Source organism: Microcoleus sp. S28C3 (genome assembly GCF_036700785.1).
GTDB lineage: Bacteria > Cyanobacteriota > Cyanobacteriia > Cyanobacteriales > Microcoleaceae > Microcoleus > Microcoleus asticus.
Genome location: NZ_JAUBPO010000010.1, coordinates 1 through 57,671, shown reverse-complemented (window position 1 = coordinate 57,671; position 57,671 = coordinate 1). Strand labels below are relative to the sequence as shown.

The 57,671-nt window shown below is 46.2% G+C and carries 48 protein-coding genes, 1 tRNA gene and 1 pseudogene (1 of these 50 running past the window's edge); 26 read left to right on the top strand and 24 right to left on the bottom strand.

Translation table 11 applies throughout. From position 1 onward, the window contains the following. From QUA13_RS05200 to QUA13_RS05190, 3 genes are all read right to left on the bottom strand, one after another. On the bottom strand, positions 1–1,851 hold the 5' portion of the coding sequence (locus QUA13_RS05200; protein WP_333197153.1) for a DICT sensory domain-containing protein. The gene continues 138 nt to the left of window position 1, outside the view; 1,851 of the gene's 1,989 nt are visible here — the first part of the coding sequence; it begins with the start codon at positions 1,849–1,851; its stop codon lies off the left edge, out of view. Between the two features lie 564 nt (positions 1,852–2,415). Continuing rightward, a complete protein-coding gene (locus QUA13_RS05195; RefSeq protein ID WP_333197152.1) occupies positions 2,416–2,727 on the bottom strand; it encodes a DUF2973 domain-containing protein in 312 nt (103 codons plus the stop codon). Positions 2,728–2,885: 158 nt separating this feature from the next. Continuing rightward, positions 2,886–3,215, bottom strand: coding sequence for a DUF2605 domain-containing protein (locus tag QUA13_RS05190; RefSeq protein ID WP_333197151.1), 330 nt, complete (start codon positions 3,213–3,215; stop codon positions 2,886–2,888). Positions 3,216–3,482: 267 nt separating this feature from the next. Between QUA13_RS05190 and QUA13_RS05185 the strand changes: the two genes are divergently transcribed. From QUA13_RS05185 to QUA13_RS05175, 3 genes and pseudogenes are all read left to right on the top strand, one after another. Next, positions 3,483–3,632 (top strand): hypothetical protein, encoded by a 150-nt coding sequence (locus tag QUA13_RS05185; RefSeq protein WP_172190718.1) that lies wholly within the window; start codon positions 3,483–3,485, stop codon positions 3,630–3,632. Continuing rightward, positions 3,625–5,454: a threonine--tRNA ligase gene (thrS, locus tag QUA13_RS05180; RefSeq protein WP_333197148.1), complete on the top strand. Its 1,830-nt coding sequence runs from the start codon at positions 3,625–3,627 to the stop codon at positions 5,452–5,454. The genes QUA13_RS05185 and thrS overlap by 8 nt, the downstream gene beginning before the upstream one ends. A gap of 117 nt (positions 5,455–5,571) precedes the next feature. Further along, positions 5,572–6,384 (top strand): annotated as a pseudogene (locus tag QUA13_RS05175) (DUF4058 family protein). On the opposite strand, the gene QUA13_RS05170 reads toward QUA13_RS05175, so the two are convergent. Together QUA13_RS05170 and QUA13_RS05165 are read right to left on the bottom strand one after the other, a co-directional pair. Beyond that, positions 6,381–7,316: a DUF1350 family protein gene (locus QUA13_RS05170; RefSeq protein WP_333197146.1), complete on the bottom strand. Its 936-nt coding sequence runs from the start codon at positions 7,314–7,316 to the stop codon at positions 6,381–6,383. The pseudogene QUA13_RS05175 and the gene QUA13_RS05170 overlap by 4 nt on opposite strands. Positions 7,317–7,415: 99 nt before the next feature. After that, positions 7,416–8,228, bottom strand: a complete 813-nt coding sequence (locus QUA13_RS05165) for a hypothetical protein (RefSeq protein ID WP_333197145.1) — start codon at positions 8,226–8,228, stop codon at positions 7,416–7,418. Between the two features lie 433 nt (positions 8,229–8,661). On the opposite strand from QUA13_RS05165, the gene QUA13_RS05160 reads away from it, so the two are divergent. From QUA13_RS05160 to QUA13_RS05135, 6 genes are all read left to right on the top strand, one after another. Next, positions 8,662–8,880, top strand: coding sequence for a DUF3285 domain-containing protein (locus QUA13_RS05160; protein WP_333197142.1), 219 nt, complete (start codon positions 8,662–8,664; stop codon positions 8,878–8,880). Between the two features lie 207 nt (positions 8,881–9,087). After that, positions 9,088–9,624, top strand: coding sequence for an rRNA maturation RNase YbeY (gene ybeY / locus QUA13_RS05155; protein ID WP_333197140.1), 537 nt, complete (start codon positions 9,088–9,090; stop codon positions 9,622–9,624). Positions 9,625–9,785: 161 nt separating this feature from the next. After that, a complete protein-coding gene (locus QUA13_RS05150; protein ID WP_333197138.1) occupies positions 9,786–10,298 on the top strand; it encodes a diacylglycerol kinase family protein in 513 nt (170 codons plus the stop codon). A 177-nt stretch (positions 10,299–10,475) separates the two neighbouring features. Beyond that, positions 10,476–11,063: an aminodeoxychorismate/anthranilate synthase component II gene (locus QUA13_RS05145; RefSeq protein ID WP_333197136.1), complete on the top strand. Its 588-nt coding sequence runs from the start codon at positions 10,476–10,478 to the stop codon at positions 11,061–11,063. Positions 11,064–11,384: 321 nt separating this feature from the next. Continuing rightward, on the top strand, positions 11,385–12,167 hold the full coding sequence (locus tag QUA13_RS05140; RefSeq protein ID WP_333197134.1) for an MBL fold metallo-hydrolase: 783 nt from the start codon (positions 11,385–11,387) through the stop codon (positions 12,165–12,167). A gap of 165 nt (positions 12,168–12,332) precedes the next feature. Further along, positions 12,333–12,983: a fasciclin domain-containing protein gene (locus tag QUA13_RS05135; protein WP_333197133.1), complete on the top strand. Its 651-nt coding sequence runs from the start codon at positions 12,333–12,335 to the stop codon at positions 12,981–12,983. A 138-nt stretch (positions 12,984–13,121) separates the two neighbouring features. On the opposite strand, the gene QUA13_RS05130 is transcribed toward QUA13_RS05135, so the two are convergent. Both QUA13_RS05130 and QUA13_RS05125 read right to left on the bottom strand, forming a co-directional pair. Further along, positions 13,122–14,057, bottom strand: a complete 936-nt coding sequence (locus QUA13_RS05130; RefSeq protein WP_333197130.1) for a cobalamin-binding protein — start codon at positions 14,055–14,057, stop codon at positions 13,122–13,124. 66 nt (positions 14,058–14,123) lie between these two features. Continuing rightward, positions 14,124–16,832, bottom strand: coding sequence for a phospholipid carrier-dependent glycosyltransferase (locus QUA13_RS05125; RefSeq protein WP_333197126.1), 2,709 nt, complete (start codon positions 16,830–16,832; stop codon positions 14,124–14,126). Between the two features lie 132 nt (positions 16,833–16,964). Here QUA13_RS05125 and QUA13_RS05120 point away from each other — a divergent pair. Next, positions 16,965–17,037, top strand: a tRNA-Phe gene (locus QUA13_RS05120). A gap of 317 nt (positions 17,038–17,354) precedes the next feature. Here the strand turns inward: QUA13_RS05120 and QUA13_RS05115 are convergent. Next, positions 17,355–18,641: an aliphatic sulfonate ABC transporter substrate-binding protein gene (locus QUA13_RS05115; protein WP_333197124.1), complete on the bottom strand. Its 1,287-nt coding sequence runs from the start codon at positions 18,639–18,641 to the stop codon at positions 17,355–17,357. Positions 18,642–18,860: 219 nt separating this feature from the next. Between QUA13_RS05115 and QUA13_RS05110 the strand changes: the two genes are divergently transcribed. Next, a complete protein-coding gene (locus QUA13_RS05110) occupies positions 18,861–19,529 on the top strand; it encodes a cadmium resistance transporter (protein WP_333197123.1) in 669 nt (222 codons plus the stop codon). Positions 19,530–19,832: 303 nt separating this feature from the next. Beyond that, positions 19,833–20,123, top strand: a complete 291-nt coding sequence (locus QUA13_RS05105; protein WP_333197122.1) for a hypothetical protein — start codon at positions 19,833–19,835, stop codon at positions 20,121–20,123. Between the two features lie 129 nt (positions 20,124–20,252). On the opposite strand, the gene QUA13_RS05100 is transcribed toward QUA13_RS05105, so the two are convergent. Then, positions 20,253–20,570, bottom strand: coding sequence for a site-specific DNA-methyltransferase (locus QUA13_RS05100; protein ID WP_333197120.1), 318 nt, complete (start codon positions 20,568–20,570; stop codon positions 20,253–20,255). 362 nt (positions 20,571–20,932) lie between these two features. Here QUA13_RS05100 and QUA13_RS05095 point away from each other — a divergent pair, with 362 nt between their 5' ends. Beyond that, positions 20,933–21,154, top strand: coding sequence for a helix-turn-helix transcriptional regulator (locus QUA13_RS05095; protein WP_333187484.1), 222 nt, complete (start codon positions 20,933–20,935; stop codon positions 21,152–21,154). Next, positions 21,155–21,766, top strand: a complete 612-nt coding sequence (locus QUA13_RS05090) for a ScaI family restriction endonuclease (RefSeq protein ID WP_333197116.1) — start codon at positions 21,155–21,157, stop codon at positions 21,764–21,766. Here the strand turns inward: QUA13_RS05090 and QUA13_RS05085 are convergent. Further along, positions 21,758–22,606, bottom strand: coding sequence for a site-specific DNA-methyltransferase (locus tag QUA13_RS05085; protein ID WP_333197113.1), 849 nt, complete (start codon positions 22,604–22,606; stop codon positions 21,758–21,760). The two genes, QUA13_RS05090 and QUA13_RS05085, sit on opposite strands and share 9 nt — an antisense overlap. 169 nt (positions 22,607–22,775) lie before the next feature. Here QUA13_RS05085 and ribBA point away from each other — a divergent pair, with 169 nt between their 5' ends. The 7 genes from ribBA to QUA13_RS05050 all read left to right on the top strand — a co-directional run bounded on the left by ribBA (position 22,776) and on the right by QUA13_RS05050 (position 34,077). Next, complete coding sequence (gene ribBA / locus QUA13_RS05080) at positions 22,776–24,491, top strand: bifunctional 3,4-dihydroxy-2-butanone-4-phosphate synthase/GTP cyclohydrolase II (RefSeq protein ID WP_333197111.1); 1,716 nt, start codon at positions 22,776–22,778, stop codon at positions 24,489–24,491. 265 nt (positions 24,492–24,756) lie between these two features. Then, positions 24,757–25,104: an HAD domain-containing protein gene (locus QUA13_RS05075; protein WP_333197108.1), complete on the top strand. Its 348-nt coding sequence runs from the start codon at positions 24,757–24,759 to the stop codon at positions 25,102–25,104. 153 nt (positions 25,105–25,257) lie between these two features. Then, positions 25,258–26,697 (top strand): pentapeptide repeat-containing protein, encoded by a 1,440-nt coding sequence (locus QUA13_RS05070; protein WP_333197105.1) that lies wholly within the window; start codon positions 25,258–25,260, stop codon positions 26,695–26,697. Between the two features lie 98 nt (positions 26,698–26,795). Further along, entirely contained in the window at positions 26,796–28,526 is a 1,731-nt protein-coding gene (locus QUA13_RS05065) for a helicase HerA domain-containing protein (protein ID WP_172190655.1), read from the top strand. 868 nt (positions 28,527–29,394) lie between these two features. After that, the gene (locus tag QUA13_RS05060; protein WP_172190656.1) at positions 29,395–30,399 is read left to right on the top strand and encodes an RNA polymerase sigma factor, RpoD/SigA family; all 1,005 of its coding nucleotides are present in this window, start codon (positions 29,395–29,397) and stop codon (positions 30,397–30,399) included. 523 nt (positions 30,400–30,922) lie between these two features. After that, positions 30,923–31,438, top strand: a complete 516-nt coding sequence (locus tag QUA13_RS05055) for a hypothetical protein (RefSeq protein WP_333197195.1) — start codon at positions 30,923–30,925, stop codon at positions 31,436–31,438. Continuing rightward, a complete protein-coding gene (locus QUA13_RS05050) occupies positions 31,399–34,077 on the top strand; it encodes a CHASE4 domain-containing protein (protein WP_333197103.1) in 2,679 nt (892 codons plus the stop codon). Before QUA13_RS05055 ends, QUA13_RS05050 begins: the two co-directional genes overlap by 40 nt. A gap of 49 nt (positions 34,078–34,126) precedes the next feature. On the opposite strand, the gene cobO is transcribed toward QUA13_RS05050, so the two are convergent. From cobO to QUA13_RS05035, 3 genes are all read right to left on the bottom strand, one after another. Beyond that, a complete protein-coding gene (gene cobO, locus QUA13_RS05045) occupies positions 34,127–34,762 on the bottom strand; it encodes a cob(I)yrinic acid a,c-diamide adenosyltransferase (protein WP_333197102.1) in 636 nt (211 codons plus the stop codon). 61 nt (positions 34,763–34,823) lie between these two features. Continuing rightward, entirely contained in the window at positions 34,824–35,399 is a 576-nt protein-coding gene (locus QUA13_RS05040; protein WP_333197101.1) for a Uma2 family endonuclease, read from the bottom strand. 158 nt (positions 35,400–35,557) lie between these two features. Further along, positions 35,558–36,175: a hypothetical protein gene (locus QUA13_RS05035; protein ID WP_333197099.1), complete on the bottom strand. Its 618-nt coding sequence runs from the start codon at positions 36,173–36,175 to the stop codon at positions 35,558–35,560. 118 nt (positions 36,176–36,293) lie between these two features. Between QUA13_RS05035 and QUA13_RS05030 the strand changes: the two genes are divergently transcribed. The 3 genes from QUA13_RS05030 to rimM all read left to right on the top strand — a co-directional run bounded on the left by QUA13_RS05030 (position 36,294) and on the right by rimM (position 39,179). Then, the gene (locus QUA13_RS05030) at positions 36,294–37,568 is read left to right on the top strand and encodes a molybdopterin-binding protein (RefSeq protein ID WP_333197098.1); all 1,275 of its coding nucleotides are present in this window, start codon (positions 36,294–36,296) and stop codon (positions 37,566–37,568) included. Positions 37,569–37,727: 159 nt separating this feature from the next. Next, positions 37,728–38,360, top strand: a complete 633-nt coding sequence (locus tag QUA13_RS05025) for a response regulator (RefSeq protein ID WP_015179099.1) — start codon at positions 37,728–37,730, stop codon at positions 38,358–38,360. Between the two features lie 177 nt (positions 38,361–38,537). After that, entirely contained in the window at positions 38,538–39,179 is a 642-nt protein-coding gene (gene rimM / locus QUA13_RS05020) for a ribosome maturation factor RimM (protein ID WP_333187518.1), read from the top strand. Positions 39,180–39,264: 85 nt separating this feature from the next. Here rimM and QUA13_RS05015 read toward each other — a convergent pair whose 3' ends face one another. The 9 genes from QUA13_RS05015 to QUA13_RS04970 form a co-directional block, all read right to left on the bottom strand. After that, positions 39,265–39,723 (bottom strand): phosphate-starvation-inducible PsiE family protein, encoded by a 459-nt coding sequence (locus tag QUA13_RS05015; protein WP_333197096.1) that lies wholly within the window; start codon positions 39,721–39,723, stop codon positions 39,265–39,267. A gap of 360 nt (positions 39,724–40,083) precedes the next feature. Further along, positions 40,084–40,395 carry an RNA recognition motif domain-containing protein gene (locus tag QUA13_RS05010; protein WP_172190665.1) on the bottom strand — a complete coding sequence of 104 codons (312 nt, stop codon included), beginning with the start codon at positions 40,393–40,395 and terminating at the stop codon, positions 40,084–40,086. A 16-nt stretch (positions 40,396–40,411) separates the two neighbouring features. Continuing rightward, a complete protein-coding gene (locus QUA13_RS05005; protein WP_333197094.1) occupies positions 40,412–40,687 on the bottom strand; it encodes a hypothetical protein in 276 nt (91 codons plus the stop codon). 302 nt (positions 40,688–40,989) lie between these two features. Further along, complete coding sequence (locus QUA13_RS05000) at positions 40,990–43,185, bottom strand: nitrate reductase (RefSeq protein WP_333197091.1); 2,196 nt, start codon at positions 43,183–43,185, stop codon at positions 40,990–40,992. A gap of 374 nt (positions 43,186–43,559) precedes the next feature. After that, entirely contained in the window at positions 43,560–45,230 is a 1,671-nt protein-coding gene (locus QUA13_RS04995) for a nitrate ABC transporter ATP-binding protein (RefSeq protein ID WP_333197089.1), read from the bottom strand. A gap of 104 nt (positions 45,231–45,334) precedes the next feature. Next, a complete protein-coding gene (locus QUA13_RS04990) occupies positions 45,335–47,359 on the bottom strand; it encodes a nitrate ABC transporter ATP-binding protein (protein ID WP_333197088.1) in 2,025 nt (674 codons plus the stop codon). Between the two features lie 129 nt (positions 47,360–47,488). After that, a complete protein-coding gene (ntrB, locus tag QUA13_RS04985) occupies positions 47,489–48,358 on the bottom strand; it encodes a nitrate ABC transporter permease (RefSeq protein ID WP_333197087.1) in 870 nt (289 codons plus the stop codon). Between the two features lie 149 nt (positions 48,359–48,507). Beyond that, positions 48,508–49,824, bottom strand: a complete 1,317-nt coding sequence (locus QUA13_RS04980; RefSeq protein ID WP_172190670.1) for a CmpA/NrtA family ABC transporter substrate-binding protein — start codon at positions 49,822–49,824, stop codon at positions 48,508–48,510. 91 nt (positions 49,825–49,915) lie between these two features. Then, positions 49,916–51,853 carry a ferredoxin--nitrite reductase gene (locus QUA13_RS04970; protein WP_445242680.1) on the bottom strand — a complete coding sequence of 646 codons (1,938 nt, stop codon included), beginning with the start codon at positions 51,851–51,853 and terminating at the stop codon, positions 49,916–49,918. Between the two features lie 561 nt (positions 51,854–52,414). On the opposite strand from QUA13_RS04970, the gene QUA13_RS04965 reads away from it, so the two are divergent. Then, entirely contained in the window at positions 52,415–52,630 is a 216-nt protein-coding gene (locus QUA13_RS04965; protein WP_172190671.1) for a hypothetical protein, read from the top strand. 74 nt (positions 52,631–52,704) lie between these two features. On the opposite strand, the gene QUA13_RS04960 is transcribed toward QUA13_RS04965, so the two are convergent. Then, complete coding sequence (locus QUA13_RS04960; protein ID WP_333197084.1) at positions 52,705–53,010, bottom strand: hypothetical protein; 306 nt, start codon at positions 53,008–53,010, stop codon at positions 52,705–52,707. A 589-nt stretch (positions 53,011–53,599) separates the two neighbouring features. Between QUA13_RS04960 and QUA13_RS04955 the strand changes: the two genes are divergently transcribed. Further along, positions 53,600–54,502, top strand: coding sequence for a PEP-CTERM sorting domain-containing protein (locus tag QUA13_RS04955; RefSeq protein WP_333197081.1), 903 nt, complete (start codon positions 53,600–53,602; stop codon positions 54,500–54,502). A gap of 98 nt (positions 54,503–54,600) precedes the next feature. Here QUA13_RS04955 and QUA13_RS04950 read toward each other — a convergent pair whose 3' ends face one another. Further along, the gene (locus tag QUA13_RS04950; protein ID WP_333197079.1) at positions 54,601–57,255 is read right to left on the bottom strand and encodes a C39 family peptidase; all 2,655 of its coding nucleotides are present in this window, start codon (positions 57,253–57,255) and stop codon (positions 54,601–54,603) included. Positions 57,256–57,671: the final 416 nt, after the last annotated feature.

Here is a 57,671-nt window from a genome sequence, read left to right as displayed (position 1 = left end):
CAAAGCTCCTTCTTCTTGATAAAATCGATCGAACACTACTTTTAAACTGTTCGCCTCTATTCCCCTCCCCGTATCGGCTACGAGCACTTCCACCATCCGAGAACCGTTACATTGAGCTTTAACAGTCACGCTTCCCTCGGGTGTCGTAAATTTGCAAGCGTTGTCTAGCAGTTTGGAGAGAACCTCCACCAACCACTCTCCGTCAGCTTGCACTAAAGGCAATTCGGCCGACACTTCGGCGATAATTTCCGGCAACTGTCGATCGACCGTGCGCGATCGCACGCTGCTGAGGGCCAAATCAACGCATTCTTGCAGCGTCAGCGATTCTACATTCCATTGAACTCGCCCGCTTTCTAAGTGAGAAAGAGTTAAGAAATCCTGCACGAGTTTCCGCATTCGATCCGCATCGCCGAGGGCAGTTTCTAACATGATTTGCCGCAATTCAGCGGGCATATCTGGTTCGGAGTTCAAACTTTCCAAACAAACTTGAATTGTAGAAAGAGGGGTGCGGAGTTCGTGTCCGGTGATGGCAATTAGATTGCTGCGAGTGCGGTCTAATGCTTCTAATTGTTGGTTTAGTTCTTCTAAATGAGCGTAGGTTTCTGCTTGAATTAAGGCTGCTCCGAGTTGAGTGGCGATCGCCTCTACTAAAGCAATTTCGTCTTCTTCCCAAGGCAAAACCGCTCGGCACTGGTGCATTTCCACCATGCCCAAAACTCGCCCCTGATAAAGCACTGGCACCATTAACCAAGAGACAATTTGCCAATTTTTTACAGTTTTTTCCAGGTATTGTGTATTGACAATCAGCGGGTGTTGTGATGTGTCTTGGATGTAAACTCGCTCTTGCCGCGCCACCGCGTCGCTCCATATTTGATTTTCCTGCAACAGCCAAGTCTGATCCAGCAGGGAACTAGCGCCCGGAGCCAAAAACTCGCCATCGATTTTGACCGCAACATCTGTGGCCTTGCACCGATAAATCAAACATCGGCTTGCCGACAGGGCAGTGCCGAGTTCTTGGACTGCAACTTCGACGATTTCTTGGGGGTTGAGAGACTGCCGCATTGCCGCGGTAATTAAATTTACGAGGCGTTCTTTGCGTTCCTGAGCGGCGATGGCGCTGTATGCTTTGAGCAATTTGTGCTGGCCTGCTTGCAAGTAGGTTACTAAGCGTTCGGTAAAAGCATCGCTCAATTTTGGATTGGGAATTTTTGAGTTTTTTGGCGCACTTATGTCGGGTTTTGCGGCTTTGGAGGCGGCGGATTTCCTCGTTTTTTTCGGTGTTTTGACTAGCTTGTAAGTAGTTCGCGCTATATCGATCTTTTCGGCCAATTCGGGCCGATATTTGACAATTCTATCGAGCAACAATGCGGCAGCTTTGGAGCTTACCTCGCGGTCGAACGTCCAAATTCCTTCAAATCTGCGAGCTTGATCCATCACCAGCGGCCCGCGCTCGTCTTGGTTTTCGATCGGCACAATTTTTTCTTGACAAATCAGGCAAGTGGAGTAGTGTTCCCCCAGCACCACTAAGTGCCACTCTTTACTTAATCCGTCCTCCGGTGCAAACGCCACAGTTTCGTGACACTCCGAAGCATTTTTAAAGTCAGTTTCCGGTGCTGCCAGCACGTATACCTGAGAGGAGCGCGAGGCCATTCGCCGATAACGGTGAGCTTCCTGGCGGTAGAAGCGCTCTCGCTGAAAGCTTGCAATTACTAGCGGTGCGTCGGAACCCGCCAAAACCAAGTCTTCCATAGCGTGAGACAGGGCTGTCATGGAAGATTTGAAATAAATTTGTGCGCGCAGTTGGGGCAAAGCTTGCAGAAGTTCTGCCAGTAACGAAATAGGGACGATCATCTAGCCTTAAACGTGCATTTTTGCCGATGACAAAACAGGATCGATAGGAGGTTTAGATCGATCGCTTTTCAGTATCTGATACATTTATGCGTCATAACACGACTGTTTAAGTCATATCATGCTGGCAATATCACTTAGACGAATCTAAGCAGAGGTATCGCTCCAAGACCTTGAGATCTTCCCAAAGTCACCTGCTTTTACGTCTAGGTTTTGACGCTAACTCATCTATTCAGGCTTGGATTCGGGCGTTAGCACTCTCACCATTCAGACTTGTTAGGCACCGCTTGCGGATATCTTGCATTATACTATTCTGGAGCTATTTGATATCAGTGCGATCGGTATAGGTTTTTGGCGAGCGAGTTACTTGGTAATTAAACTTTATAAAAGCACAAGTAATTGGCTCTTAGTTAAAAACTAACGACCAATTATTTTGAGGACTGATCCCAAGAAACCCGGTTTTTACCCACAATGTATGAATAAACCGGGCTTCTGACACCGAGCCTGTAAGTCCTATTTTTTTTTGAGGCATTGCGCCTGAGTATAAATGCTGCGGCTGTGGTTGTATCAGGCTAGTTCGCCCCCTTCGTCGTTGCCTCCCGGAGATGATTTGTAGAGAGCATCTAATTGTTCGCGGGCGTCTTGGACAGTCAGCGAACGCATCACTAACAGTGGCTCATTGACAATGTTGCCGTGTTCGTCTAAAAGTTCTGGATGCGGTACAGATTGAGAGCGAGGATAGGATGGGTAGGGATTATTTGCCCTGAATTGTTGAGGGCGCTGGGACTCCATACCTACGGTGACGAGACTGCGGATTAAGTTACCGACTGCCAGAAAGGCAAGAACGGTAAAAGCTAAAATATAAAGCAGGTGCAACATTATTTTCTCCTCCGGGCTAAACAGCCACACAGCAATTTACAAATGTGTTTCAGCAAGTAATAACTTATTAACGGGAAATCTGTTTGAGGTTGTCAAGTCAGCCAACACATTTCCACAAGTTTGGGATTTGAGTGCAAGTTTAACTTGAATTCGGTTCCTTATTTTCCTGGGGGAGCTAACTGCAATGAGCGAAAGCGCGCCGATACTTGCCAGCATTCGGCGAGCAGTCTGTGCCACGGCATCAGTGCTGCGGTTTCAATGCCAACTTGACCTCCAGTTGCTTGAAATAGAGCTTTAGCAGCGCCTACTTCTTGCTGAGCCTGTTTGACTCGCGCCAGCAAGTCAGATTGATCTTCGCCGCTGAGAAAGGGAATTTCCTCAGTTTCTAAGAGCTTTGCCGATCGGTCGAACCAGTAATTGAAATCCTCTAACAGCGGTTCCAGTAACGCTTTGAGCAATTCTGATTCGGGCAAGTTGGAATTAAGCATGGATCAAAAATGGGTTATTTATCTATTATAGTCTTAGACGGTCTTTACAAATTGTAACATATTTTTAACAAACATTCAAAAATTTAACAACAATTAGCAGGTGGGTGTGAATAAATTTAATTGTGTCAGCAGCGATTTTTGAGTCGAAATCGCAAAATTCTGCCAAATTAGTTCGCGATCTCATGGGTGGTTAGAAACCGGGTTTTTTCATAGCAAGACGCGTTACAGCCCACAAAAATAGTAAAAACCCGGTTTCTGAGAGTCGGAGTGCGTCCCCGACTAAACGTCGCAACCATCAGGGCCGTTGCTGTAATTTCCCAGGGCGTGCCCCAGCCGGAAGTCGGCGCTTGCTGTCCCAATCTGAGTAAGATAGAAGCAACTGCAACTAAATTAATTGCTAATTCAGCCGATGTCTAGCTCAGAATCCATGTCCGCTCCAGAAGAGTCCGTTAAGATTGAGTTGCCCCGCACGAGTGAGTCGGAGGCACTAAAAAAAATTCGCCACACCACCTCCCACGTTATGGCGATGGCGGTGCAGAAGTTATTTCCCAAGGCGCAAGTGACGATCGGCCCTTGGATTGAAAACGGTTTCTATTATGACTTTGACACTCCCGAACCTTTTACGGAACAGGATTTAAAAGCCATTAAAAAAGAGATGATCAAAATCATCAACCGTAAATTGCCTGTAATTCGCGAAGAAGTCAGCCGCGAGGAAGCGGAACGGAGAATTAAGGAGATTAACGAACCTTACAAATTAGAAATTTTAGAAGGTTTGATCGAACCAATTACTGTTTACCATTTGGGCGAGGAATGGTGGGATTTGTGCGCGGGGCCTCACTTGGATAATACCAGTGAGTTGAATCCAAAGGCGATCGAACTCGAAAGCCTAGCAGGCGCTTACTGGCGCGGCGACGAAACCAAAGCTCAGTTGCAGCGCATTTACGGCACAGCTTGGGAAACTCCCGAACAATTAGCAGCATACAAACACCGCCAAGAAGAAAGATTAAGGCGCGATCACCGCAAATTAGGCAAAGAATTAGGCTTGTTTATCTTTGCTGATGCGGTGGGCCCCGGCTTGCCTTTGTGGACGCCGAAAGGCACTGTTTTGAGAAGTATTTTAGAAGATTACTTGAAACAAGAACAAATCAAGCGCGGCTATTTGCAAGTAGTGACTCCGCACATCGCCCGAGTCGATTTGTTCAAAATTTCTGGACACTGGCAGAAATACAAAGAAGATATGTTTCCGCTGATGGCAGAAGATGCAGAAGCGGCAGCAAACGAACAGGGTTTTGTCATGAAACCCATGAACTGCCCTTTTCACATCCAAATTTACAAAAGCGAATTGCGTTCCTATCGCGAATTGCCGATGCGCTTAGCGGAATTCGGCACCGTTTACCGCTACGAACAATCGGGAGAATTGGGCGGTTTAACGCGGGTGCGCGGCTTTACGGTGGATGATTCCCACTTATTTGTCACGCCGGAACAGTTGGATCAAGAATTCTTGAATGTGGTGGATTTGATTCTGTCAGTCTTCAAGAGTCTGCAACTGAAAAACTTTAAAGCGCGTTTGAGTTTCCGCGATCCGAACAATTTAGAGAAATATATCGGTTCTGATGAAGCTTGGGAAAAGGCTCAAGGTGCAATCCGCCGCGCGGTGGAAACTTTGGGAATGAATTATTTTGAGGGAATTGGGGAGGCGGCTTTTTACGGGCCGAAACTCGATTTCATTTTCCAAGATGTCTTGGATAGAGAATGGCAATTAGGAACTGTTCAGGTAGATTACAATTTGCCAGAACGTTTTGATTTGGAATACGTTGCTGAAGACGGCACTCGCAAGCGTCCGGTGATGATTCACCGCGCTCCTTTCGGTTCTTTGGAACGCTTGATCGGGATTTTGATCGAGCAGTATGCCGGGGATTTTCCGCTGTGGTTAGCGCCGATTCAGGTGCGGTTGTTGCCTGTCAGCGCCGATTTTTTGCCGTTTGCGAAGGAAGTGGCGGCTAAGATGAAAGCGCTAAATATTCGCGTTGAAGCTGATGAGAATAGCGAGCGTTTGGGCAAGTTAATTCGCAATGCAGAGAAGGATAAAATTCCGGTGATGGGTGTTGTGGGTGCGAAGGAGGTTGAGGCGAATAGTTTGAATATTCGGACTCGGGCTTCTGGAGAGTTGGGGGCGATTTCGGTTGATGAAGTGATTGGGAGGTTGCAGGTGGCTATTAGCAGTTACGGCGATTTTTAGGGGATTTTAATCGCAGATGCACGCGGATTAACGCAGATGATAGTTTGATATTGTCTGCGTTTTTCTAATCGATCGGCTAAAATCATAGAATTAGGTAAATTAACAGGAGTTAAATCAATGGCTAATCCGTTTCCAGGGATGAATCCTTATTTAGAAAGTCCTGAATTTTGGCGTTAGGTTCATAATAGGTTAATAGTGGCGATCGCAGATTTGCTGACTCCGCAACTGCTACCTAAATATTTAGTAGATATCGAACAAAGAATTTATCAAATCAGCGGTGAAGATGCTTTACTAATTGGAATTCCCGATGTTACGATACAGCGCTCACCAACTCCAGCAACCGAAACTAATTCTAATGTCGCCGTTGCTGCTCCGCCAGCCCAATCTTTGAAGGTGAGAATACCTTTACCGATGGAAGTAAAAGAAAGTTATTTGCAGATCGTCGAAACCGAAACTAAAAAGGTAGTGACGGTGATTGAAGTGCTTTCACCAACAAACAAGCGCCCCGGAAAAGGGCGAGAAATGTATGAAGAAAAACGAGAAAAAGTATTTAGCAGTTGCACTCATCTGGTAGAAATTGACTTGCTGCGAAGTTACCAACCTCTACCAGTTTTTGGTAACGATGTTGAGGCAAGTTATCGAATTTTGGTAAGTCGGGGATATCAGCGTCCGATCGCAGATTTGTACCTTTTCAATTTACCCGATATTATTCCTCCGTTTCCCTTACCTTTGCGCGCGGGCGATGCAGAACCAATTGTAGATTTACAAGCGTTATTAAATGGGGTTTACGATCGCGCCGCCTATGACTTTAGAACAGATTACACCGCCGCACCCGTACCCGCACTGTCCGAAACTGATGCTGCTTGGGCCGATGCTTTGTTGGAGGAAAGGGGATTGAAAGGGCGATCGCAAATAACAACTGATAGTTAAGCGCCTAACCGCTTTTTCAAAGCATCCAAAAAATGAACAGACCAATATTCAAGGAATCGGCTTTTCAGGGGTTTGATGAATTTATCCCAAGGATTGAGGTCAACAATATAATTACCGATTTTGATGCCAATCGGCTCTAAATGTTTGCCTTCTATTTCCTTGCTCAACAAAGGCAATTTTCTATTACTTAGCTGTTCTATGAGCCAAAGTACATCGCTGTTTTTTTGTTGTTCTGGGCTTTTGTTGATATCATTGGTAGAACCCGCAATATCATCTCGATCGAAAGAAATTATGGCTGTCAAATTAAACAGAGAACTATTAGCAATAAAGCATTGAGTTTGTTCTCTGGTTGGTAGCACTCCTAAGCGGAATTTGTCTAACAATTGTGCTAGCGATCGCACTGGAATAGCGCTCTCTGTATTGCTGATATCAGGAGCAATTAATAAGGACGGCTGGCCTTTAATTGAAGGTCGGTCGATGCCCAGATTTTCGATTAACTTTTGAATCCGTTCGTAGTCAGGGCGATCGCAGAATTTATCCACAATATTTGGATACCGATCGTCGCTTAAAAATTCTAAAAGAGCAATATACTTGCATCCCAAACTGTGACCGACCCAAAAATAACTCGATGGTTCTTGATAAATTTCGCTTTCATAGCCTAATCTTTGAGCAATCTCGGTCAGTTCTGTTCTCAGTATTTCCTGCTCTTTTAATAACCCAATAGCGATCGGCCAGTGACGAAAAGTAAATCTAAACGGCAAAGCAACTACGGTATAACCTTCTTCAAACAACTGCTGTAAAAAATATCGATAAAACAAAGTTGGCAAACTACCAAAAAAAGTTCCACCAATAAATTGAACAATACCTTTTGGCTGCGGGTGAACAGCTACCCAACTAAAAGAAACAGGCTGAAATCTAAATGAGTTCGACATTTGAATAAAGCTCAGTGAGTGTATAAGTGGGCTAAATTAAACGTAATCAAACGTAAGGTGGGTCTTGCCCACCTTACAGTTACTTACCCTTTAACAGTTCTAGCTGCGAGACATTCTGACAGGAATATCAAATTTGTCCATCACTGTATTTAGCTCTTGCAAATTGATATCGTTGGTATCGATTTGGGCCAGCAGTTGCACTAGCATTTGAGCTTTTTCTGAATTGTCAGCGTCCAAACTAGGCAAGTCCAAAGTACCGTTGCGCAACTCTTCCAAAATTGGCGCAACAATTGGCAAATGGATGATGATTGGTTGGCCAGGTTCAGGAGGAATCTCGTTCAAGGCTTTTCCACTGGCGATCGCTAAAGTGTAATTAATTTGATCGAAGTCTAGTGGAGCTTTAGCTGCTAGTGGCGAGAACTCATTCGGCAAGAAAGTACCGCGAATTTCGGGATTCAATAATACCTTGACTGGTTTTTCGCTTTGCGGTACAGGGATCGGAAAGCTTCGGCGCGGCGGCAAAAACAAGGAGACATATCCGCGCACTTCTAACAAACCTGGGGTCAAACTTCCTGGCAGAATTGGCAACAATTCAACAGATGCAGTTTTGTGAGCGGGTATTGTGAAAAATCCTCGATATACCTTCGGTTTTCCCGGCTGCTGAGTCAGAGTTACAGAAGTGTTATTGCCTTCAACGTCAACAACTAAGAAAGCGTTGTTGAGCAAGATTTTATTAGGATCTGCCGGCACGGGTAAGCTAACGGTAAACTCAATCCGATATCGCAAGTCGATCGCTTCGAGATTGGAGATGGTGAGAAAGTATCCCTGAACGACTCGGCGAGCAACAGCTTCAAGGCCACCAATCGGAGGTGCGATCGGCTTTGTGAGGATTTCAAAGGTGGAAATTTCCATGTTGTTGTCAGAGTAATTTAAGTTTGTGGTTTGGTCTTTAGCCGGAAAATTTTGTTTGTGTTTTTCCGTGGCTATATCTATGAATAACTGCTGGTCGCGATTGGTTAACAGTCGCTTTTTCTGGTGACACTCGTGTGAGTTAACTCAAGTGAGTGTCGCTTGAAAAAGCGACTTGACAATTAAAAAATTTTTGTTAAACCGCTTAGGAACGCGGATCGGGAATTTAATTTATCCTTGTGTATCTGGGGATGAAGATAAAATATCGAATCGATCGTCAGCCCGATCGCACATTAATCTGTTGGTATAATCCTCGTTAAACAGACCCGCGACCCTCTGAAACCTAAAAAATCCTACACAAAACGTTACATATTTGTTACTATCGGGGCGAGCCTGTCCTCAGCAGCCCCTTTGTTAACCTTCTAAACTAACCGCTATGAATCAACCTCCCTCAGCAATTCCCGCCTCCGAAGAGTCCGCCGAAACTCCGACAGCGCCGACAAACACTGCACCTCCACCGAGTTATGTCAAGCTGGCGATGCGGAACATGGTTCGCAAGCGGGCGACTTCTTTGTTTCACTTTGCCTTGACAGCGGCGGGACTTTTAGGCGTACTCGTCGGTTTGGCTTTTCTCGATCGATATTTCAATTCTTAATCGGGCATTTAAACAATCAGCCTTTAATTTCCGCTGATGTTTTTCATCTTTCATAATCGGGAGTTAAGCTGATTGTGTTCCCGGCCAGTTGCAATTTTCAACAGATTATTGTAATCTGCCTGCTGAAAGCAAAAAGTCTATTAGCTCGATCGCGGAATTGGAATTTGTAAAAAAATTGAATATATCCCTTGACAGGAGATCAAAAAAATGTTAATAGAGGTGAACGTCGAAGACTGTTACGGGCTCGCCCAGCAGTCAGCCGACGCTTCCAGCCTCCCTGAGATTGCAGCCAGCGGGGAGATTTCAGCCCAAACCTGGGAAAATTGGTTTAGCGTTTGGCTGGAAAACCAGACGGCCGATGTGCCGGTTGCCCCGGGCTACGAAGTCAGTCTGCGTTTAACCGCCGATACGGAGATGCAATCCCTCAACCTCCAGTACCGCCAGCTCGATCGACCGACCGATGTACTAGCTTTCGCAGCTTTAGAGGTAGACTGTCCTCAACTAGAGGAAATGCAGTCATCTGAACCTTTATACTTGGGTGATATCGTCATCTCGATCGATACAGCTCAGCGACAAGCCCAGCAGCAAGGACATCCCCTGAAAACCGAACTAGCTTGGCTCGCAGCCCACGGTTTTCTACATCTTTTGGGCTGGGATCACCCGGATGAAGAAAGTCTGACTCAAATGCTCGATCGACAAGAAACATTGCTGCGGGCGATCGGTCTTGCGATCCAAACAGCATAACTGAAGTTGATGGTTACTTAACAAATCATGTCAAGCCCAACATAACTTTCTGAAATTAAACCAGAACTTTAGTAAAAACTTAGAAAAGTTACCTAGACTTGATGAAGTTAATTTGAAAAGTTTAGCTTTCATTCATCTCTGTAAATTAAAGTTGGTTCTTTATGACACTAGATAGGCCCTCAATTTCATCACAAATCGCACAGTTTCTGCCCATGCCTCAAGACTCTTCTAGCCAGACAGTCCACGAGTCTAAAAAAGCCTTGAAATACAACCGAGAGCTGTCCTGGAAAATCGCGTCTAGCTTAGCTACGAGTTTTAGATACGCTTGGGGGGGTCTGAGTTATGCTTTTGAAACTCAGCGCAATTTTCGGATTCACACAATTATAGGAACATTGGCGATCGGACTCGGGCTATTTTTGCAACTGAAACCTGTAGAAATATCTGTGATCGGCGTCACCATTGGCATAGTTTTAGCCATGGAACTTTTGAATACGGCGATCGAATCGGTGGTAGACTTGACAGTCGGGCAATCTTACCACGAACTAGCCAAAATTGCCAAAGACTGCGGTGCCGGAGCGGTTCTGGTATCGGCAATGGCTGCGATCATAGTCGGTGCTGCACTTCTGCTGCCTCCTTTGTGGGCAGTCGTTCAAATTGCGCTCGCCCGTCAGTAACTTATTAGACCCAGAAAATTTTAGGTTTTAGATGACCAATTTGAGATTTTTAGTTTTATTCGTCTATATTGCAGCTATTCTTATCTTCGGCATCTATCTAAAATCTTCAAACCCTTGCTTTCAGGGAGCGAGTCAATCTAAAATCTAAAATCTAAAACCTAAAATCTAACTTAACCCGTGATTATAGTCATCGATAACTACGACAGTTTTACATACAATTTGGTACAGTATCTCGGAGAACTGGGTGCTGAGTTGCCGGTAGCAAGCGAAGTGCAAGTCTACCGCAACGACCAAATCTCCTTAGCAGAAATTCGCCGATTGCAGCCGGCAGCAGTGGTGATTTCTCCAGGCCCGGGGCGGCCGGAAGATGCGGGAATTTCTCTGGAGTTAATCGAAGAATTAGGCCCGACTCTACCAATTTTAGGCGTGTGCCTCGGACATCAAAGTATCGGTCAAGTATTCGGCGGCAAAATTGTTTCTGCGCCCGTGTTAATGCACGGCAAAACTTCTCAGGTAGAACACGCAGGCACCGGAGTTTTTCAGGGCGTGGAATCGCCGATGATTGCAACTCGCTATCACAGTTTGGTAATTGAAAAGCAGAGTTGTCCAGAAGTTTTGGAAATTACGGCTTGGGTTGAAGACGGAACTATTATGGGCGTGCGGCACCGGGAATATCCGCACATTGAAGGTGTACAGTTTCACCCGGAAAGTATTTTGACGACTTCGGGAAAGCAATTATTGCGAAATTTCTTAGAAAGACTTTAGTTGGGTTTTGAATTTTGAGTTTTTGTCTGCATCTTTCGGGTGCGAAATCCACACCTGACTGTTCAAATTATCTAAATCTTTAGGGTGGCACTGCGAACTTTACGGTAAAACTAGGGTGCAGATTTTCGCATCTCAACCGCCCACAAAAGGATACAAGCCCCAAAAATGGTCGTGGTGAACCCCAAATTTTAGACGAAAGTTCCATATCCCAGATTCATCTGTGGAGTAAATCTAAAATCTAAAATCTAAAATCTAAAATCGACTGACTGTGTTTTGTGGTATAACAACAAACGACCAACACCCGACAACCCCAACCACAAGATGAAACGGCGACAATTAATACGTTACGCACAGACGGGTTTGCTAGCAGCTTTAGCAACTGGTTTACCATCTGGATGGGAAAACTATCAAGCTCAAACTGCTGATTCTTTGTCGGTTCAGTGGTTGGGGCACACTTGCTTCTTGTTCGCCGGAGGCGGTGCGAGGGTGCTGGTGAATCCTTTTCGCCCCCTGGGCTGTACGGCAGGCTATCGCTCTCCTAAAGTGCCAACAGATTTGATTCTGATTAGCAGCCGGTTGCTCGATGAAGGGGCGATCGACGGATTTGCGGGCAATCCCGGCCTTTTGTACGAGCCAGGCGCTTACAGGTCTAACGGACTGCGGATTCAAGGGATTCGGACGGAAAAAGACCGTGAGGGAGGACGGCGATTTGGGGTCAATGTGGCTTGGCTGTGGCAGCAAGCGGGCGTTAAGATTTTACACTTGGGCGGAGTTGCTGGCCCGATCGGCATTGAAGAACAAATCTTGATCGGGCGGCCCGATGTAGTGCTGATTCCCGTGGGCGGCGGGCCGAAAGCTTACACTCCGGCGGAAGCGAAGCAAACTTTGCAACTTCTCAAACCGAAGATGGTGATTCCGACACATTTCAAAACCCAAGCCGCCGATGCTGCTGCGTGCGATTTAGTGCCGCTAGATGAATTCTTGGCGCTGATGGATGGTACGCCGGTGCGCCGATTGAATAATGACACGATTTCGATCAAATCTGCTGACTTACCCCAAACGGGTTCGGTGATTGAGGTTTTGAGTTACAGATTTAGCGGTTGATGCCCGATTGCTCAGCTTGCGTTATAGTAAGGAAGTTTTGTTCGATCGGGGATGCAAGACAATTTTCTCTCTATCTTAGCCTCTGGCAACCTTGCTTTTTGTCGAGATTTGGCTAACATAACAATTCATGTTCACTGTTTTATCTCATAAGGAAATGCAAGCGCAATGAAAAATCAAAATTTACCTAGCTGGATGAAACAACTGACAGGTTTCGCAGGAATAATCGGCGCTAGCGCGTTGATTGGTTTCCCGGCTTGGGCTCACATCACCTCCAACACCAATGTTGCTAATTCAACTCAAACTCAACAAGTTCCAGGAAAGGTGAAAACCGCTGCTTCACCGGCACCAACTGGCGCTTCACCGGCACCAACTGGCGCTTCACCAGCACCAACTGCCGCTACTAAGGATATTGTTGCTATTGCATCTGGCGACGCTCAATTCAAGACGCTGACGAAGGCTTTGGGAGCAGCAGGTTTGGTGACAACTTTACAAGGAAAAGGCCCTTTCACTGTTTTTGCTCCGACTGACGCGGCATTTGCTGCTTTGCCAAAAGCAACTGTGGATGATTTGCTCAAACCGGCCAACAAAGCCAAACTTACTAAGATTTTAACTTACCACGTTGTTCCTGGTTCGGTTTTATCTACTAGCCTGAAATCCGGCGATGTTAAAAGTGTTGAAGGAAGCTCGCTGAAGGTGGCTGTTAGCGCAGGCAAAGTTACTGTCAGCGGCGCTAATGTTGTGAAAGCTGATATCAAAGCTAGCAACGGCGTTATTCACGAAATTGACAAGGTTTTGATGCCTCCTGATGTCAAGTAGGACTAGCGTTTTTTGCATCAATTGATGTCAGATTCGGTTAAATGAAGGCGAAGTAAGGACACAACATAGTTGTGTCCTTATTTGTATGGCAGGCAATTCAGAATTAATATAGATGAAGCTTTAGCTAGCTGCGGGTACTTACAAAAATGGCTGCCAACCCTTACCTCGATAGCCAAAATCGAAGATTTCCGGATGGAGAATTTCTGCTAAAATTTCTAACGAATCAACCAATCTCGGCCCCGGTCGATTAAAGTAAGAATTGCCGTCAGTTATGTAAACTTTCCCCGTTTTTACTGCTTGCAAATTAGCCCATTCTGCGTATTTAGTTATCTGCATTGCTTCGCTGCGAGTGCGGCTTAAATCAAAGCCGCAAGGCATGAAAATAATTACATCGGGATTAGTTTCTACTAGCGATTCCCATTTTAGCCAAGGGGAATGTTCCCCGACAATTCCAAACAGCGAATTGCCTCCCGCCATTGCCACTAATTCGGGAATCCAGTTACCCGCAGCCATCAAAGGTTCAATCCACTCGATGCATGCTACTTTGGGAAGTCTCTCTTTTGTGGTAATAATAGATGATGCTTGTGTTTTTGAGGTAATAGCATCAATGCGGGATTGCAAAAGGTCGATCGCACTTTTGCCATCTACGCCCAAAGCATCAGCAACTCGCTGAATATCCGTCCAGATTTCTGCTAGCAGATTCGGCTGCAAAGAAATAATTTCCGGCTTGCTATTTACCAGCGTGCTTACCGCTTGTTCAACCTCTGTCAGAGAACAAGCGCAGACTTCACATTGAGCTTGAGTAATAATGTGAGTCGGCTGCAATTTTTCCAAAGTATCTATTTCTACTTTATAGACACTCAGCGCATTTTGCAACAATTCTGTCACGCGGTTGTGAATTTCGCTGCTAGTTCCTTCGGGATTGAATTTAGGCTGAGTGCAAACAGGTAAATTTTGGATTTCTGGGGGATAATCGCATTCGTGGGAACGGCCCACAATTGCATCCGTTAATCCTAAAACTGCTACAATTTCGGTGGCACTGGGAATTAGAGAGACAATTCTGAGTTGGTTCATTGGTTTTCTGTTTTTTACCGCTTCGCAAGCACAGGCGGGACGCCCGTGCCACAATAAAAGGAATTGTTAAATTTTTAGTTTTTTTAAGTATTGCAAATCTTGCCATGCTTGGATGAGATTACCTTGCATCAGTTCCGCTACACCGTTTAAAACTCTAATTTCCGGTAGGTTGGAGTTGAGAGCGAGAGCAGGTTTTAAGGCTGTTTGAGCGGCTTTGGGATGCCAGCCGTACAGGTGTACGAAAGCGAGATAGGCGTAAGCGTAAGGGTTTTTTGAGTCGAGTTGAGTGACTTTTTCTAAGGCGGCGATCGCACTTTTGACATTCTGCTGCAATACCCGAGAAAATGCCAAAGCATAAGCCAATTCTAGATTATTTGGTTCCTGCTGCAACCGATATTCTAACGCTTGTTCTGCTTGCACGGTATAATCTTGAATTGGATCGTACTGATTGATGCGCCCAATCTGCTCGAACACGGGTTCTAAACCGGGCAATCCTTTGGGTAAATTAACCGCCATCGCCCGCAATTGAGTCACCAAATCTAACTCGGGCTTATCTTTATTATCCTCGTTTCCAGGCTCTGCCTGAGAACGCATATCCAGAGGCTCTGCCTCGATCTTAACACTAACTGCCGGCACATTAATCGGATAAGTTTCGCCGGTTTTCCGATTTAGATAAGTAGCTTGCAGATTGTAAGTTCCCGGTGCAATATTAGCAGGAGGAAGCATCGCGGTGCGATCGACAACTCGAAACCCCACAGCAAATTTATCCGCTTCCAGCATCCCCGGATGCAAAGTCGCCTGGGCGATCGCGCGATCGTGTAAAATCCTGAAAGTCTGTCCCGGTGGAATATCGCCAGACTGCTGATTTTCCCACGTTACCAACACTAAACCAGACTGCAACTGCTGCCAAGGCCCAGACCAAGTATAAGTAACCGGCAGCGCAACTCCGGGAACTGCTTTTGCAGGGACAGTAACTCGATCTAATTGTACTTGCGATCGCGCTTCATTCAACGGCTGTATTTCGACAGGTTGCACTCGCTTGCGATAAAGATTTAAATTAGTATAATCTGGCAAAATCCAAGTTTTTTCTAACTGAAATTTATCACCTTTTTCAATCGCGGTTACGGCTGCATTTTGAGCTTTTTTAATCCCTTCGCGAATCGAACCTTGCGGGCCAGTTTTGGTTACGAACCAAGAGAGCGATCGCACATCTTGCGGCACTTGTTTTAAATTAGTTCCCACCTGCCGCCCGTAAACCTGAAAATTAGCCAAAGCACCGTAAAAATTCAAATTATGCTGGTTAATTTCCGGCGTCGAAGGCAACACGCCTAAAGTAGATTGCAAATAAGGTTCCCTATCAATAATTTCGGCAATTACCTCTCGGTGCGGCCACTCTTTCCCCAAGTAAGGATAGTTAGAATTGCCGGGACTGATAATTTGGACTAAGCTATGTCCCAAAGCACCTCCCAGCGGCCACATATGGAACAGCATTGCCAGAATTGCCAAGCCAATTGTACCCCAGCGAATTTGTCGTCCCCACCGAGAAGGCCACAGCGTTAAACAGTAGGCTAAGAAAATAGATAAAACTGGCAAATAAGGTATCACATATCGGTCATCTTTGTTGATATTTAGAGAATTAATTAAATAAGCTCCTCCCCAGAAAACAGCCAGCCAGCGACAGGAGTTGAGATAAAAGATGGAGGAACTATCTTGCCGGCGACGCCAATAAAGTATCAGTCCTACTAAGGGAATAAGTAACAAAGGCCAAGAAATGTGTTCGGGTAAGTGTTGACCGTAGTAAATCCAAGCGTCGATCGTATTGAGGGCCGGATCTCCTTCGGCGATCGCAGAATCCAGCGTAGCCCGTTTTCCCCCGGTCAAAATTAACAGCCAATTGGTTTTTGCCCACGGCCCAAACACGGCTACCGACAGCAACAAACTACCAGTTAATTGACCTAATCTCCCCCAAGCTTTTTGCCACACAGCACCCACAGCCAGCCACAGAATCGGGGTAAACAGAAATAATACGGTAGTGTGTTTAACTAATATTGATAAACCGAGAGAAATTCCAAAGGCGATCGCCCAAAAGAAAGACGACGGGGAGAGTGAGGGAGTGGGGGAGGGGGAGAATTTATACTTTTTCTTTGTTCCTTCCTCCAACTGAGTTCTATCGGTTACATCCGTTAAATCCGTTGCCGAACTTCCATCGGACTGACATCCGTTACATCCGTTACAGAATCCGTTGCCGAACTTCCTTCTTCCTTCAGAAGCCTTCCACATTGTCAGACAATAGAAAGCAAAAGTAATCGCAGCAGTGAGGGGATAGTCGAGCAAAAATTGCAAGCGGAACCGATAAAGTCCGGGTAACAAAACGCAAATAGCAGCGGCCCACAAACCGATTTGCCGGTTAAATAATTGGACGCCCAGACTGTAGACTGAGGCGAGGAGAATTGCACTAAATAATAAATGAACGAGGGTTGCCCGATCGGCCCCAGTACCGAAAACCTGAAGAAACGGAACCGTTAAGATGTATGCCAAGGGCGGAATTTTCGTCGAAAGCAGCCAGAAGTTTGTCCACCACTCCCCGGAAAACCACTGAGGATGCTGCAACGCCTGCAAGTATTTCAGGGTGCTAGTCAGGTAGTCTGCTTGATCCCACGCAGGGACAGATCGATCGAGGGCAAACCAGAGGCGATCGCTAATTGCCCCCAGCAGCCAAATTATGCCCAAGACAAGCAGACTCTTGCCCTCGCTGTCCCGATGTTGCTGTGCCATTGCGATTGTTGGATTTTAGGTTGCAGCTTTTAGCTTACAGGCGGGCGGTTCCGGGCGAGCGAAAATTAATTTGAAAAAGTGCTTGCTAAATTCTGTATGTGTCTGCTAAGATAGTAAAGCGCGAAAAAACAAGCCGGGATAGCTCAGTTGGTAGAGCAGTGGACTGAAAATCCACGTGTCACGAGTTCAAGTCTCGTTCCTGGCATCGCAAAGCCCTCACAAAGTTGAGGGCTTTTTTTTAGGAAAAATCCGGGCAATGCAGCTAATCAAAATGTAGGTTTGCCGGTGGGGAGTGACAACCCCGCCGGAAACCCAAACAGAGCTGATATTTGACAGACTTGTGCTCAAAAAAAGATAGCTCGTATCAATTGCGGTTGCACGAGCCAGATGACTGTTGACTGTTGATTCGGGGTCGAAAAACTGAATGATGGTTGAGTGTTGAATGTTGACTCGATTTTACGCCCGACGATGAAGCGCTGATTTGATATCCGACAAAAATTACACTCGATTTTAATTGTCAGATTAATAAGTCCAGTTTTGCTTGGTCTGCAAGCTATAGGTTCCATCTTTCACATTCACGCGCTCAGGAATCAGATCTAAATCTCTAAATATATTTGCCTGGTGCTGTAGGGTTGTGAGCGATTGGTCGTCGATCGGGATAATAGCGCGTTCGGCACTACGTTGCTGTAAAATTTCTACAATGGATGGATCTATTTGATGGTGTTCTGCCAATCGCACAGCAGCTTCTAATTCCTGTTTCTTAGCCCAAGCTCCCGCTTCATTTACCTCTTCTAAAATCACCTTAAGCAAGTCGGGATAGTCGCGTACCAACTCTGGAATCGCGTAGTAATAAGTCGGAACTTCTAAAGAGGCTTTGTCACCAAAGATGCTCTCTAAGTCTGCAATTGAGCGCCCTGGATAAGCACTTCGGACTTGAGTTGTCGTGTAGGGAACCCAAATCACCCAAGCATCGACCTCACCCGCGCGGAATAGGGGCAGCGCCTGTGGCTGGGTCAGATAAATTGGCTCAATGTCACTAAACTCTAATCCCACTTTTGCCAGTGCTCGCACCAGCACATAATGAGCGCTTGAGCCTTTGTCAAAAGCTATCTTTTTACCCTTCAGGTCGGCAACCGTCTGAATTGGCGAATCTTCTGGTACTAGAATTGCTTGACCTTTGGGAGCAGTATATTTTTCTTTAGCCACCCGCACAAACACATGATCTGCTGCTTGCGAGAAGATGCTGGCCGTACCACCGCCGCCGCAGAAATCGATCGTCCCATTGCTTAATGCTTCTATCAGAGCAGAAGCTGATAAGAAGCTTGTCCAAGTAACACTCAGCCCAAATGGTCGCAAACGGCTTTCGAGCCAACCTTTAGCACGCAGGACTTCCAGATTTGTCATACCCTCTGGATAACCGATTTTGAGTTGCTTGAGTCGCCGCGCTTGCTCAGCTAAGGGTGTGTTGCCCGATTGAGCAGAACGGTTAGAAAACCAGCGATCCAAAACTACACAGAAAAGTATGCCCCCCACAAACAGTCCCACCGTTTCCAGTACCCGCATTGTTGAGTCTTTAGGCAATTTGACCTGATTTACCTGACTTATGAGAGGGGAGAGTACATCGCCAGAGGCAGAAGCGGCAACAACATGACTGTCAGAAACCAGACTCAAGACCAAAATTGTGGCAAGACTGAGGCAAAATCGCACTGCAAACCGATAGGCAAGCGATCTGGGAATAACCGATCTGAGCGATCGTAAGATGTGGTGGCCTGTGCCTCTAGGCAGACGGTCAATCAAAGGGCTAATCATAATGACTCTTTTAATAAACACAGGTGATGGATGCTGGATCGATTGAAGATGGGGGATCGAGTCAAAGCACTGCTTGATACGGATAAACTACCAGATTTGCTCGCTCGTTACACCCAATATGGGATACTCACACTATCCTATCGACATTGTGATAATTTGTACAATGGTTGAGCGATCGCTCGTTTCGGCGATCGGATAGGTGTTAAGTGAGGAATGGTAATGGATTGGTTAATTGCAACGCTTAAGATCGGGCTAGCTACTGCTTTGGCAACAACGTTTGACGACAATATTTATCTGACGGCTTTCTTCAGTGAGGTTAATCGTACTTTTCGCCCTCAACATGTTGTGGTTGGTGAGCTTCTAGGGTTCACGGTATTGATGATAGTAAGTTTGGTTGGTTTCTTAGTGGGGCTAGTGATTCCGTCCACTTGGACTGGTCTACTGGGGATTTTGCCGATACTTATTGGCTTGAATAATTTACTCAACCTTAACAAGGATGATTCAGCCGAAGATAAGTCAGATAATCTGAAAAGAAACTCTAAATTTCGAGGCTTTGATTCAAGAAAGCGATCGCTCTGGGACGTAATCCGCGATCCGCAGACCTATCGCGTCTCCTCGGTCACAATTGCTAACGGTGGCAACAATCTTGGGATCTATATCCCTTTGTTTGCCACTAGCTCAATTCAAAATCTGTCCGTAATTATACCCGTTTGCTATTTTATTGTTTGCTGCTGGCTGTTTATGTCCTATACTCTGACGCATCTACCTGGTATTGCTTTGGTGCTCAGCCGTTATGCGAGCAAGTTTTTCCCTTTCGTGCTGATGTGGCTGGGTTTCAGAATTCTGATGGACAGCGAATCCTATCGTCTTTTTCTACCGAACGCTTGACAGACAAAGGCGATCGAACCACCGAAAAAATCCATGACAACAGTACCATTCCCTACAATAAAGGAAGAAAAAAGACTTTAACATAATAGAATAATACAAAAAACAGCGATGGCGTAAATCTCAAATTAGTGGTCTATCAATTTAATCTCCTTGCCATTCCCGATCTTGCAGTTCCTTTTGAGGGACTAGCGGCGTGCCTTCAATTTATTGATGGATTGCTGTTGTGACTTCGCAGTTACTATTCAAGCAATCGATCGGAGTTGAACGGAAACAGAGGTAAAAATAATCTCTTTATCGCTGGTTGTGCTAGTCATTCATACCCGCCAATCCATTCTCAACAGTCCGTCCGGAAAAATACTTGTTGATGGCAACGCCATCAAGCATCGGAGTGACAATAATCATTCCCTGGACATCTTGGCAACCCTGCTCGGATTTCAACCATTGCCTTTGAGTTTTGTGCTGGTTATGGGGGCTTTTGGTGCTGCTTACGTTACTGCTGCCGAGAATGTGAAACGAGTGTTTTGCATTCTCGTAAAATTTTATTTGTCAAGGCGCAGCACTTATGAATTTAGACAGACATTCCTAATTTTTTGAGCAATTATCGGCTTCAGTAAGCTAGCCACGCGAGATTGCCGCTGAGTGTTCAGCGATCGCTTTACTTAACCTCCAACGTTCTATTTGATACCAATCTATAAAATAGTTAAACTTTATAAATTGCTGCAATTACCAACCATAGAATAAAGATAACTGTGCTTCTCTGAGTTCCTTGTCCGTTAAAAAATCATCAACTCGATTAGGCTCAATATCACAGTAATCAGCCATAATTTCAAATCCGATCGCTTGACCCTGCAAACTCAGAGCCACAATTGCTGTAGTACCGGAACCCATAAATGGATCTAAAACAATTTCGTTTAAATTCGATGCAGACTTGATGATGCGATCGACAACAGCAACAGGAAATTGAGCGGGGTGAGGCGTGTGTTCTTTTGAAGCTCGGTTTTTCCCCAGATGCAATTGCCCAATGAAAAAAGGTAAACACAAACGGTACTGTAACCCAGGCTCCAATCACGACGGCGAAAATGCTGTCACTGTGTCGGAGGAGAAGTTGAGACTTAACTAGGAGAGTAAGAGTGTAAAGCAGTGCACAGGCTCGCATCCAGGAGATAGGATAAGGGAGCCACTTTGGCCAAGTTATTGCGGTCATCTGAGAAAATCGTATTGTGTGGTAACAAGATTTTCTCAGATGTTGGGTCAGCGTTTTAACAATAGCGCTACTTTCTGGGCAGTGCGATCGTCAGAAAAATGGCTGGACAGTGCCAGACTGCCAAGTTGATTGAAACTTTTTTTAAATTAACACTCATAGTGTGTAGATTTAAAGCCGTTACAAGCTTTAAATTTTTCTAGTGACAAAAAATATAAAGCTTAAAATATTTGGCGAACAGGTTCGGAAATTGAGAAAAGCTAGGGGGCTAAGCCAAGAGGAGTTAGCTGAACTAGCAGAACTGCATCGAAATTACATTGGCGGCATTGAACGTGGCGAGAGAAATGTTGCACTTCTGAATATTGTGCGTCTAGCTAAAGCGTTGGGAGTATCGCTAAGCGAATTGTTGGAGGGGATAGAGTAAATGACTTCACCTTATGCGGGGCTTGCCACAGCAGATTGGGCAGCAAAAACCAGGGAACTGATAGAGATACATCCACTTAACCCGGATGAAATATATGAAGTAGTAATTCAAGTCTGGCGAGAAATATTTGAATCTAATCTAACTAGCAAAAACTATAAAATAGGTGTCGATTTATTTCCCCGCCCCCAAATTATGGGATACTTTTTGCACGAACTCATCCCATTAGAATTGGCTAGGCGATACCCAGAAATTTGGCGCCGCGAAGAAAATGCTACTGAAAAAGATCTGGTCTGTCTTCTAGATGATTGCTTCTCGATCGAGATTAAAACTTCTTCAAGTAATCGTAATACATATGGAAATCGCAGTTATACTCAACTAAGCACTACTGGTATAGAAGGAAAAAAGAATAAATCGGGCTATTATCTTGTTGTTAATTTCCAGAAATTTAACCAAAAAATTCAAGGCTCACAACTACCGCAGATTAATTTAGTCAGATTTGGATGGTTAGACCGAGAAGATTGGCAAGGTCAAGCCGCTGCAACTGGGCAACAGGCGAAATTGAGTCCTGCAGTTGAACGTTATAAATTGCTGCAATTACCAACTTTAGAATAAAGATAACTGTGCTTCTCTGAGTTCCTTGTCCATCAAAAAATTATCTATTCTACTAGCGACAATCTCACAGTAATCAGCCCTAATTTCAAATCCAATAACTTGTCGCTGCAAACCCAGAGCGACAATTGCTGTAGTCCCGGAACCCATAAACGGATCTAAAACAATGTCGTTTAAATTCGATGCAGACTTGATGATGCGATCGACAACAGCAACAGGAAATTGAGCGGGGTGAGGCGTGCGTTCTTTTGAAGCTCGGTTTTTCCCAGTCGTAACTTTTGGGAACTGCCACACATCCGTCGGATTTTTGCCTTTTAAGTTTACTTTAATCTTGCCGTTCTTTTTCTGATTCGGATATTTCACATTTGGGTCGCGCACTTCATCCAAATTAAATGTATACTTGTCTTGATTTTTTACATACCAGAGAAACTTTTCATTGCGGGGTGAAAAGAACTTGCTGCCCGCAACTCCTGCGCCGTAGTTCCAGACAACTTCTTGAATCAGATAAAAAGGCACTTTGTCCCAAAGCAGGTAGGAAATCGGAATTGCTTTTGCCCGATCGCGAATTGACAAATAACCTAAATTCAGCCAAAAGGCTCCTCGATCGAGCGTTACCCGGTAAACCTCCGCTATCCACTGCTCGCACCAGTTTAAATACTCATCTAACACCAAGAATTTTTCGTACTCTTTGCCGATGTTATAAGGCGGGCTGGTAACGGTTAAATCTACAAATTGATCGGGCAGCAGCTTTAATGCTTCCAAACAGTCCATGTTATAAATTAAGCAATTAGGAGCTTGGAAGTACGGTTTACCTAAAAGCCTCGCGATATCAGTCAAGCTCATGCAATATTAGGGAGATATTTTGTTGACAAAATGCAATAATTATAGTAAATGAGTTAAGAAATATTGTCAAACTCATCGGGACTGGGAATCGCCCTGTCGGAAACAAAAGGTTACAATCAAAAATAGATTCTATTTCCATAACATTACTGTTTATAGCTTGAACTTCTCAGTGCCCAATAACCACACCTCAACACAATCATTTCAATTTGACTCGATCGACAGCGCCCTCGCAGACCTCAAAGCAGGTCGCCCCCTGGTAGTAGTCGATGACGAAAATCGCGAAAACGAAGGCGACGTGATATGTGCCGCCCAATTCGCCACCCCCGACAACATCAATTTTATGGCCGTGAACGCGCGAGGTTTGATTTGTCTGGCTTTGAGTGGTGAAAGGCTCGATCGCCTGGAACTGCCCCTCATGGTCAGCAAAAACACCGACAGCAACCAAACTGCCTTCACCGTCAGCATCGATGCAGTCAACGGCGTCAGTACCGGTATCTCCGCCGAAGACCGGGCGCGCACCATCCAAGTAGCCATCCACCCGGACACCAAACCTCAAGACTTGCGCCGTCCCGGTCACATTTTCCCCCTGCGGGCGATCGACGGTGGCGTCCTCAAACGCGCCGGTCACACCGAGGCCTCGGTTGACCTCGCCAGACTCGCGGGCCTGTATCCTGCCGGCGTCATCTGCGAAATTCAAAACCCCGACGGTTCGATGGCGCGGCTGCCGGAATTGATCGAGTACGGCAAAACCCACAACCTCAAAATCATCAGTATTGCCGACTTAATTAGCTACCGGCTCAAGCACGATCGATTCGTCCGCCGCGAAACAGTTGCCAAATTGCCCACTCAATTCGGCGAGTTTATGATTTACGCCTACCGCGACACCCAAGACAATTCAGAACACGTTGCTATTGTCAAGGGCGACCCGGCAGAATTTAAAGACAAACCCGTGATGGTGCGGGTGCATTCCGAATGCCTGACCGGCGATGCTTTGGGTTCCCTGCGCTGCGACTGTCGGATGCAACTGCAAGCGGCACTGAAAATGATCGAAAATGTCGGTTCTGGCGTCATCGTTTACTTGCGCCAAGAAGGTCGGGGCATTGGATTGGTGAATAAACTAAAAGCATACTCGCTGCAAGATTTGGGATTGGATACCGTAGAAGCCAACGAACGGTTGGGATTTCCCGCCGACTTGCGGAACTACGGCGTCGGAGCGCAAATGCTGAACGATTTGGGAGTTAAAAAAATTCGGTTGATTACCAACAACCCGCGCAAAATTGCTGGTTTGAAAGGTTATGGAATTGAAGTAGCCGATCGCGTCCCCTTACTAATTGAAGCCACAGATTACAACTCGATCTATCTAGCAACAAAAGCCGAAAAACTCGGTCATATGCTGCTGCAAACTTATTTAGTAACAGTGGCCATTCAGTGGAACGCAACAAAGGAAGAAGGTAGAAGTCAGAAAGCAGAAGGAAAAGAGGAAGATTCTGCCATTCACAGTCGGTACGAACACCTCGAAAAACTGCGGCATTTGGCGGCTAGCCAGCACTTGTTGCTGCAAGAAGAAGCGCGACCGGTGGGCATAGCCCTTTTCGGAGAAGGCTCCCTCATCGTTCACCTCGGCTTCGATCAAGCCGGACTCGCAGCCCCCGATTGGTACAAAGATCCAAACCATCCTTACGTCAAGGCGATCGGTCAAATTCTCGGCGAAATAGCCACCTGGTCGGATTTGCAAAAATTAGAATTCCTGGTTTCCTCCGGTGCAGATCCGCTCAAAACCCTGCAAGTCCAGCTCGATCGCGAGACATTCCTTTTGTCGGAATTAACCGGAATTTGCGATCGGCTTGAACCTCAAAAAATTTATAGTTTTGCTCCTATTCCCTGAAGGCAGAAGGTAGAAGGCAACCCCCCCTACCCCTGCAGGGGGGAAGGCATCAGCCAAGAAAAACTGTGAATTGCAGAACAATACTTGTTGATACCAGCATCTTCCTTTCCTCAGAAAGCAGCAGCCAAGAAAAACAGCGGATAACAATGTGGATTTCAGTCTAACAAGTCCATGCAGCGAATATTTGAGAGAGCCTCGTAAATGCACATTTATATTATCAAGCAGTATTAATAGTCATTAAATTTTTCAAGAGTACTTTGACTTAATGTTAATTTTATTAAACATTGATGGTGTACTTATTCCTGACAAAAGACATGAAACATCTGGAGTGCAAGCAGATATAATGAAATTCAATTCAGCTTGCCTTAATCACTTTGAAAATGTCCTTCGTTCCTATCCTAATGCGCGAGCAGTAATTTCATATTATTGGCGTGAAATATTTCCCTTCGCGGTAATCCCTCCATTGTTTTCACCAGATAGCGCTATCTGTATTATCGGATTCACCCCTTTTCTCAACCCCAAAAATATTCACCAACACAAATATCTACGACATCAGGAAGTTCTTGAGTATCTGCGACAAATCAAGCAGAAAACTCACCTTGGTAGCCATTGACGATATTCCAGAACACTATCCGCCAGATGCGACAGTTGTGGCTATTGATGATTACAATGGTTTTGACCAGAACTCAGCAAAGGTACTTTCAGAATATCTAACTTGATTTCAAAGGTTAGGAAAAAAGTATCGGAATAGAGAGGGTGAATTGACATGGAAATGAACGTTGGTGACTTTCTGCACCGACTCGACCTCAGGGGACAAGCCCTCAAAGGCACCAACCTCAGCGGTGCAGAACTCCGGGGAGCCAACCTCAGAGGCACCGACCTCCGAGAAACCAACCTCAGCGACGCTATTCTCAGGTATGCAGACCTGATAGAAGCCGACCTTACCGGCGCCAATCTCAGCGGGGCGGATTTAGCTGAATCATTTCTCAATTTAGCTAACCTCACTAGAGCCAATTTGACCGATGCTGTCCTCCGAGAAGCTACTCTCGTAGGAGCCGAACTCACGGGCGCCAACCTCAAACAAGCAAGTTTGATCAAGGCTAATTTAGTTGGAGCAAATCTCCAGGAAGCCAATTTAACCAGAGCAAACCTCAGCGGAGCCGATTTGCGCGGTTGTCAGTTGAGAGGCGCCATTTTAGACAAGGCCGTATACAACAACCGGACTATCTTTCCCGAGGATATTGACCCGGGTGCATTGGGAGCATTTTTGCTAGCTCCCAATGCTTCGCTCCCCGGCTTAAATCTGGCTATGGTAGATTTGACCGAAGCCGATTTAAAAGGAGCCGATTTGCGGCGGACAAACTTATACAAAGCTATTTTATTTGGCGCAAAACTCGATCGGGCAAACTTAGCAGGAGCCAACCTCAGCGCAGCGGACTTGAGGGAAGCCAGTTTGAGCGGCACGATTTTGGAGAAAGCTGTTTATAGCAACAACACTTTGTTTTCAGAAGGCATTGACCCCGCTATGGGCGGAGCTTATTTAATTGCTCCCAATGTATCGCTGCAAGGGATAAACTTAACCGGAGCCGACTTAAACGGATCCGATTTAAGCGGAGCTAATTTGAGCGGTTCTAACTTAAGTTCGGTCAATCTCAAAAATGTAGACCTCAGCAGAGCTAGCTTAAAAAAAGCTTACCTCAAAGGTGCAAACTTGGAGGGAACAGATTTGAGAGGAGCCGATTTAAGCGGCGCAATTTTACACCAAGTAAACTTGAGTTCTGCTGACCTCCGGGGTGTAGACTTAACAAGGGCTGACCTCAGTGGCGCTAATTTAAGCGATGCCGATTTGAGGGAGACAGATTTCACCGGAGCTACTTTGCTGTTCGCTAACTTGAGCGGGGCAGACTTGAGAGGTGTAGACTTGACAAAAGCTGACCTCAGCGGCGCTAAGTTAACCGAAGCTGACCTCCGAAAAGCAGATTTGATGAGAGTAAATTTGGAGGGAGCTGATTTAACTGAGGCCGACTTGAGCGATGCTCATTTATTCCGAGTTAATCTCAGAGGTGCTAACCTGAAAGGTACAAACCTCAAAGGCGCAAGTTTAAAAGGGGTATTTTTGACCGATGCTTATTTGAGCGAAACCGATTTGGCAGATATAGATCTGAGTCCGAGTTTTTTTGAATTGCCACTAGAATCGGAATGGTAATTAGTTGACTGTTAACAATCTAAAATCTAAAATAAAAAATCGCCCATCGAAAATTGCTCGATTATTAAAAATCTAAAATCTAAAATCTAAAATCTAAAATGGATCGACCGTTAGGCTCTGTTATTCAAGGTTCCCTGAGCAAGGGATTAGAAGTGCGACTGCACGCCGACGTTTCGGTGGAAGATATGAGGGTGGGGAAATTTCTAGTAGTGCGGGGGGTGCGATCGCACTTTTTCTGTATGCTCACCGACGTGTCTCTCGGAACTTCCAGCGCTCGCATTCTATCGAATCCTCCCAATCCCAACGACGATTTTCTTCTAGCAGTGCTAGCCGGTAGCAGCACCTACGGTACGATCGAACTGTCGCCGATGTTGATGTTGACTGCGGAACGAGAAAAACAGCAGGCAATTTTCGATCCGAAAAACGGCGGAGTCCGCGAGAACAAGTTGGCTTTAGGAAATTTGGCTTCTTTTGAGTCACAAACCGGTGCGGATATTGAGTTGCTGCCGGTTAAAACTATTCCCAGCCACTTTTCCCAGGTGTTTGATGCCAAAGAAACCGATTTTAGGGCAGTTTTTGGCTGGGAAGATGACCCGTACCGCCGCAATTTTGCGATCGGCAAACCGATTGACATGGACGTTGCTGTATGCTTGGATTTAGACCGATTTGTGGAACGCAGCAACGGAGTTTTTGGCAAGTCGGGAACGGGAAAATCTTTTCTTACTCGCTTGCTTCTATCGGGAATTATTCGCAAGCAAGCTGCTGTTAATTTAATTTTTGATATGCACTCGGAGTACGGGTGGGAAGCTGTTTCGGAAGGGAAACAGTTCAGCACTGTTAAAGGTTTGCGGCAGTTGTTTCCCGATAAAATTCAGATTTATACCCTCGATCCAGAATCCACCAAACGCCGGGGAGTTCGTGACGCTCAAGAGTTGTTTTTGAGTTTCGATCAAATTGAAGTGGAAGACATCGCGCTGGTGCAGCGCGAGTTAAATTTGTCGGAAGCTAGTATCGAAAATGCTATTATTTTGCGAAATGAGTTGGGAAGTGGTTGGATCAACAAGTTGCTGGAAATGACCAACGAAGATATCCAAATGTTTTGCGAAGAAAAGCGGGGAAATAAGTCTTCGATTATGGCTTTGCAGCGGAAGTTAGAGCGACTGAATGATTTGAAATACATTCGTAAACGCTGTCCGAAAAATTATGTAACAGAAGTTTTGCAGTGTTTGGATGGTGGAAAAAATGTAGTAATTGAATTTGGTTCGCACTCGGATTTGCTGTCCTATATGTTGGCGGCAAACGTGATTACTCGCCGCATTCACCAAGCTTACGTGCGGAAAGCTGAGAAGTTTTTGCAGAGCAAAAATCCGTGCGATCGCCCGCAGCCGTTGGTGATTACCATTGAAGAAGCTCACCGCTTTCTCGATCCGGCGATCGTCCGATCGACTATTTTCGGTACGATCGCCCGAGAAATGCGAAAATACTTTGTAACTCTGTTGATTGTAGACCAGCGTCCGTCAGGAATCGACGCCGAAGTCATGTCGCAAGTCGGAACGCGGATCACAGCTTTGCTAAACGATGATAAAGACATCGATGCTATTTTTACAGGCGTTTCTGGAGGGCAGAGTTTGCGATCGGTTTTGGCAAAACTCGACTCCAAACAGCAAGCATTAGTTTTGGGGCACGCCGTACCCATGCCCGTAGTCGTGCAAACTCGCCCCTATGACGAGCAATTCTACAGAGAAATTGGGGATATTGACTGGCAAGAAATGCCCGATGAACAAGTATTTGCCGAGGCAGAAGCTGCTAAAATGGATTTGGGATTTTAGATTGACAACTGCTAGATTAATTACAGAAATTAGGCCAATGTTACTGTAAATTAATCCTTGCGAAAAATTGGCGATCGCTGGCAATGACGGAAATACCTGATTTTTGCCTTAGTTATAAAGGAAAAAGTGCATCCAACGTCAAACAAATTAGCCCCCAGCTTTCACCCAGAAGCTTTTCCCCTTTCACCCCCTCACCCCTCATCCCTACCTTCAAAAAATTTGCCTAAGCTTAAATCTGGTTGAGCCTCGCGGCACAATTCAACTTAAACAGCCCAACAGCCAGCCTTTATACACCTTTACTTACTCACAGCCGAGTTGCAATAGCATATTCTAAGAAAAATGTCAATATATATTTTAAAGCGTAAGTCGTAGCTAATACGGTGATCGAGTTCGGTTATCTCGCATCCCAGCATCTAGGCAGCGAGAAAATTTCAAGCGATGATGGAACAGAGAGCAAAAAAAAAGCCCTCGAATTGCATGAGTCTGTTTGCATGAGTATTGTGAAGTTGAGTTGCAGTTAAAACGAACAGGGAATTCAAAACCTTAAGGAAAAATGTAGAATCTTGACCTTAAGACAGAGGTTTTTACCCTTTACGATCCTCAAAAATGGGAATAATATTGAGAAAACTAAAGTCTTGCTTCACTTCGCCTTGAACTAGCTGTTGAAGCTAGCGAGCTACCGAAAATCGACGGGGATTACTGGAAAATCAAGCACAAAAGTAATCCCAAACAACAAGCTTCTACCGATCGTCACCGATAAACAGGAGGGGAAACATCCCCCCTGTCGCAGTCTTTATCCCACTTGCAAAAGTGGGACAGGGTATCACCAACTTTTTATCTGTTGTTACAAGGAGTGCAATACTCACCCATGTCCACCACAACCCCCAAAAACAAAACAGTGAAAGCCGATCGCATGGGCAGCCGGCCATACTCCTCAACGGATACGGTTCGTACCTATCTGCACGAGATCGGTCGCGTACCTCTTCTAACCCGAGAAGAAGAAATTGTTTTCGGGAAGCAGGTGCAGCAAATGATGAAATTAATCGAAGCAAAACAAGCACTTGCTAAAGAATGGCAGCGGGATCTGACGAATCAAGAGTGGGCTGCCGAAATGGAGTTGACCGAAGCTGAACTGAACCGGATATTGCAGTTAGGCCGGCGCGCCAAGCAAAAGATGATTGAAGCGAATTTGCGGCTAGTAGTGGCGATCGCCAAAAAATACCAGAAACGCAATATGGAATTCTTGGATTTAATTCAAGAAGGCACCCTCGGTTTAGAACGAGGAGTCGAAAAATTTGACCCGATGCGGGGATACAAATTTTCTACTTATGCCTACTGGTGGATTCGGCAAGCAATTACCCGCGCGATCGCCCAACACGCCCGCACAATTCGATTGCCAATTCACATCACCGAAAAACTCAACAAAATCAAAAAGGTGCAGCGGGAACTCACGCAGCAGTTGGGTCGGTCTCCCTCCCCTGCAGAAATTGCCGCCGCCTTGGAACTGCACCCTTCCCAAATTCGGGAATACCTGCTGATGGCCAGACATCCAGTTTCTTTGGACTTGCGGGTAGGAGACAATCAAGATACCGAATTGCAAGAACTCTTAGAAGACGAAACGGCATCTCCAGACAACTACATTACCTCGGAATTGCTGCGGCAAGACCTCGATACTTTGATATCAGAACTTACCCCCCAGCAGCGAGATGTAATAATTCTCCGCTTCGGTTTGGAAGACGGCACCGAAATGTCGCTGGCGAAAGTCGGGGAACGGCTCAATCTCAGCCGGGAACGGGTGCGGCAGCTAGAACATCAAGCCCTCGCCCACTTGCGGCGTCGCCAATCTCAAGTCCGAGAATACTTGGCTAGTTAGTCACTAAAAAAGTTGAGATTTTGGGAAAATCTCAACTTTTTTTTTCGTGTTGGCGCTGCTGAGAAGCATACTTTTCTACTCACATCTTGCACAATTCTCGCTTAACAGGCTTTCGGGCTTGTGAAGCCAAGACTAAACTTTCTTGTGGAATGCGATATTCTAGCCCGCCCGTACAAGGCTTATTAACAATGGTGCAAGATGCGAGTTTATACCATTTTTTAAAAAGAATGCAACTGTAGACCCGCGATCCAAACCCTGATGGAATAGGTCACGCCAAATTATTGAATTCTTTAATCTAAAATTTAAAATCTAAAATAGTATTATTTGATGGGCCGATCGCCCGCCCCGATCCGGCGCAAAATTTATCAAAACTAATCTTAGATTTAAGTTCAGGAACCGGGCGGGCGATCGTTCCTTCAAGTTAATAGCCAACATTAAGCCAAATACCCGGTTTCTCTACAATCTTTGTGAAACTGGTACAAGAGGCGCTTGGAACCAGGTATTTTAAATTTTGGGGTCTGGAGTGGTTTTGACTTATTTGATATTGACAGGAAGTTTAAAAGCGATCGCGATCGCGATCGCGATCGCTCTCTCGCTTGCTCTCTCGCCCGGTAATTTCAGCATTGCATTCCCCACACGCCGGACACAGGAATCGGACATCAAATCCGGCGTTTTAAGGTCGCAATCTCCCCCAAATCCTGCGCCAGATACAGCTAGCACAGGTTTAGCAGAGGGCGTTTACCTCTACGGCCAGTCGAGCAAGCCAGATGAAATTAACAAAGAATATTTTGTATTTGAAATGCGGCAGAGTAAAGTAGTCGGCGCTTTTTACCTGCCTCGGTCTGCTTTTTACTGTTTTTACGGCACAAGCGATCGAACTCAGTTAAATTTAACAGTAGTGGACAGTTACGACGGTAGTCGCTCTCCCTACTCCGTAAACCTGCAACAGTATTACCCAATTTCCACCATCAGCGAGAACGATCGGCGCATCTTGGGTATTTGCCAGGAAGCTCACAAACAGCAGGTGTGGGAAAAGTAGGAAACACGCGCTGCGCCACCAGTCAGGGTTCAGGAAACAGTAGTAAAATTGCTCCTGAGTTGAGAATTTCGGACGGACACCACACACAGAGCAAGATGAAACTGCGTCGGAAAACACTATCGATAGTTGGCATTACCATCGCTGGACTGACAGGCATTCTGTATGTCGCCTCATCAAGCATCCTCTTGGGCAGCCTGGTCAAAGCAGAGGAACAAGAAGCCACACAGGTTGTCAGGGGAGTTCTCAGCGTGTTCGGGCAAACTGCCGACGACTTCAACTCGCGCTTTGCCGACTGGTCGTCCTGGGACGACACCTACACTTTCATGCAAAACCGCAACTCAGGATTCATTGCCTCCAATTTAATTCCAGAAGGGCTGGCTAATATAAGAGTTAATATAGCCGTATTTGTCAATACTTCTGGCAAAATAGTTTACGGTACGGGTTTAGACAGCCAAAAGCTGAAACTAACGCCTGTTCCAGAAGCATTAAAACGGCGCATTTCTCTCAGTGACCCGCTGTTGTTGAAGCACCCCAACGCCAAAAGCAGCCTTGCTGGTATCCTGCTGCTACCGTCAGGGCCGATACTGATTACTTCCCGACCAATTCTCACGACTAAAAGCACCGGCCCGATCCGAGGCACGCTGGTATTCGGGCGCAATTTAGATGCTGCGGGCATTGCGAAGGTTTCTAAAATTACTCGCTTGCCGCTGATCGTACACAGCGTTAATGAGGCTCGGTTGCCTGCAGACTTTCAGAAAGCGCGGGAGAAACTGTCGGAAAAAAAACCGATTTTGGTGCGTCCTTTAAGCGAAGAGTCGATCGCGGGTTACGCTCTGATCCGCGATATTTACAACCAACCTGCGCTGCTATTGCGGGTTGATATCCCCAGAGAAATATACCGGCAAGGTCAGATCAGTTTGCTGTACCTGCTGATATCTGTAGGGTTAGCGGGAGTTGGGTTGATCGGCTGCACTCTGCTGCTGCTAGAGCATCTGGTACTATCTCGGTTGACCGGTTTGGCGAAAGCAGTCAACCGCGTCAGCAGCAGCCAAGACCTCTCGGTGCGGCTGCCGGTGACGGGCGAAGACGAGTTGTCAGACCTTGCCCATACTATCAACGGAATGCTTTCGGCCCTCGCGATCGCCGAAAGCGAACAACTTGAGGAAAAAGCTCGCTACCAAGCGGTAGTCGAGCAAGCTACAGATTGCATTTTCTTGTGGGACGCTCAAACCAAACGCCTTTTGGAAGCCAATACAGCGTTTAGAAACTTGCTCGATTACAGTCTTGATGCGATTTCGCAACTAACTATTTACGATATCATCGCTTACTCTAAAGACATAATTGACAGCAATATCGACTTGCTGGTGGCGGACAAAAAATTCCGAATTGGGGAAGTTCTCTACCGCCGCCGAGACGGTTCCTGCGTGGACGTGGAAGTAAGCGCCAGCGTGATTTCCTACGGTGGCCGCGAGATTATTTGCACTGTTGTCCGCGACATTACCGAGCGCAAACAAGCCGAAGCCGAACTGCGAGCCTCGGAAGAACGCTACAGACTTTTGTTTAAAAATAACCCCCATCCGATGTGGGTTTACGATTTAGAAACTCTGGAATTTATAGCCGTCAATCAGGCTGCTGTCCAACACTACGGCTACACTCGCGACGAATTTCTCAACATGACCGTTACGGACATTCGTCCCCCCCAAGAGTTGCCGAGATTGCTAGAAAATATATCCCAACAAGTAGATGCCGGTATTGATTTTGCCGGTGTGTGGCAGCACCAGAAAAAAAACGGAACAATTATTGATGTACAAATTACTTCTTATACCCTGCTATTTGATAGCAGAAATGCTGAATTAGTGCTGGCTCACGACGTGACCGACCGCTTGCAAGCCGAGGCAGAACTCTACAAGGCAAAGGAAGCCGCAGAAGCCGCTAGTTTGGCTAAAAGTCAGTTTTTGGCTAACATGAGCCACGAACTGCGAACTCCTCTGAATGCGATTATCGGTTACAGCGAGATTCTGCAAGAAGAGGCTTTAGATTTGGGCGAAGAAGTTTTTGTGTCGGATTTGGAGAGAATTCACAATGCAGGCCAGCTTTTACTAACATTAATTAATGATATTCTGGACTTGTCGAAGATTGAAGCCGGTCACGCGGAACTTGAATTAGAGACTTTTGACGTGTCGGAGGCAGTTCAAGATGTAGCGAAAACTGTTGAACCGCTTTTTTTGCGAAACACCAATCGCCTGAATGTTGAGTGTTCTAATAATATTGGCGAATTGTATTCCGATAAAATTAAGTTTACTCAAATTTTGTTTAATTTGCTCAGCAATGCAGCTAAGTTTACTCATAAAGGGACAATTAAACTCAGCGTTGAAAGAATTAAAAATGACGAGAATGATTGGGATTCTGAAAGGTTAATTTTTAAGTGTACTGATACAGGGATTGGGATGACTCCCGAACAGCTACAAAAGTTATTTCAACCTTTTACACAGGCTGATGCTTCGACTACCCGCAAGTACGGAGGTACGGGTTTGGGTTTGGCAATAGCGCAGAAATACTCTCAGATGCTGGGCGGAGAAATTACGGTGAATAGCGAGTTTGGCAAGGGGTCAACTTTTACTTTAACGTTGCCAGCATAGATCCATTTTAAATTTGAGATTGGGGAAAAAGTCTTGACTACAAACAACATTAATACTCAATACCTGGTTGAGCTTTAATGCCTTGTTCTCGAAATGGATGCTTAACTAATATCATTTCTGTCACCAAGTCTGCCCGTTCGATTAGCGCTGGCGGGGCGCCTCTGCCTGTTAAAATAATGTGCGTTTCTTCTGGTTTTTGGTCTAACCCGGAGAGCACTTGCTCAACTTGCAAATAACCTAGTTTTAATGCTATATTTACTTCATCTAGAAGAACTAATTTAAATTCGGGATTGCAGATAAAAGTTAGGGATTTTTCCCAGGCTTTTTGAGCTGTTTCGATATCTCGATCGCGGTCTTGCGTGTCCCAGGTAAAACCTTCTCCCATTGCATGAAATTCTAGCTGTTTTTCCCACAGTTGAAAAACGGCTTTCTCAGCGGGTTCCCACGCGCCTTTGATAAATTGTACTATGGCGACGCGGTATCCGTGACCGAGCGATCGCACAACCATTCCCAAAGCGGCTGTAGTTTTGCCTTTGCCGTTACCGGTATTGACTATAATTAAACCTTTTTCTTTTGAGGAGTTAGCGATTCGCTGTGATTGCACTTCTTGGCGGCGCTGCATTTTCTGTTTGTGTTGTTCCGCTGTTAAGCCAGTGGTTGCAGTCGTTTCTGTATTAGTTTCCATAATTTTTTTTTAACCGCCGATAAACGTAAATAAACGCTGATAGATGGAAGATGTCTCGTTATTACCAGAGTGTTTTCAAGTTTAGCACGAAACCGGGCAAAATATCTTCTCCTGATAGTTCTGTGGGACATTCCAAAACTTCTTTCTCTTGTCCTTGGCGATAAATTTCAACTTGGCGCGTTTTGCGGTTAATTAACCAGCCTAGTTTTACTTGGCTATTCATGTATTCTTCCATTTTGTCTTGAGAGTCTTTTAGGCTATCGGTGGGCGACATTAGCTCTAAGACAAAATCCGGGGCAATGGGAGGAAATTTTTGTTTTTGTTCGGGAGTGAGAGCATCCCATCTTGATTTTTCAATCCAAGAGACATCGGGAGAACGATTGGCACCGCTTGGCAGTTTGAAGCAAGTTGAAGAATCGAAACAAATTCCCAGTTTACTTTGTCTGTTCCAAATTCCAAAATCAGTAGCTATTTCAAAATTATAACTTCCGGTTTCTCCTCCTGTGGGTGGCATGATGATTATTTCTCCTTTGGCGTTGCGTTCAAATTTGACATCGGGGTTTTCGCGACATAGTTGATAAAATTGGTCATCGGTTATTTGGGCGATCGAGTTGAAGTTGATGGTAACTGCTATCATGGTATTTTATCAGGATGCGTGGGAATTTTTAAGCCAAATAATGTATATGAATGCGGAGCAATGCCGATCGATGCAGATGCTGTAAATATTATTGATGGGGCAAGAGGACTCTAAGAATATTTTTATGCACTTTTGCTCATTATATCACCTACTTCTAACTAGCTATTAATAGTTTGATAAAATGCTTTTTGGATAAAACACTTACAGACATACCAATAATAAAACGCAATGTTGATTTCGCTAAACAATTTAGGTACTCCTTCCAGCAAGCTGGAAATTATCTTGCTTTTAAAATTGAGTGCATCAACGCCGATCGCAAAAAACAACAAGCCCAAACCAGCTAACAGTATTTGGTAGGGAGTAAACTGTAGTTCTCGCCGAAAAAACCATCCGTACGAGGACAAAACAACGGCGTATAAAAGACTTACTCCTAGCTTGGGAATTCCTAATGCTATCATATATATATGAATCCTGTAAATTTCATTGAGCATAAATCCACCTGTTAAAAGAGCGGAAAATAAAATAAAACGATTTTCAATATGGCGCGGTTGAATATTTTTAGCTAATCCATAGGTGAAAGTACAAACAATGACTGGTACAGAGCATAAAATCTGGAAAATCCGAGTTAACAAGGCGACAGTGGGATTGGGGGAAAAATAAGGATGAAAGAATAAATCGCTGACTTTTAAGCCGGAAAGTTGAGTTAAAAGTATCAGCAGCGCTACTAGGAATAAGGATAAACAATTGAGTTGAACAACCAAGCGAGAAATAGTCATAAGCAATTTATATCAAAAATTAGGTTTACTGCCCAAATATAAAAAAAATTATATCACCAATATCTATGGAGATTTTGCTAAAGTTAATCAGGAGTGTTATCAAAACAAGGAGACAGTCATGCTGTCAGTGAAAGAAGCAGAATCGATCGTTCTAAATTTGGCCCAACCCCTCGACAGTCAGCGGGATGTAGAAACTGTAGACTTGCTGGCAGCATCGGGGCGCATTTTGGCTGCACCCGTCACCGGTTCCCTCGATTTTCCTTATTGGGATAATTCCGCAATGGATGGGTATGCGGTGCGGTTTGCTGATGTGGAAAATTGCAGCGCCGAAAAACCGATCGCACTTGATATAGTTGAAGACATTCCAGCGGGATATCAGCCTCAACATACTGTACAATCGGGGCAAGCGGCGCGAATTTTTACGGGCGCTGTGATGCCAGCCGGTGCTGATACGGTGGTAATGCAGGAAGAAACGAGGCGAGAGGGCGATCGCATTTTTATCTTAGTTTCTCCTGAAAAACCGCAAGCATTTGTCAGGCACAAAGGCGCTTTTTATCAAGCAGGAACAACTTTGCTAACTCCCGGTACAGTTATCAATGCCCCAGAAATGGCGGTGTTAGCAACTGCACAGTGCATTCAAGTTCCCGTTTATCGGCGGCTGCGGGTGGCAATTTTTTCTACTGGTGACGAATTGGTATCGCCCGACGAACCTTTGGCACCGGGGAAACTGGTAGACTCGAATCAGTATGCTTTGACAGTTTTGTTGGCCCAAATGGGATTTGAACCGATTCGATTGGGGATTGTTCCTGATAATGAAGATGCGTTAAATAAGGCGATATCCCGCGCTGTTGCGACAGCAGATGTGGTTCTTTCTACGGGCGGCGTCTCGGTAGGAGACTACGATTATGTCGAGAAAATTTTGGCCGATTTAGGAGGAAAAGTTCACATTAGTTCTGTGGCGATTAAGCCGGGCAAACCTTTAACTGTTGCTGCATTTAAACGAGGTAAAAAAAATGATGATTCGCCGAGTTTGAGTTCGGATTGTCTCTATTTTGGTTTGCCGGGAAATCCTGTTTCGGCTTTAGTCTGCTGTTGGCGGTTTGTTGTGCCTGCTTTGAGAAAAATTTCTGGGCTTGGCGAGGATGCTTGGGGGCCCGAGTTTGTCCGGGTTCGGTGTCAGGCTGAATTGCGATCGCACGGTCGGCGCGAAACTTATGTTTGGGGTAAACTGCATTTAGTTGCCGGAGTCTGGGAATTTGAACCTGCTAGCGGCAGCCAAAATTCAGCGAATTTAATTAACCTTGCAAATACGAGTGGTTTAGCAGTTTTGCCCGCATCGGAAACCTGGATTTGGCCCGGCGAATTCGTTGAAGTTTTAAAAGTTAGTCATTAGTTAGTTGTTATTGGTTAGTTATTGGTTCGGTATAATTTCATGTAAAATATTAACAACTAAGTAATCCCTCTTCCTTCTTCCTTCTTCCTTCTTCCTTCTTCCCTCTTCCTTCTTCCTTCTTACTTCTTCCTTCTTCCTTCTTCCTTCTTCCTTCGTATTATGAAAATTTTAATTGTTGAAGATGACCCGATGATGCAACTGGGATTAGAGCAAGTTTTAGCCGATTCCCCAGAAATAGAAATAGTAGGACAGGCAGAAGACGGTTATTTAGGCGTAGCAGCCGCACTGAAACTCAAACCTGATATTATTGTAATGGATATCGGTTTGCCTCGGCTGGACGGCATAGCAGCGACGCAGCAAATTAAAGCACAACTGCCAGAAGTTCGAGTAGTAATGTTAACTTCTCACACGGCAGAAACTGAAATTATTGCTGCCCTTTCTAGCGGGGCTGATGCTTATTGCATTAAAGGTGCTTCCGTAGACAGGCTGTTAGCAGCGATTGCAGCCGCAGCAGAGGGGGCGACATATCTTGACCCTCAAATTGCCCGGACTGTCATCGAACACCTCAAACCCCCGATACCTGCCTCTACAACTACTTTTGGTCAGTTGTCGCAGCGGGAATTGGAGGTGTTAAAATTAATGGTGGAAGGTAACAGCAATCCCGAAATTGCAGCGGCGCTTTACTTGAGTCCAAATACTATTAAAACTCATGTTCGCGGTATTATGAATAAGTTAGCAGTGGATGACCGCGTGCAAGCAGCAGTTGTAGCGCTGAGGACGGGATTGGTGTAAAGAAGGAAGAAGGAAGAGGGAAGAAGGAAGAAGGAAGAGGGAGAAGATCCGAGGGAAGAAGGAATAAAAATAATTCAACATTTTTCAGTTGCCAATTTCCAATTCCCCATTGCGGATTCCCAATTCCAAACACCAAATTCCCATTATCAATTACTAGCAATTTGAGTGATATAATCTATGTCTGAGTGGATAGAAATCGGTAAAATTGTAGCAGCTCAAGGTTTGGACGGGGAAGTGCGAGTCTATCCCGATTCGGATTTCCCGGAAAGGTTTATCGAACCCGGGAAGCGGTGGATTTTGCGCCCTAACAAAAGTGAACCGGAACCGATCGAGTTTTTGGGCGGTCGCTACATTCCGGGCAAAGGGCTGTACGCTGTAGAGGTAGAGGGTGTGGAAGACCGCGATAGTGCTGAGGCGCTGCGGGGCTGTAAGTTGTTTGTTGAAAAGACCGATCGACCTTACCTCGAATCTGATGAGTTTTACGTCCAAGATTTGATCGGGATGGAAGTTATTAACCAGTTAACCGGGGAAATCTTAGGCAAGGTAAGTGATATTATTCCCGCCGGTAACGACCTTTTAGAAGTTGAAACGAATCTAACGCCGCCGGAAACTGTTGTCGCAGAATTAGAAAAGCCAAAACAGCCTGAAACTCCTAAAGCAAACGCTGACCCCAGAAATACCCGCAAACCACGGAAAATTCGCGTTAAAGAGCCTAAATCAACAAAAATTTTGATTCCTTTTGTGGAAGAGATTGTGCCAGTTGTTGACTTAGAACAAGGCCGAATTGAAATTGTGCCTCCTCCTGGTTTATTGGAATAATATCATATCCGGTCGCTCGACCGGACATGATATTAGTTATTAAAAAATTCCCCTACTTCGGCGAGGCGGTTCCTAATTCCCGATATTAATCTTTTTCTTTATTGGTGTGCCGCACTATCAAGTAACTGATTGAAAGCGCGAAAATTGCAATCGCCAAACCAATCAAGTCGGCTGCTGTTTTCTTTTCTAGGTCAAGAATGATGATTTTTCGAGATACTGCTATCAAAGAAGTTACAATAACTAGCTCTACTTGAATTACGTGCTTTTTCAGATAAGCTGTAATATTTTCCAAGATTTCCAGAGCAATTAAAACATTTAAAAACAACCCAAATATGACAAACAACGTGTCTTTTAACAAAGTATCAGTGTGGTTTACCAATTCTTTTGCTAAAAAAATCAGCAAATCGCAAACGCTGACGAGAATTACCAAAATCATCGCCAGTGATAAAATTTTCGATATTATTACCTCTACACTTTCTGTAAAATGCAGAAAATTTTCATCACTGCTTGACTTGGAAATTTGCCTAAATATTTTTTTCAGCATACCCGTGATTTAGTCATCTTTCTTGATGATTCTGTCATTGTTCGGTACACTTTGCAAGCGAAAAACTGTGGGATTACCTGGTTTCACTGTACCACCCGGGCGTTGCGGAAGGCAGCTCTCTCTGCCTGTTATATTTTATAGTTTTTCATGTCAGCTAGGAATCGATCGCACGCGATCGAACTCCTGATTCATAATTTTTGCCATAAAAAAGCCTCAAACTATTGTCTAGCAATATTTTGAGGATTCTAAGGCGCGGTGCGACCACTGAACTCACTATCTATTCTCAACAGAGAATGATTGTTGACTCCCAGCTTGCTCCGACGCAATATATAAGATAGCTAAAAATTTAGCTCGGGTGGTTTAGTAGCGACGAGAATTGCCACCGCGATCGTTGTTGCCCCAGTTACCGCTGTTAGAAGAACCACGTTCTTCGCGGGGTTTTGCCTTATTGACCTTGAGGTCGCGACCCATCCACTCAGCACCGTCAAGAGCCTCAATGGCTGCGGTTTCTTCGGCTTCAGTAGACATTTCTACGAAAGCGAAGCCACGCATCCGGCCTGTTTCGCGGTCAGCAGGCAATTGAATGCGCTTTACTGTTCCGTACTCTCCAAAAGTTTGGCTGAGGTGCTCCTGCGTTACTTCGTAGGATAAATTGCCGACATAGATTGACATTGAACATTCTCCAGAATCAGAGGGTGTAGAGATTTAAATCCGGAGGAACGCCGATAGAACGAACTGTACTGCCGAAAATAAAGCCTTGTAAAAACATCATAGCACCTATAGGTGCAAACTGCAATTGTCTGACTCGATTAATTAAAAAGAAAGCAGAAGGCATTCGCCATAAGACATTCTCCCGAAGGAAAAACCCCCCATCAAGAAGGAAAAATTTAGAATAAATAAATTTAATTTTCCTTGTTCCCGGGCTCTGCCGGGGAAACGCAGCTTGTAGGCTGGGTAATGGCATAACGATTTTAGGTTTTAGATTTGGGATTGAGGATTTGAGATTTATGTGTAGGGTGCGTCCGGGATCAAAATTGTTCGATCGAGAGAGGTTGTTACCCTAAAAACGGATACTTGCGAACGACAGGAGTCGTCGAGAGATCGTAATTTTAGACTCTTGTTCAAGCTCCCAAATTCCTCTGTGGAGTAAATCTCAAATCGTTCGACTCAGCGCCGAACGTCAACCGCGTTCATCCCCATGTCGATCGCCAGGGGCTTCCCGCTCGTTATTCGGTGAGTTGTAACATCCCATAGTTGGAGGGCAGCTCAAGAAGTGACGGCGAGGGTGGATTTTGCCCAATTAAATTCCCCAACTTCTGCGGAAACTTCTGCGACACCTTCTGCAGCAGTTTCTGCCCCAACCAGTACCAACTGCACCGCACAAGCTTTTAACTCGGGCTGTTTGGAATCTGGACAGCTTGCAGAATGAGTCATGGCATTAGCTTCAGCACCTTCGGCCCACAGAGAACCCCAGTGCATCGGTACAAATAGCGTACCCGGGGCGATCGCCTTGGTGACTTTTGCCGGAAACTGCCCCTTGCCGCGGCGCGATCGAACTTCCAGCAAATCCCCCTCCTTAATCTGCAATTTGGCAGCATCGCGCGGGTGAATTTCCAAAAACGGATCGGGGTGCAATTGATTAATTTTTTCTGTTCTACCCGTCCGCGTCATCGTGTGCCAGTGTCCGTAAAGTCTCCCTGTCGTCAACACAAACGGATAATTCGGATCGGGAGGTTCTGCCAGTCCCCGGGAGTGATAGGCCGAAAATCTCGCCCGCGCGTCAGGAGTGTGAAAACGCCTGTCAGTATACAGCCGTTTCGCTTCGTTCGCTGGATGCACAGGCTCGTTTTCCCGGCAAGGCCACTGCTGCGGCCCTTCTTGGCGGATGTATTCGTGGCTGAGTCCGGTCATGTCGCAAGGCTGACCCCGCGTCAACTGCGCGTACTCTTTAAAAACCTCCCCACTGTTCTCGAAAGCAAAGTGTTCGGCAAAACCCAACCGCCGTCCCACCTCGGCGAAAATGCTCCAGTCGTCGCGGGCTTCCCCGGAGGGAGTGTCGAAACCGGGACAAAAGGTAACGCGGCGTTCGGAATTCGTCATCACCCCAGTTTTTTCGCTCCACTGCGTTGCCGGCAGCAGGATGTGAGCGTAGGCGGAGGTTTCAGTGGGATAGTAAGCTTCTTGATAAATAGTAAAGGGCGATCGCAGCAAAGCGGCTTTAGTGCGTTCCAAATCCGGCATACTCACCACCGGATTAGTAGCTGCAATCCACAGCAACTCGACATCGCCAGTTTCCAAGCCCACAATCATGTCCCAAGCTGTGCGGCCCGGATTCGGGGAAATGCTTCCCGGTGCGATTCCCCAAAACTCCTCGACTTGGGTTCTGTGTTGGTCATTTTTCACAAACCGATATCCCGGCAATAAGTGAGACAGTCCTCCGGCTTCCCGCCCTCCCATGGCGTTTGGCTGGCCGGTGAGGGAAAACGGGCCGCATCCCGGTTTGCCGATTTGACCGGTCATCAAATGCAAATTAATCAGCGATCGCACCTTTGCCGTGCCTTCGGAGGACTGGTTGATTCCCATCGACCACAGCGACAAAACCCGCTGTGACTGTTCCCAGTAGTTTGCCGCCGTTTCTAACTCGCTGACAGTAATCCCGCAGCGCGAGGCTACAAACTCCGGCGTGTAGCTGCTAATAACCTCAGCAAAAGCTGAAAAATTCGCCGTGCATTCTTGAATAAACTCAGGATCTATTGCTTGCCTGCGCAGCAGCAAATATGCAATTCCGTTAAGCAAATCTATATCCGTACCCGGTTTAATTGCTAAGTGCAAATCCGCCGCTTCAGCAGTCGGAGTCCGCCTCGGATCTACCACAATCATCTTAACATTTGGATTTTTTTTGTGGTATTTTGCTAATCGATTGAATACAATCGGATGGCATTCCGCTGTATTGCTGCCGATAATAAAAGCGCAATCTGTTAATTCTAAATCGTCGTAACAGCAAGGCGGCCCGTCCGAACCAAAACTTTGAACGTATCCCGAAACTGCTGAAGACATACACAAGCGAGAATTAGCATCAAAATTATTAGTACCCAGACAACCTTTCATTAGTTTCTGGGCAATATAATAATCTTCTGTAGCGAATTGACCCGAACCGTAAACGCACAAAGCATCGGGGCCGCTGGTGCTGCGAACTGTTTGGATGCGGTTAACAATTGCATCGAGAGCTTCGTCCCAGCTAGCGCGGCGGAATGGTTGGTCGAGAGCATCTCGCATCATCGGATAAAGTAGCCGATCGCTCCGAATCGACTCTGCTACGGTTGCTCCCTTAATACAAACCATGCCCTGACTCGATGGGTGATTGCGATCGCCCCGCACTTTCCAATTTTGTTTTTTGTCGGCAACAACTTCTAGACCGCAACCTACACCGCAGTAAGGGCAAAGAGTTTTTATAGTTTCCATCTGGTGATTTTAGATGCTAATTTTTGAAAGCTAATGGGTAATTGGTAATTCGTCATTATAGTCGGAACTGAGAGCTCCTGCAAATAATGTATCAATAGTTACTAAATTACCGCAAAAATGCTTTACAACAACGGACAATACCCTGATTTAAAATTAACCGATCTCTTACTAAAATTCGCGATCGATCTGGGTTGTAGCCAGCTTCTCGCTGCGCCTAGATTCCTCTCAAATAGAGGGACTCCTGACCTAAATCTTGTCACCCCAAGGATGGGGGGCTAGGAGGAATTTTTGCAGGGATCGAACAGCGCGCCGATACTACTTTTGACCTAGTTGTTGATAGCAATTAGAGATTTAGTGCAGGAGTATTATATTCCCTACTTCCCTGATTTAACTTCAAATACGCCACCGTTGGTGGGGCTAAAAGTTACTTGGAATTCAGCAGTTTTTTCAGCGCCTGCTGTGGCACCGGGAGGAGTTTGCAAAACCGGCAAAGGAGTTTCTTTGACGAAATCTTTAGCTGCTTTATTTGTCGGATCGAACTGTAGGATATCGCCGTTTTCTTTTACTTTGACCCGATAAGTCAAACTTTCGGTAAATGTCGGAGTTGTTCTCCAATTTTTGTCGATTTGTGCATACAACTGCTGTCCGATCGCATCGAGTTCGGCTTGGTCAGAAATCTCTGATGTGGCACTGGTTGCTGCATTGGGCGAGGCAGCCGTCGCGGCGGCAGCAGCGATGGGTGCAGGGCTAGCTGCAGCAGCGATGGGCGCAGGGCTGGCAGCAGCGATGGGTGCAGGACTGGCAGCAGCAGCGATGGGTGCAGGGCTAGCAGTTGGTGCGATCGAACTTGCTGCAATTTCCGGGCTGGGGGGAGAACTCACAACCGCCGCCGCAGTCGCCGCTGGAGGTGCAGTTTCTGTTAGTTTCGCTTGCTTTAGCTGGTTGGAAACACCAGACATATTGACGGCTGCTAAAGTAACCATTGCTACGAACCACGAGGCTGCCAGGATGCCGCGTTTGATCGGCGAAACTTCTGGGGGTTCGGCAGCAGCGTGAGACACAAAAGGTGCAGGTGCGATCGGCTTGTTAGCAGTCTCCGCAAACGCAGGCTTTTTGCTAGCAGGTAATGGCATCGGTAGCGCGGTGGCTTCTGTCTCCGAGTCCGTTGCTTCATCCTCTTCGTGGTGCGCGTAGCGAGAAAACAGGAACTCCAAAGCAAAGTTGCGAAGTTCGTAGTATTTCGGGTCTTCCATAATCCGCGCCCGGTTGCGGGGACGGCTGAACGGAATGTGCATATCTTCGCCGATGGAAGCAGCAGGCCCGTTGGTCATCATCACGATGCGATCGGCCAAAAACAAAGCTTCATCAATATCGTGAGTAATCATAATGACGGTAATTTTGTGCTGCCGCCAAATTTTCAGCAATTCTTCCTGCAACTCTTCCCGCGTAATTGGGTCTAGAGCGCCGAAAGGTTCGTCTAAAATCAAGAGTTTGGGTTGAGTTGCCAGAGCTCGGGCGATCGCCACCCGCTGTTTCATCCCCCCGGACAATTGGCCCGGTCTTTTGTTACAAGCTTCCGTCAGCCCCACTAATTCCAAGTGTTCCTTGACGATCGTATTGTGTTCCTCGGCGGACTTGTTCGGGTAGACATTTTCAACGCCGAGGTGAATGTTTTCCGTAGCAGTCAGCCACGGCAAAAGCGAGTAGTTTTGAAACACCACCATGCGATCGGGGCCTGGTTCAGTAATCTGCGAACCTTGCAGGGCAACTTCTCCGTTTGTCGGCCCGTTGAATCCCGCAATCATATTCAGCAAAGTTGATTTGCCACAGCCCGAGTGACCGATCAAACAAATAAATTCGCCTTCATTAATAGTCAGGTTTACACCGTCGAGAACGACGTAAGGGCCTTTAGGAGTTTCGTAGACTTTCGATACGTCTTTAATCGTAAGAAAGTCTGGCTTCTCCGTTTGAATTTTGGTTGTTTGGGGGCTTTTGAGAGTTTGCATATTTTCAGTATTGGGATTTTGGGTTGAGGAATTAGACATGACAACTTTGGATTGAGAATTTGAAATTAGGGAGTTAGGAAGCGGGAAATGTGGAGTCTTGTTTCCTGATTTCTTGCTCCTCATTCCCTGTTCCTATTTGCTGGTTATGCTGGCAGTTTGATGGAACACTGACTGCCTATTTGTTCAATTAAGATTTCTTCAATGCGGACGCCGCGCTTGATTTTGACATTGTGGAGATAGTCGATCGGGTCGTCTAGATTAAACACAGTGCCGTCAAATAGCTCGATCGTCCGGCGATCTCTGGAAATATCCGGCAAACCCAATTCGCGCACGGCTTGACCGAAAACATCGGGCCGCAAAACTCGATCGACCACTTCCACCCAGTTTTTCGGGAACGGAATCAGTCCCCAGCGAGCCATCTGCGCCATCACCCACACCATTTCTAGGCGGTCTGGACAATTGGTTTTGTCAACGTAGAACTGGTTGAAGTTGTAGAGCATTTCAGGTTCTGCCTCCGTACCGGAGTTGTACGGGTCGATGAACCCCGGACGGATGTCTTTCGGATCGGCACCGATGTATTGTCCTTGGCTAATCAACTCTAGGACTTCTTCGCGGTTGCGGCGGTCGTCGCAGTAGTCGCAGGCTTCCAGAAGCGCTTTGACGAGGGCGAGGTGAGTTTGAGGATATTTCTGAGCCCAATCTTCGGTAACACCGAGAACTTTTTCGATGTGTCCGGGCAGAATATCGAGGGAACGCGCCATGACAAAACCCGTACCGCTGTTGACTGCGTGGGAGTTCCAGGGGTCGCCCGAGCAGTAGCCGTCAATGTTGCCTGCTTTTAAATTCGATACCATCTGCGGAGGCGGAATCACGGTCAAGCCCACGTCGAGGTCGGGGTCGATGCCGCCGGCGGCCAGCCAGTAGCGGAACAGCAGGTTGTGCATGGAGGCGGAGTGTACCATGCCCAAGGTGTGAACTTTATCCGGAGTCTTGGCGATCGCAGCTTTGAAATCCTCTAACGTCCGAATGCCTTGTTTGTAAAGGTGTTTGCTGAAAATAATCGAATTGCCGTTGCGAGACAGGGTGAGGGCGCTGCAGACGGGCACAGGGGCTTCGCCGTCCAGCCCCAACAGCATGGCAATCGGCATTCCTGCAACCATTTGCGCCGCGTCCAGCCGTCCTTCGGCGACTCCTTGGGCGATCGTTTTCCAGCTAGGTTCGCGGCTGAGAGAAACTTCTTCTAAGCCGTGGGCTTGGAAGAATCCTTTTTCTTTGGCTACAACTAAGGGCGCGCAGTCGGTGAGGGGAATAAAGCCGATGTCGAGGTTGATTTTTTCCAGGCCGTTGCGGGCGATGACAGGCGGTTGCTGTTTGGCCCGGCGCTGTTTGACTCGCTTTTGCTGGTTGAGGAAGTAAACCATTTCGTTGCGCAGCGCGTAGTAACTCGGATGGTTGACCACTTCCATGCGCTTGCGGGGGCGGGGAATGTTCACTTCGAGGATTTGCCCGATTTGCGCTTCCGGGCCGTTGGTGAGCATTACAATGCGATCGCTGAGCAATAAAGCCTCATCCACGTCGTGAGTTACCATCACGCTGGTGACTTTGCTTTCTTCGCAAATTTTCATCAACTGTTCTTGCAAACCGCCGCGAGTTAAAGCATCGAGGGCGCCGAAGGGTTCGTCTAGCAGCAGCAGTTTCGGGCGAATCGCCAGAGCCCGGGCGATCGCAACTCTTTGTTTCATCCCCCCAGAAATTTCGCCCGGGCGTTTGTCGGCGGCGTGTCCGAGTCCGACCAATTTAATGTGGTGTTCGATCACCAACTCGCGATCTTCTTGAGAGTTACCGCTATAAATTTCATTTACTGCTAGGGCGATATTTTCGCGCACCGTCAGCCAAGGTAGCAGCGAGTAATTTTGAAACACCACCATTCTGTCCGGGCCTGGATCGCGGACTTCGCGCCCTTCTAAGATAATCCCGCCCTGACTTGCTTTGTCGAGGCCGGCGATGATATTTAGCAGCGTAGATTTGCCGCAGCCCGAGTGCCCAATTAAGGTGATGAATTCTCCCTTTTTTATTTTAAGTTCGATATTTTTAAGAGCGATGTATTGCTCTCCATTGGGCAAGTTAAATACACGGTCAACGTGGTCTACTTCAACAAATACTGACATGGCTATTTTAGGTTAGTTTGTAATTTGTAGATTAAGTCAATTTAGGGTACACTTGGACGCACCTTCCCTTGTTGGCTGTAGGGTGCGCACTGCGCACCTTACCTTGTTTGTGTCACTCTCAACCAAATCCTATTTCTGTTCTTCTGGAACAACTTTGGAAGCGATAAAACCAACAATTCTGTCTAAAATCAAACCGACAATTCCTACATAAAGCACTGCTAGAATCACGGCGCTGAGTCTAGAACTGTTGTAAGCGTCCCAGATGAAGAAGCCGATGCCGACGCCGCCGACTAACATTTCCGCAGCTACGATCGCCAGCCAAGACAAACCGATGCCAATTCTCAAGCCTGTGAAGATGTAAGGAACAGAAGAGGGAAGCAGGATTTTCCAGAAGTATTTTTGGTTGGGGAGGCGCAAGACGCGGGCGACGTTTCTGTAGTCTTGGGGTATTTGTTGAACGCCTACTGTCGTGTTAATTAAAATCGGCCAAATTGCTGTAATTAAGATTACGAATAATGCTGACACTTCGTTAGCTTTCACCCCCATGCTTTCAAAGGGATTGAACTGTTGAAATACAGCCAGGGCGATCGGCAGCCAAGCTAGGGGCGGGATAGTTCTGAATACTTGAAACAGCGGGTCTAAAGCATCGAACATTAGGGAGTTTGTACCGATCAGGATTCCTAAACTGATGCCGAAAACTGCTGCTAGAGTAAAGCCGATCGCCACCCGCTGCAAGCTAGCCAAAATTTGCCAGAACAAGCCTTTGTCTGTACCGCCATTGTCAAAGAAAGGATTGATAATCAAATTCCAGCTTTCTTGGACAGCTTTGATTGGGCCCGGCAAGGTGGACTCTGGACTGTGGCAGAGGATCTGCCAGATTATGAGCAGAACTGTAATTGCTACCAGCGGTCGGATGATTTTTCGGCGGTTTTTTTGAACATGATCCAGAACGAAATTTACTGGATTTTTGCTTTTAGTAACAGCGAGGTTTGTTGCCATTTTTGTTTGTGCAGTATTGTGAATAATCGATTATTTGTAGATACTTTGAAGCGATCGCCGTGTCTGGGGTGGGTTGAGTTAGGAAACCCAACTCAACTCAATTTAAAAATTGATCAACTCTCAACAGTCAACTGTCAACTGTTCGCTAATTATGCTTTCTTGATTGCCAGACCATTCAGATATTCTTGTGGTTTTTCTGGGTCAAACTTCACGCCGTCAAAGAAGGTTTCAACACCGCGAGAAGTCGTAGCAGGAATTTGGGCGGCGGGAACGCCAAGTGCTGTCGCTGCTGCTTTCCAAATATCTTCGCGGTTAACTTTATCAACCGTGGCTTTGATGTCGGTAGTTGCTGGCATATAACCCCAGCGAATATTTTCAGTGAGGAACCAAGCATCGTGACTCTTGTAGGGATAGGAAGCATTATCAGCCCAGAATTTCATAGCTACTGGGCTGGCAGCTTCAATGCGGCCGGTACCGTAGTCAATTTGACCTTTAGAGCGACTGATAATATCTGCTACTGGAACTTTTAACCACTTATCTTGAGAGATGATTTGGCACATCTCATCGTGATTTTCTGCCTTGTCGCACCACTGCTGGGCTTCCAGTACGGCCATTGTAATTGCTTTTGCAGCTTTGGGGTTTTTCTCAACCCAATCTCCTCTTAAAGCGAAAGCTTTTTCTGGGTGGTCTTTCCAAAGTTCTCCGGTTACTAAGGCGGTGTATCCTACCTTTTGAGTAACTAGCTGAGCATTCCAAGGTTCGCCTACGCAAAAGGCTTCCATGCTGCCAGATTTCATGTTCGCTACCATTTGGGGCGGCGGTATGGGAATCACGGAAACATCTGTATCTGGATTAATACCGCCGGCTGCTAGCCAGTAGCGCATCCACAAGTCGTGGGTGCCGCCGGGAAAAGTTATAGCAATTTTTTGATTTGCGAGGGCTTCTTTGAGAGGTTTGCTGTCAGTACCTACTTTTAAATCTAGGTATTTTTTGCTGAGGGAAATTGCCTGGCCGTTAGTATTTAACCGCGCCACAATGTTCATCGGCACAGGCTGGTTGCCTTTGGTAATTGTGCCTAATGTCAATTGGTAAGGCATGGGCGATAAAATGTGGGCTCCGTCAATGCCGCCTTTTTCGGAACCGAGTTCTAAGTTGTCGCGAGTAACTGGCCAAGATGCTTGTTTGGTAACTTGTACGTCTTTCATGCCGTACTTGGCAAATAGCCCTTTTTCTTGGGCGATGATTAAGGGTGCTGAGTCGGTGAGGGCGATGAATCCGAGTTTGGCTGCGGTAACTTCTGGGGCGTCGGCGGGGTTGATGTTGACTGCTGGGGCGGCGCTGGGTGTGGCGCTGCTGGAAGTTGCGCTAGATGTGGTGGAACCGGAACTGCAACCGTGGGCTAGTAGGGTGCCGGCTGCTGTTGCTCCGGCGGTGATGATGAATTTTCTTCTGGAAAGGTTGCTCATTTGTCTTGAATTGTGGTTGTACTTTGAGATGGTGAAAATGTGAGATGTGAGATTGATTCGCGACCTTCGCATCGCACCTCACATTGTGAGATTAGGCATCGATCGACACTTTGCCGATCGCCCGCGCGCTGCAAGCTAAAATGAACCCTGGTTCTAAGTCTCGGGCCGCGTCGGGTTGGCTGTCGTAGACTGTTTGTCCTTCTAGGAGTTGCTGCTTGCAAGTGCCGCAGCTTCCCGACCGGCAATTGCTGTCAAGTTCGACTCCGGCCCGTTCGGCAACATCGAGAATGAACTCATCTTCGCTGCAAGGAACTTCTTTGCCCGATCGAGCGAAAATGACAGTAGATGTCTGAGGTTTGGCTGCCGGGACTGCCGTTTCTTCCCTATCAACCGTCAGTTGCAGTTGCCGGTTGAGGGAAGCTACCTCATCTTCTTGAGATAAATTGGGAACGGCCCCGAAGTTATCGACTAAAAGTTGGTGCAGCACTGGTTTGAGGTCTTCGCAAGGGATGCTTTTTTGGACGCAAGTACCCAAATGAGCGTCTTTGCCCACTGTGCCTCCCATGTAAATGTCTACACCTTCGAGGGTTTTGCCGTTCTTGCGAACTTTTGTGCCCATCAAACCGATATCTGCTACTTGGGGTTGACCGCAGGAATTGGGGCAACCCGTCCAGTGAATTCTGACCGGTTTGGGAACTGACAGTTCGGCTTCGAGTTCTTCAATCATTGCCACGGCACGGCTTTTGGTTTCGATGAGGGCGAAGTTGCAAAACTTCGAGCCTGTGCAGGAAACCAATGCTCGCGTCAGGGGTGCGGGGTCGATGGAAAAACGCTGCAACAGCGGTTCTTTTACCAGCGATTCAATCCGCGAGTCGGGAACGTTGGGAACAATGACGTTTTCTTCGACAGTGAGCCTGAGTTCGCCGCTGCCGTAAACCTCGGCGATTCTGGCCAAATCGAACAAATCCGATGCCTGCAGCCGTCCGACGGGAACGTGCAGCCCTACATAGTTGAGCCCTGATTGTTTTTGGGGGTAGATGCCGATGTGGTCGCGTTTGTCCCAGGTGATTTCATCTTTGAGGGCGGCGGCGGGCAAAGTGCGACCTAATTCTTGTTCGACTGCTGCTCGGAATTGTTCGATTCCGAGTTCGTCAATCAGCCACATCAGTCGCGATTTTTGGCGGTTTGCTCTCGGGCCTCGATCGCGAAACACAGTTAATATGGCTTTGCACAAATCTACAACGTCGCCGGGACTTGCCCAGACGTTGAGAGGAATTGCAGCTTCGCAGCGTTTGGCGGAGAAGAAACCGCCGACTAAAACGTTAAAGCCGATGTTGCCGTCTTGGTAAGCGGGTACGAAGGCGATGTCGTTGATTTCTGCGTGAACTGAGTTGTCGCGGCAGCCTGCGATCGCAATATTAAACTTTCTCGGCAAATTTGAAAACGCGGGGTTGCCTTCGCCGCTGTTCGTAATCATGTCTTGGACTTGGTTCGCCAGTTCCCGCGTATCTATCAGTTCGTCCGCGTCCAAGCCCGCGACTGGGGAACCCGTGATGTTGCGCACGTTGTCCATGCCAGACTGAATGCTGGTCATGCCCGCTTCTTTGAGGCGGCGGAAGATGTCGGGCACGTCTTCGATGCGAATTCCGCGAAGTTGCAGGTTTTGTCTGGTGGTGATGTCGGCGCTGCCGTCGTCCCCGTAGCGCTGGACGATTTCTGCTAGCGTTCTGGTTTGATTGCTAGTAATGATGCCGTTGGGGAGACGCATCCGCATCATGAATTTGCCGGGAGTTACTGGCCGAAAGAAGATGCCGAGCCATTTGAGGCGGTGCTCGCGATCGATTTCGTCCATTGCTTCCCAGCCGATCTCGGCGAAGTGGTCGAGTTCGGCTGTTAATGCTAAGCCATCTTTTTCGGCTTTGAGTTTTTCAAACTTGTTCAGGCTGGCTTGGGCTTTGGGTTCTACTGTTTGGGTCATCGGTTTACCCTCGCTGCTGGCTTGTTGGGGAGAAGTATTGACTTGGAGCATAAAGTGTGTGTTTCCTGCTAACCTTAGTGAGTGTATTGATTTAAAACTGTATATTTAGTTACTAGATCTAATTTCTTTTAAGCATGGTTGGTCTTCTGTACATTTGAGCTTGACTGGGCGCTGGCTCGAACGTCGCAAAACTATTTATGGTTATAGTTGCTACCGATGGTTCGGTCGATCGCTGCGTTTCCATGCACCTTAGTTATGAGCTAATGTAAAGCGCACGACTGTAAACATTCGTAGCTATTTTTACAAAATATTGAGTTTTATGAATTTTTCGCATACCTCTGATGCGTTTTATACATGGGTAATGGGTAAAGACACCCACGCAGCGGAAAATCTCTTTAAATCTTTAGATTTGGGAGGGCAGAGGGCGAAATTGGAAGATATAAAATCATCTTGTGACTAAGATCGCAGACTTAAAACGGAGTTCGTCACACAATTAGAGAGGTCGCTGTCACACAATTTGCCTCAAAACATCACGTTCTCTGCTATGCCAGCGTCACTCTTAATTTTTAGAGAAGGAGAGATGATATAAGTATCGAATTCAGGGAACGTCTTATGTTTTTAGTTCAACTTATCCCCGGCGCTATTTCCGAAATGCTTGCCTCTGTTAGCGATACGGGTTGTTTGACTTTAGCCGATCGCTACGGTTTGATGGCCGCTGTTTTAGACGACTCTCTCGACGATGAATGCAGACTTTCGATCAACCGCCTGCTGCGTTCTGTTCTCAGGGGAAGAGTGAAGATAGTCAACGAACTCTCGGCGATATGTTAACAACATTTAAAAAATGGCAATGCCCAATAGTTGCGAGCAACTATTTGTGAAAATTTATTGATTTATGCAGCGCTTCAAGTGTTGAAAACACCGCCCGAGTTAGAAGGAACCCGCGATGGCTGCACCGGATGTATGGCAGAAAGCTTCTTGAGTGTTCTAAAAACGTGCGATCGCTCCTCGCCGTCTGAATTTTTTTGATTCTCCAATTCTCGCTTTGTGCAGCACTTGCAGAAAAAGTGCTGATTCACAGTTTGTCGAGCCGTGTAGAGCCGATTGGGTCGATCGCTTCTAGTAAAATTAGTAAAATTGTGGGCGATCGGCAGTTCTGGAGTTTGAGCAATGAATTCATCACAACAAACGTAATTATAATTATCAGACATCTCCAGAAAAGCCAGTCTTGAACAGACATCCTGCCTGTTCCACAATAATTATTGAAGAGGTCTATTGAACAGGGATGGAGATGGCAGGCAAGTTATGAAAAATTTTAATAAAACAATCGAAATATTAACAGAATTAGGTATTGGCATTTACAACCTCACGCCCCCAATTATCAAGATTCATTGGTAATCGATAAAAAATCAATTAAGTATATCGGCATGAAAAAATAATAATATCTTGTAGGGGCCGGTCAAGCCTAGATATGGACTAGCAGGCAGTTTATTGCTTCTCTCAACCGCCCAAACCCGGTAGTCGGTTTATTTGCACCTACAGGACTTATGCAGCTACACTATATACTGTGCCTGCGTCAGTCTTGTATTTAGCTAGTGGCATTAGTCCTGCGTCAGTCCTGTATTTAGCTAGTGGCATTGGTTGGTTGTTTGAACCAATCTCGTTGATATGATGCGATCGCCGGACAAAATCTTTACCGAAACTTTAATAAATTCGGCCGAAATATATGATTGACTGAAAATTAAAAACAGTCGATAGAACAGACAGGATGCTTTAACACTCATTCCCAGGGAGCATTTTATGAAATCCATTGCTAAAAACAGCATCCACTTGACTTACTCAGTGGGTGTTTTATGTGCAATTATCGTACTACAGCAACAAAAAGCTACAGCAGCAACGCTATCTAACGGCTGGAATTATGCGATCGATTCCTTCAGCGATGGCGTGACAGGGGCTCAAATCGGCGGTGGCGCATTTGAATTTTACGGCATCGCCATCAAAGAAACCTCAGATACAGCTTTCATCGCGATTAACTCCAATCTGAGTTTAGCAGGATATGCCGACCCATTAGCTCAAAGAGGCAACATCAACTACGGCGATTTATTCTTCAATTTTTCCGGTCAAAATTTCAATACAGCTAACGCAAACGGCAGCTTGTTTGGTATCCGCTTTGCAGGAGGAAATGACTCAAGCGTAGCCACCACAGGCATTTACAGTAACGTTACTGCTAAAAACGTCACCCAAACTAACTCTGGCTTTACCAATTTAAATCAATTCAATACGGTAGCTTCATCTCAAGGCGGAACCCCATCAATGGGCGATTTAGCTGCCACAGACCCCTATTTTGAACAAACAGGTAACTGGACGGTTCTCAACTCAATTGCTACGGGTACAAAAGTAGGAGAAATCAATGTTTTAACGCCAGCAACTTTGAGTACCCTCGGTCTTAATTTCGCTCAGTTTAATGCCGTAGGTTCTCAAACAATCGGATTCAGTTTCAATAAATCCTCAATGCCTTCGGGGAACTATATTGCTAACTTTTTTGCCGAGTGCGCTAACGATGCGATCGCCATTAAAGGCTCTTTTGAAAAAGGCTCTGCTGAACCAGTACCAGAACCTGCTACTATCTTCGGTACTTTAGCCGGATTTGGGATTCTAGGCATTGGTGCAGCGAAACGCAAAATTAAGCGCAAGATTGCCTGAGTTATGTAGGGTGCGCACGGAGTACCTTACGAATAGCTGTAATGCGCACCTTACGAATAGTCGTAGTGCTTCAAACTACTTGCAAACCGTAGAGTAGATTATCGAGAGATAAAATGCGCCCAAACATTCCCATCTGGCCCAGCAACTTGATTGACGTAGCTGTAGGGATACATCAACTTTCTCCCCTCAGTATCGCTGTAACCAGTGAGTGCATCTCCCCAAGGATCTTGCACGATATAACCCTGAGAATTGTAGCCAATTAAAGTGATAATGTGACCGGCCGCAGTAAAATCTCCCGCTAAAACTACCGGCCGCCGATTCAGCAATTCCGATCGCACATCGGCCCACGTGCGAGTCGTACTAAAACTTGTCTTAAACTCGTAAGCTTGAATCAGTGCCGAAAGTACGTTGTGATCGGTTTGAGAACCCTGACCGGCATAGTCGAAACACCACTGCAACAACTCATCCTCCAACTGTCCGCCCCACTCAGAACGAACGCCGTAGTAATAAAATACCATCGCGATCGCAGTTACGTTGCAAGTAGACCAATCAAAACGCGGATTGTCCCGCTGCGAAAAATACGGCACGTTCAATTCCACATTGTTCGGAACCGGATCGAAAATTTTATCTCCCCGCTTGAACTGAACAAAACTAGGAAAAACATAACCTGTATTACCCAAATTCGGCAGTTCTTCAGTCAGGGAAACTTTCAGGTGATTACCTTCCAAACCGTAGCTGTTCACGCCGTAAACTCGACCTAAAGGCAGCGTAGTTTTCTCGGTACTGCTCAGGCTAGCAGCATCTACCGGCCGTTTTTTAAAGACAGTTGCTTGCAGGATTGTCATCGTCAAAGCATCGGGGTCAAAGGGAACTTCTTTGCCGTCTTTTTTAATTTTAACGTCCTGCCAATAAATAAATCCGATATTGCCGAAACCGGGAATAGGTTCGGCGAGAGTTACTCGGAAATGCCCCAAAATGCAGGCATAACCAGTGATGGCATAGGTGCTGCCTAAAGTTATTTGAGCAACTTGATTTGCAGGCAGTTTAGATGAATCTTCTGGTTGACCTTTAATCTGAGTTGTTTGAATTACCAACAGTTGAGCGCTGACGTTGCTATTCGGTACGTCTGCCAGGTCAAATCTTAGGATTTGAGAACCTTTGGCAAGCTGAACGTCGGGTTCATAAAAATAGCCAAAAGTGCCGATCGGCGAAATTGCTGAATCCACAACCACCTTGAGATGCCCGTCAATAAATCCGTATTTGCTAACTGCCAAAGTCTGACCTGCTTTGACAAAAACTTTTTGCTGATTGTTGAGCCGGGAAGAATCAAGCGGAGCTACCTTAAACAAAGTGTCAGAAACTATTTTTAAGGTCAAACCTTGTCCGACAGTCAGCGGATCGGAACTTACGGTAATGTAAATTATTTGGCTGCCAGTAACGTTGCCTTTGCTGTCAGTTGCCCGCAACCTGAGCCACCGAGCTCCAGCTACGCTAAATCCTTTAGACAAATTAACTTGCCAAGTGCTGGCTTGTTGGTTTAGCGTGACGCTTAGGGGCAATGTATCCTCAGCTATCACCTCAATTTTTGCTGCTTGTTGCCGATCAAAAGTACCCCGAAGGACGATCGGCTGATTTACCAAAACTTCTGACGGCCCTTGATAACTTAAATTCACAGCGGGATTGAAAGATTTGCCACCGCGGCTGAATTGCACAAAATCGGGATAAATGAAACCCGTATTGCCAAATTGCGGCAAATTCTCGGTCAGCGAAACTTTAATGTGGCTTTGTTCGATCGAGAATCCGGCAATTCCGTAAATCATTCCCGCCGGCAAAGTAAATTTTTCTTGGGGTGGCAGGTTAGCCGCATTTACAGGCTGCTTTTTGATCGCAGTAGTTTTGATGACAGTCATGGTAACTGCATTTCTATCATACTCAATACCCCTCCCGTCTCGCAAAATTTGGACGTGCTGCCAGTACACAAATCCCGAAGTTCCTAAGTTAGGAACTGCCCGAGCAAAAGCGACTCGAAAATGGTTTTCCACGCAAGCGTAGCCGAGAAGATTAAAAGTTTCTCCCGCGTTAAATTGTAATTTCTGAGTTGCTCCTAAAGTTGCAGAATCTGCGGGGGTTAACTTTAACCATGTCTTTTTGATCACCCACAGTAACTGCATTCCAGGCGGCGGGACTGGCAACTCGGCGCGATCGAATATGAGAATTTTTGCGCCTTTGGTGATGAGTACGTGTTTTTCGTATAAAAAGCCGGACTTTCCCACCGGAGAAATTGCATTATTTAGTTGAATGTTCAGGTGTCCGTCTTCTAACTCGTAGTCGCTAATTTGATAAATTTTCCCGGCTGGTATGTCCGCTTTTTGCTGCGGGTTGAGATTGCTCGCGGGCAGTGTTCCGGCTTTGAATACGGTATCTCTGAGAGTAATTAACGTGAAGAATTGAGCGGGTGACTGAGAAGCAGGATTAACTTTGATGTTAATTGTTTGTTGGCCGATAACTTTGCCTGTCTTATCTGTTGCCCTCACCTGCAGTGTGCGAGTTCCTGCGCTATCGAATCCTTTTTCTAAACTGATGTTCCAAATGCCTCTAGAGAGATTTATCCCCACATTCAGCGCATTTGAGCCTTCTGCTGCTGAAATCGCTGCCACTAGATTTTTGTCAAAACTGCCAACTAAGACAGCGGCTTTATTGGCCTCAATTTCTCGCGGGCCTAAGTAACTCAAAATAATGTTGTTGGTTGTCATTATATATCCCTCTACCTACTTAGTTATTCAGCTAAAGCAAGGATAACTTCTGATTTTATCAAACACAATGACCCGAACCAGGAAAAAACCGCCCCTAGATTAAGCCTACGGGCGGTTAATGCCTTTTACAGCATAAGTTTTTAATTATTGGGGCGAGTTGCGCCACAAATCTAACTTTAGGCGCACACTAAGCACATTAACCGAATAAATGGGTGGTTGAGCGGATTTGTGGTGCAAGTTTTGAGGGAAGGAATTTAGTTCGAGTAGTTTGCTTCCCCCTGTACCCTTGACCCCTCACTTGCTGAGTCAATCGATTTTAGATTTTAGATTTTAGATTTTACAACAGTTCGGACATATTTTGGGAGAGTCAGGCTCTGAGAGAGCCGTATTCTAGGAGTTTTCGGTAGTTTGGATTT

Excerpts from the sequence above, each read along its gene's own strand:
- QUA13_RS05035 (WP_333197099.1), bottom strand. The coding sequence starts at position 36,175 with ATGACTATTTCTCGCTTGGTTGTTCAACTCAATTGTTTATCCTTATTC.
- QUA13_RS05130 (WP_333197130.1), bottom strand. The coding sequence starts at position 14,057 with ATGAACCAACTCAGAATTGTCTCTCTAATTCCCAGTGCCACCGAAATT.
- QUA13_RS04960 (WP_333197084.1), bottom strand. The coding sequence starts at position 53,010 with ATGTCTGATAATTATAATTACGTTTGTTGTGATGAATTCATTGCTCAA.
- QUA13_RS05075 (WP_333197108.1), top strand. The coding sequence starts at position 24,757 with ATGTTAATTTTATTAAACATTGATGGTGTACTTATTCCTGACAAAAGA.
- QUA13_RS05115 (WP_333197124.1), bottom strand. The coding sequence starts at position 18,641 with ATGATTAGCCCTTTGATTGACCGTCTGCCTAGAGGCACAGGCCACCAC.
- QUA13_RS04965 (WP_172190671.1), top strand. The coding sequence starts at position 52,415 with ATGTTTTTAGTTCAACTTATCCCCGGCGCTATTTCCGAAATGCTTGCC.
- QUA13_RS04995 (WP_333197089.1), bottom strand. The coding sequence starts at position 45,230 with ATGTCTAATTCCTCAACCCAAAATCCCAATACTGAAAATATGCAAACT.
- QUA13_RS05150 (WP_333197138.1), top strand. The coding sequence starts at position 9,786 with ATGACACTAGATAGGCCCTCAATTTCATCACAAATCGCACAGTTTCTG.
- QUA13_RS04950 (WP_333197079.1), bottom strand. The coding sequence starts at position 57,255 with ATGACAACCAACAACATTATTTTGAGTTACTTAGGCCCGCGAGAAATT.
- QUA13_RS05060 (WP_172190656.1), top strand. The coding sequence starts at position 29,395 with ATGTCCACCACAACCCCCAAAAACAAAACAGTGAAAGCCGATCGCATG.
- QUA13_RS05005 (WP_333197094.1), bottom strand. The coding sequence starts at position 40,687 with ATGCCATTACCCAGCCTACAAGCTGCGTTTCCCCGGCAGAGCCCGGGA.
- QUA13_RS05165 (WP_333197145.1), bottom strand. The coding sequence starts at position 8,228 with ATGGAAATTTCCACCTTTGAAATCCTCACAAAGCCGATCGCACCTCCG.
- QUA13_RS04990 (WP_333197088.1), bottom strand. The coding sequence starts at position 47,359 with ATGTCAGTATTTGTTGAAGTAGACCACGTTGACCGTGTATTTAACTTG.
- rimM (WP_333187518.1), top strand. The coding sequence starts at position 38,538 with ATGTCTGAGTGGATAGAAATCGGTAAAATTGTAGCAGCTCAAGGTTTG.
- QUA13_RS05135 (WP_333197133.1), top strand. The coding sequence starts at position 12,333 with ATGAAAAATCAAAATTTACCTAGCTGGATGAAACAACTGACAGGTTTC.
- QUA13_RS05195 (WP_333197152.1), bottom strand. The coding sequence starts at position 2,727 with ATGTTGCACCTGCTTTATATTTTAGCTTTTACCGTTCTTGCCTTTCTG.
- QUA13_RS05010 (WP_172190665.1), bottom strand. The coding sequence starts at position 40,395 with ATGTCAATCTATGTCGGCAATTTATCCTACGAAGTAACGCAGGAGCAC.
- QUA13_RS05140 (WP_333197134.1), top strand. The coding sequence starts at position 11,385 with ATGAAACGGCGACAATTAATACGTTACGCACAGACGGGTTTGCTAGCA.
- QUA13_RS05015 (WP_333197096.1), bottom strand. The coding sequence starts at position 39,723 with ATGCTGAAAAAAATATTTAGGCAAATTTCCAAGTCAAGCAGTGATGAA.
- ntrB (WP_333197087.1), bottom strand. The coding sequence starts at position 48,358 with ATGGCAACAAACCTCGCTGTTACTAAAAGCAAAAATCCAGTAAATTTC.
- ybeY (WP_333197140.1), top strand. The coding sequence starts at position 9,088 with ATGTTAATAGAGGTGAACGTCGAAGACTGTTACGGGCTCGCCCAGCAG.
- QUA13_RS04955 (WP_333197081.1), top strand. The coding sequence starts at position 53,600 with ATGAAATCCATTGCTAAAAACAGCATCCACTTGACTTACTCAGTGGGT.
- QUA13_RS05030 (WP_333197098.1), top strand. The coding sequence starts at position 36,294 with ATGCTGTCAGTGAAAGAAGCAGAATCGATCGTTCTAAATTTGGCCCAA.
- QUA13_RS05040 (WP_333197101.1), bottom strand. The coding sequence starts at position 35,399 with ATGATAGCAGTTACCATCAACTTCAACTCGATCGCCCAAATAACCGAT.
- QUA13_RS05070 (WP_333197105.1), top strand. The coding sequence starts at position 25,258 with ATGGAAATGAACGTTGGTGACTTTCTGCACCGACTCGACCTCAGGGGA.
- QUA13_RS04980 (WP_172190670.1), bottom strand. The coding sequence starts at position 49,824 with ATGAGCAACCTTTCCAGAAGAAAATTCATCATCACCGCCGGAGCAACA.
- QUA13_RS05090 (WP_333197116.1), top strand. The coding sequence starts at position 21,155 with ATGACTTCACCTTATGCGGGGCTTGCCACAGCAGATTGGGCAGCAAAA.
- QUA13_RS05110 (WP_333197123.1), top strand. The coding sequence starts at position 18,861 with ATGGATTGGTTAATTGCAACGCTTAAGATCGGGCTAGCTACTGCTTTG.
- QUA13_RS05025 (WP_015179099.1), top strand. The coding sequence starts at position 37,728 with ATGAAAATTTTAATTGTTGAAGATGACCCGATGATGCAACTGGGATTA.
- QUA13_RS05085 (WP_333197113.1), bottom strand. The coding sequence starts at position 22,606 with ATGAGCTTGACTGATATCGCGAGGCTTTTAGGTAAACCGTACTTCCAA.
- QUA13_RS05160 (WP_333197142.1), top strand. The coding sequence starts at position 8,662 with ATGAATCAACCTCCCTCAGCAATTCCCGCCTCCGAAGAGTCCGCCGAA.
- QUA13_RS05170 (WP_333197146.1), bottom strand. The coding sequence starts at position 7,316 with ATGTCGAACTCATTTAGATTTCAGCCTGTTTCTTTTAGTTGGGTAGCT.
- QUA13_RS05190 (WP_333197151.1), bottom strand. The coding sequence starts at position 3,215 with ATGCTTAATTCCAACTTGCCCGAATCAGAATTGCTCAAAGCGTTACTG.
- QUA13_RS05125 (WP_333197126.1), bottom strand. The coding sequence starts at position 16,832 with ATGGCACAGCAACATCGGGACAGCGAGGGCAAGAGTCTGCTTGTCTTG.
- QUA13_RS05000 (WP_333197091.1), bottom strand. The coding sequence starts at position 43,185 with ATGGAAACTATAAAAACTCTTTGCCCTTACTGCGGTGTAGGTTGCGGT.
- QUA13_RS04970 (WP_445242680.1), bottom strand. The coding sequence starts at position 51,853 with ATGCTCCAAGTCAATACTTCTCCCCAACAAGCCAGCAGCGAGGGTAAA.
- QUA13_RS05065 (WP_172190655.1), top strand. The coding sequence starts at position 26,796 with ATGGATCGACCGTTAGGCTCTGTTATTCAAGGTTCCCTGAGCAAGGGA.
- thrS (WP_333197148.1), top strand. The coding sequence starts at position 3,625 with ATGTCTAGCTCAGAATCCATGTCCGCTCCAGAAGAGTCCGTTAAGATT.
- cobO (WP_333197102.1), bottom strand. The coding sequence starts at position 34,762 with ATGGAAACTAATACAGAAACGACTGCAACCACTGGCTTAACAGCGGAA.